This window comes from Pseudochelatococcus sp. G4_1912, assembly GCF_047501465.1.
GTDB lineage: Bacteria > Pseudomonadota > Alphaproteobacteria > Rhizobiales > Beijerinckiaceae > Pseudochelatococcus.
Genome location: NZ_JAZDRL010000002.1, coordinates 1,025,172 through 1,082,842, shown reverse-complemented (window position 1 = coordinate 1,082,842; position 57,671 = coordinate 1,025,172). Strand labels below are relative to the sequence as shown.

Below are 57,671 nucleotides of genomic sequence, written 5' to 3'. Positions count from 1 at the left end.
TCTGAATCCAGAGCGCCACCATCAGAATAAGCACAGCCAAGGCTATGGAAAGCGCTAATCCGATATCAATCAGGAACGGCGGTACTGGCAGGAATAGAATGAGCAGGATCGCGACAATGCCGATCGCGAATGAAACATCGCGCCCTTTTTTGCCCTGTGTCGCATTCAAGCTGTTTACAAAAAGATCAGCCATTAAATTCCATCATTCCACCAGTGGCGACCGGGGCATGTGAGGTTGAACAACGCAACAGGGGCATATCAGGCATTAACTGCTCATTCAAACCCTGTAACAATCCTTCCGTAAACCTGCTCGGTAAACATATAAATCCGGGAGCCAACGAAAGAACCCGTTAGAGCACAAACAGCTAAAATAACGACGATCTTCGGAATGAAGGTCAGCGTCATTTCCTGGATCTGGGTCAACGCCTGAAACAATGCGATAACGAGGCCAACAATCATGGCAGCCCCTACTGCAGGGCCTGCGCCCATCAGAATTGTCCAGATGGCAGATTGAACGAGATCGAGAGCGTCGGCCTCATTCATACTTGTTTGCCCCCGTCATATCCATACACACCATTAACTCCGGGCAAGCCCGCCTCAAAGGACAGCACACTATCCCCCCGACCAGCACAAGTCCCTTACTGGCGTTCTCAACAGACTCTCTTCTTTACGAAATCGAAATACCGGATCCAAGCGGCACTGTATTGCCACCTTCAAGCACTGCTACCGGGCCAGTATCACCAAGGAAAACTGAGGAAACCTTGCCGGAAACCGTTCCATCGCCAGAGGTTACAGTGCGACCAATCACACTGCTGGCCTGCGACAACGACTGCGAAGACAGGATCGAGTCCAGCTTCTTGTTCGTCATTACACTTTGCTCAACCTGCGAGAATGTCGCCAACTGCGCTAATGAATCCGTAGCTTCCATCGGTGCAGTTGGGTCCTGGTTCTTGAGCTGCTCAGTGAAGAGCCTCAAAAACGCCGTGTAATCGAGTGAGGTCTTTGACGCTGGCTCGGTCGTTCTTGCCGTGGGTGTATAGCCAATACCCTCGATCGCAGCTCCCATCGTCAGTCTCCTTCATAACAGCTAATATCGTCACGCAACCTTGCTGATTTCCAGTTGGCTGCTATCACTTTCCAGATAAAACAACCCGCGCAGAATGCGCAGTGCATCGAATGGGCGGTCTTCTTCCACCAACTCACGAATCTGCACGAGCCCCTTCAAGGCATCCTCGTCCCGATAGGTTGCCAACATCGGCGGGATGAGCGTCAGGACCGTTTCCTTGGTCGTTGCGCTTGCCGCTGGGTTGATAAGCATCGACTGAATAATGAAATAAAGCTGTCGAAGAGGCGTTTTAGCCTCCTCCAGCTGCATGACATGCGATTCAAGAAGAAAGGTCGCATCATTCAGCAGCTCAATCGTCACGCGGCGTTCAGACCGAAGGACCGCACCATTGACGAAAATTCGTTCACCGGCTTTCAAGCTCAGGCGCATGGGACCTCACTTTAATCCATCGCGCACGAGCTTGTTCACGCTGATAATGCCCGAAATATCTTCGGACTCACCGTGTTGTACTCGCTGCGCTTCCTGCAGGATCCAGCCTCCGATTGAAATCAGAGAGCCACGCAAATCATCAGCCAAAGCATTATCAGGGTGGATCAGATCATCTATCAGAAACTGCCAAAGCTCCGTAACACGGGTGATAGCAAGCTTGGCTTCCGGAGATTCAACGCCCTTTTCAGCGCCCTCTTCCAGCAGATCAATGACGATATCAAAAGCCTGCTTCTCATTCGAGCGCACCTCTTGAGGGTCATTCTCCAGCATCTCACCATATGAAAGCATGTACATTGTTTCTCACCCTATCCAGAGCTTGCCTTGCCTTGTGGCTAAAGACGCTCAATTCACGTGCTTGATGCCTAACTTTCAGTGATGCGTTACTCACATCACTGAATATATTTAAAGAAAGTTCAGAAGGTTCAGTTTCTGCAGACGCGAGGTTAGCGAGAATGACAAGCTTATCTGCAATTCCAAAGCGTCCATCTTGACCTTAGCTTCGTATGGATCCACACCCTCCATAGAGACAAGACTGTTATTCAGGAACGTGCGCTGCACAGTCAGCTGCTCATTGACAGTTTTGACCCGCCCTTGCGTTGAGCCAAAATCGGCCTCCATCACAGTCAAACCATTAACTGCCTCACCCAGCTGCCGCATGGCATAATCAACAACCGCCTTGAAAGCGTTCTCGTTGATTTTATCAGCAGGCAAACTGCCAATTGCACTGAAAGCACGCGCCATATACCGGAACGCCTCATCATTTGCGTTCGCAGACGTGGTTAACGTCTCGGTCGACGAAATTTGGCTGCGAATATTCGTACTTGAAGCTGAGGACCAATTCGTAGTCCAGTTAGCATCGTCAAACTCGGCAGCGAAATCGCCGGCGAGGAAGGCTTCTGTCTGTGCAGCTGTCACTTCTTCCACACTTGGCGGTGTTACGGCCGGAGGTATCGGTGGCAGCGTCAGCCGATAAGCTTCAAACGCTGTTGTTACAACACCCGTTGCATTCGTCGCAGGTGGTGTATCCGTCCTCTCACCGCCGAAAAGTTGTGATCCGGCAAAGGCAGAATTCAGCTTGTCGACCAACATCTGAAGATTACGCTGCGCATCGCCGCGGACTGTTTCAGCACTCGTGGCATTCCCCGGCAAACCGACAAGTGTTGCCATGAAGGTATCTGCCGCCGTTCGCAAATCTGAAATAACCGTCTGGGTTGCACCCAACCGGCCCAATGTCATCCCATTGGATGTCACCATTGAATCGATACGGTTCATCTCTTGGTATAGAAGCGTTGAGCGTCCAGTACGATTACCAAGAACAAGGCCCACATCGCTATGGCGTTCGGTAACCAACTCCTGCTGCAATCGCGCAACCTGCGCCTGTGCAGTTTTAGCAAACAAACGTGGCCCATTAAGCAGATTGAAGGTCGACACGAAATTACTGCTCATGACATCACCTCACAATCGCCAGAAGGGTCTTGAACAAATTATCGATGACGGAGATCAATTGTGCCGAAGCAGCGAATGACCGCTCCAGTTGCAGCTGCACTGCAGCTTCATCGTTCACATCGACACCGCGCGCATTCGACAGAGATGTGCTCACACGTTGCAATACAGCCGTATTGGCCTTACTCGCACTATCCGTTGACTGGCGCTCACCTTCCAGCCAGCTTACTGTTGAAGCGCCATATTCAAGTAGCGTCTTATTGCCCAACGCCGCCTGTTTACCGCTAACCTCCGTCAGCATACCGAAGAGACGGCCGGAGAATGAGGCGCTGCTATCTGTATTGAAGGTATAATTGATACCATCACGCAATTTCTGAACATCACCACCCGCAGCAGGATCAACAGCTGTATTGACTGCGATAGAAGCAGCAAGCCACCCTGGCCTGTCACCTGGAGCAGGGGTCGCGCTTGTGGGAAGCGTTGCGCTACCAGCATTCGTAAATACGCCCGCAAGATCGGGACCTACAGCCGCAGGATCAACCTCCTTGAAAGCGCTAATCAGCCCAAAAGCAACATTATCGAGCTGCCTTGCATACTCCGGCAGCACTTCACTATGCAGGTTAGCAAGACCAACCAGTCGTCCATTCTTGGATGGCATTGGAGAAGCGTCACCCGTCACACGCACGCCATCTATGGACACGTGTAATTCGCCAGGCGTCGTTTCCACCACTTCAACTGTGCGCGCTGTTTTTTCGAACAACGTCACGCCACCGTCGGTGTAGAGCACCAGATCATTATTGGCACGAGCAACCGTTGAGACGCCGATTTCGGATGCAATCTGTGCCAGCACGCTATCGCGCTGATCCAGATCATCCGTCACATCACGGCCAATCGACGTGCCCTGCGTGATGCGGGTGTTCAGTTTCTCAAAATCTGCCAGCAGCTTATTCACACGGTCAGCAGAGGAGTGGATCTCAGATTCTGTCTCAATCCGAAGCCCTTCGACTGAGCGAGCGGCATCATTCAACGCGCGTGAGAGATCCTTGGCCTCGCTGACCAGCGCGCGTCCTAAATTGGCATCGTTAGGAGCGTTTGCATATTCTTGCAGCGCATCAATCATACGCCCCGAACGCGCAACCAGCGACGTGCCAGCGGCTGTATCGCCCACTGTAGATGCAAGACGCGTGAAACCATCCAGCATCGCTTGATCCCGTGCTGATGCCGAGGTTGCATCGAGATAGCGCTCGAACAACCGCGGGTCAGACGCACGAATTGGGCCCGATACACGCCCGACGCCATTGGTAGTAACCAACGGCGCCAGTTTACGTGAATAGTTTGGATCATCCGCACCCGCCACGTTGCGTGCGGAAACAGAGATCTGCTTCGCGGTCGCACCGAGAGACATCTGCGCCGTATTGAGGGCGGTGTTCAAACTCATGGCTTCAAGGCTCCAATTATCTCGCGGTCATATCAGCGCTTGAGATTTACCAGCACGTCGAGGATATCCGAGCCTGTCTGGAATACCTTCGAGTTAGCGGTGTAGTTGCGCTGGGACTCGATCATGGTCGACAGCTCTTCAGCAAGATCGACGTTTGATTGCTCAAGCGTTGATCCAGCAATGGTGCCCAGACTTCCTGTTCCGGGGAAGCCAACGAATACCGAGCCTGACTCAAGATTGGCCGAATACACGTTGCCAGATAGCGGCGTTAGAAGATCAGGACTTGGAACGTTCGCGAGTGCGATTCGGTAGGCATTTTTCATGCTACCGTCTTCCATCGTGAGCGCGACAATACCATTCGCACCGATCGAAACGCCGGAAACGGCACCAGGAGCGTTACCGTTTGCGGTTGCAACCAACGGCGTAAAGTCAGCCTTGAGCTGTGTAAGCCCTTTCAGATCAATGGTTAGAGGCTGACCACCTGGCACGGTTATATTGATGGACGTTGCAGGAGCGGCAAGGATACTGCCATTCGTTGGATCAAACGCCAGCGCCTGGCTACCTAACAAACCCGCCCCGCCATACGGAAAACCGCCAGCCGTTGCATCTGCCTGATCAAAAACCGCGATTTCCCAGTTATTATCGGCAGTCTTGGTAAGGTAAAGGTCAAGCTTCACTGCGCCGCCAAGGTTATCATAGACAACCAGGGAGGATTTAGACGTGTACGCTGAACTCGCCAGGTTAGCAGACGGTAGATCCACTGGTGGTGGACCAGCTGTAGGCACAACGGCAGGGGCACGTGCATCGAAGTTTGCAGAGAACGTGCCTTCTGTAGATGGCGTTGCCCGCATGCTCACACTATTGACGTTAATACGCTCCTGCCCCTGAAGGCTGTTCAGCGTCACACTGGGATCGCCATTCGCCATGCTGTAGCCCAACAGGTAAAAGCCAGCGCTGTTGACCAGATTACCTTCGCTATCAGGCACAAATGATCCTGCACGCGTCAGGAATGTATTCCCGCGGGCATCCTCAACCACAAAGAAGCCATTACCGTTGATGGCAAGGTCTGTTGCTGAGTTGGTGCCCATCGTGCCGCCAGAAAGCGCAATAGAGCGGCGGACATGCGTCTCAACACCGCCAGCATTGTGGCTGTTCTTGTTTGACGCCAGCACCAGCGTTGAAAATTCAGTCGAGGATTTTTTGTAGCCGACGGTAGATACGTTAGCGATATTCTCGGAAACCGCGCTCAGCCGGTTAGCCTGAGCCTTCATTCCCGATACACTGGTCTGCATTATGCCCATTGTAATCTCCGTTGCCGATCTCTCATGCACAACGAATAAACACCAGCTGCCTTGCGCGAGGCTCACCATCCAGCAAGATTAGCAATTAGCGATGCTTTATTTAACTGCTCCGATCAGCTCGGGCGCAAAGCATTCGCTAATTCCTGGAATGGATCTTCACTCTGCGGCGCATCCATATCCTGCCGCAATGCTTCATAAATACGTGGCACAAGCGCTACCGCTTGATCCAGTTCAGCATCCAGCCCCGGCTGATATCCGCCTATAAGACGCAGGTCGCGCGTATCTTCAAAACGCGCAATCATGGCCCGCATTCGGCGTAGCAGATTTCGCTGCTCGTTAGTCCACGATAGCGTAGCCAAACGCGAAATCGAACTCAGCACGTTGCCAGCAGGATAGCGCCCTTGCTCTGCAATGCTTCTTTCAAGCACGATGTGGCCATCCAGCGTGCCGCGAATATTATCTGCGACCGGATCGTTATGATCATCGCCATCCACCAGCACGGAGAATATGCCAGTAATTGTACCTGTACCTTCTGCACCAGGCCCCGCACGTTCCAGTAGACGCGGCAGATCGCTGAAAACGCTTGGCGCATATCCACGCGCCACCGCCGGCTCTCCAGCAGCTAGCGCAACGTCACGCGCCGCATGCGCATAGCGCGTAACGGAGTCGATGATCAACAAAACGGATTCGCCACAATCACGAAAATATTCCGCAATCGCAGTTGCCGTGCGCGGCGCCATCCGACGCATCATCGGACTCTCATCACCCGTAGAAACGACGACAATCGATCTTGTACGATTACCCGCCAGAGGCCCTTCCAGAAATTCCCTGACTTCACGCCCACGCTCACCGACAAGCGCCACCACGATAGTATCGAACCCGGTAGCGCGCGCCAGCATACCGAGCAAGGTAGACTTACCCACACCTGAACCCGCAAAAATCCCGATGCGCTGCCCAAAACAAAGAGGGGTAAACAGATCGATCATCCGCACGCCTGTGCGTAACGGCATATCAACGCGCGCACGGGTCAAGGCTGATGGCGGTGGCGCATCGACAGGCATCTCACGTGGCCCAAGTCCAAGCGTGCCAACAGCATCAAGCGGCTCGCAAAATGCATTGAGCACGCGACCTTTCCAACTGTAGTCAGGCCGTACTGTCATTGCACCCTGACGGAAAACACCTGAGCCTAAATTAGCTTCAATCTGATTGCCAAACGGCTTAATGGTCGCGCCCGACTCATCTATACGCACGACCTCGCCCGGTAATCCGCCCTCCTCGAACACGACGCGATCACCAAGTCGAATCTGCTTGGAGAGACCAACAACACGGCAATAGCTGGTGGTGATTTCATTAATCGCCCCCCCCTGCCGCACTAATGGGGTCTGCTGTTCGCACGCAAGAACTGCCTCTTCCAGTTTCGCAAGTGAACTACGCTGGCGCTTATTCGCAGCTGCGGCTTTCCCGGAGCGATGCCTTCCTGAAGCAGGCGCCACATCAGCAGAGGCGGCACTTGCAGCGCCCCCTTCATCACTCGGATTGGCGTGACCAGATATCTGCTCCGCTAAATCCTGAATGGCAGGAGAGCTGTCGAGATCTGGGTTATTGACATCACCCGCCCCGGAAACTGGTGGGCTGGAAGACGGGGTCTCGGCAATGGTGCTCATGCGTTTTCAATCAATGATTGTAATAATCAGGATGCCGGTCCGAGGTCGCGAATGGCGCTACTAAAAGTATCGCCAATAGCGTTGCTGGCGGCAGATGTATTTTCAAAGCGGCGCTGACCATCGATAAGGCGCGTCATCTCAACCACAGGGCTAATATTTGAGCCTTCCACATATCCCTGCACCACACCAGAGGTGACAAAGTCATCAACTGGTGCAACCAAGGCTACATCCACTGATACCGAACCATCATTCCCACGTTGCAGATCAGCGCCCGGAGCAATCTGGAATAGGCCAATTGTGCCAACGAGAGCGCCGCCTTGCGAGACAGATCCATCTGCAGCAACGGCAATTTCACCTGCTGCCGGGTTAACAACAAGCGGCGCACCGCCCTGATCAAGCACAGGAAGGCCGTTGATTGATGTTATATCACCCATGTCATTCATCATCATGCGGCCATCACGACTATAGCGCACGCCTGACGGCGTCTGGATCGCGAGCCAGCCATCACCTTTAACAGCCACATCAAGCGGATTGCCGGTTGGTGTCATAGGGCCGGGAGTGCGCGTCAAAAATTCCTTACCGCTGCCCGCAAATTCTGTCGGCACTCGCCCCGTCATGGAGAGCACGCTTTCAAACGTTGTTCCCTCGGCGCGAAAGCCGGCCGTGTTAACGTTTGCAATATTATTAGCAACCGACTTCAGGCTGCGCTCAAGCGATACCTGGCCGGACAGCATCACATAAAGTGCTGATTGCATACTACCCTCATCACCGTAAATTCGCGCGCGCTTGCAGCAGGTCATAGATATTGTCGCCGTTATCGGCACTGCCGTCGAATAACGACAGAAGAGGCGAGCCAGCTGCACCTGCCTGCGCATCAACCAACAGAAGGAAGCGGGAAATCAATTTCTCAACTTTCTCGGGATCCTGGAAGTCTTCGATATTGATCTTGCTCTTGATCATGCGCGCCTGTGCATCGATATCAGCGGCGGCTGACTCAGCCGGTATACCAAACGCCGTACGCATAACCTCTGCCAACGCACCATCGGCCAGAATGTCATAAACCGACTTAATTTCTGAAGCGCGGCGCCGGAAGTTAAGTGCAAGGCGGACATTGTTGTCCTCTGCGCCAAGATCAAGCTCCAGCGTCTGCTGCAGATAATTCTTAACAGTCGCATCAATGTCTTTTACGACGCTGGCCGTCGTTGCATTTCCCTTGGCATCAAAAGAAAAAGCTGCCTGGAGTAGCGCAAAGCGCGCCTTTTCATCGGCATTCGTGAACCGCAGGGCGTTGCTATCGCCCTTTAAGGCTGCTGCCAGGGCAGTTTTATTACCCATCAATCCTTCAAGCCCATAAGCCCGCAATCCGATTGAGAGAACATCCCAATTCTTCATAAGCTGATCGACGGTCTCAATTTTCGCCAATCCATTATTAAAGGCTGCAAGATGTTCATCGAGCTTAGCTGTCAAGGTCTCGCCGAATTTAGGCACAGCCTGACGGAAGCGATCGACCACAATATCCTGATAGTTCACAGCGCCATCTTTAATACCAAATGTCGCACGGAACTCGTCGAAATGCCATGCCTCAGTTGAATCATCAAACTCAAACTTGTTTGCGGCACCCAAAACAACCTTACGCACCTCATCCAGCTGCCCTACAAAACGATCAAGACCGTTTGCACGCAAGCTGAAGATAAGCGCCGTATCGTTGTTCACAAGATCATCAAAATTTGTGATGTTCTTGACTGCGGCTTTATAGGCAACGACATCATCTTCGATGCGCGCCACAGCTCTCGTCGCCACTTGAGAGTAGTTCTCACGATAGCGCTGAGCCACGACATCGCCCTTAGCTTCGATAACAGTTACCGCTCCGCCACCCTCAGTGAGTTGAAACGCGCCTGCAAGTGCAAGGTATCGATTGTCCTGCAATCTCCCCGCATAGCTGCTCTCGCCAGTGCCTTCGCTAATAACTTTTCGTATTAACGCGCGGGCATAGGCAAGCTCATCCATGCCATAGGCCTTCACGGCAAAACCGTATGTCCGGTCATCCTCAAACAGATCATCAACAGTGTGGATTCCTGAGGCAACCTCTGTAAAGCGAGAGATATCGCGCGCAACAATTGGCTCTGCAGCCTTACGCTCCAATGCCTTCGGAAGGTCTCGCACAACGAGCTGATAGTTTAAAAATGAAGACTGCAATCCAACCACAATCAGCCTCCACACTACATACTGCCTGCAGGGGCGAGAAAACTTACCAGTTTCCTCACATTACCAATTACGTCTTCCTGATTTAAACTACCAAGCTTTCCCGTAGCTGCCCAGCCTTTTTGTTATTGCAATACAAAAGATGCCTAGCCTCACGCAAGCTTGCGTGCCTATTCTGCTGTGCCGGAAATGCTCGGTTTATCTACAATTTTACGCATCCCTTTCTGTTCAAATGGCTGCATAAAATAGTTAAAGAGGATCCATCAGGTCGTTCGCGATAATTTGGGCGACGGAATGCTTTGACTGTGAAAGCATTGGGCAAGGAGTATAGTCTATGGGTTTTATTATTGGTCTGCTCGTGGCCATAGGCTCGATGCTCGGTGGTTTCATGGCCATGGGCGGTCATGTTGGCGTTATCTGGCAACCGTGGGAATTCGTCATCATTTTTGGCATGGCTGCAGGCGCATTTATTGTTGCTCATCCGCTGAGCGTTCAAAAAGATACCGGACGCGCCACCATGGAAGCCTTGCTTGGCAAGGTGCCGAAAGAAAAAGACCATCTTGCGTTGCTGGGTTTGTTGTTTGCCATTACCCGTATGGTGCGCACACGCCCTCGTAATGAGATCGAAACCCACGTTGACGATCCTTACAACTCTCCAATTTTTACGAATTTCCCAACCGTCCTCGCCAATAAAGAACTGACGAATTATATTTGTGACTACGTTCGTCTCATTATCATCGGTAATGCAAAGCCGCATGAAATCGACGCGTTGATGGATGAGGAAATTGCCACCATCCGCCGCAATAAGCTGAAGGCTTACCACAGTATGACGAGCATTGCGGAGGGCCTTCCCGCGCTTGGTATTGTGGCTGCCGTGCTGGGCATCATCAAGGCCATGGGGGCAATTGATCAGGCGCCTTCATTGCTCGCAGGTCTTTTAGGAGCAGCGCTAGTGGGCACCTTTACGGGCATCTTTGCCTCCTATGGTATTTTTGCGCCCTTGGCGGCCAAAATTAAATCTACACGTGAAAAGCAGTGCCAACCGTACTTGATTGTGAAACAAACCTTGCTTGCTTTCATGAATGGTGCAATGCCTCAAGTGGCGCTCGAACATGGTCGTAAATCGATCAGTTCGTATGAACGTCCTTCGATTGATGACGTGGAAAATGAAATGTTGAATTCGGGTGGCCGTTCAGCAGGCGGTGATCAGCAGCAAGAGGCCGCTTAACAATGAACTCTGCGCCCGATGGCAAGACGCGAGACCGCCTCCTGGATTCTGCTGGTCTGTCTCTGGACAGGCTACCGATGCTTCATGTCATTTTTGATCGTATGGCCACCATATGGGTTGATGGTTTTCGCCACTTGGCGGCCTCTCCCGCATATTGCTCGCTAAGCGCAATCGAAAGCGGACGCATCAACGAGATTCTCGAGCTTTACGAATCAAATGCTATCGCTGGCGTGTTCCAGGCTGTCCAATGGGACAACCAGGTGCTTGTGGGCTTCGATCGTGATTTCATTTTCACGATGATGGAAGTTCTGCTTGGAGCAGACGGCACAGAACCTCCGGTTGACGATGAGCGCGCATTCTCAACGATTGAGTTGAAGATCGCTAGCATGATGTTCGAGCAAATTGGCAAAGCCATGCGCACGGCATTTGCCTTGGCGACTGATACACAGTTCAAGCTTGAACGGTGTGAAACGCGCATGGACTTCGCGGTTATCGGCCGTCGCAACAGCCAGTCTGTTGTTGCGAAGTTTCTGGTGCAGTCGCTGAACCGCGGTGGTGAGATATTTGTACTCATTCCGCAATCCGCGCTGACGCCAATGCGTCAAAATCTATCGCGCGTCATTGCTAGCGAGCCCACGGTACGTGACCCGCGCTGGAGCAAACAGATTGAGTCCGAAGTGCAGCGCGCAGAGGTTTCGCTCAAGGCAGTCCTTGAGAAGCGTTACCTCACACTTGAAGAGATCGCCAGCCTCGAAGTAGGGCAAACAATTCATCTGCAGGCGAGCCCAAAGACCCTGGTTACCCTGGAAAGTGAGGATGAGCCACTTTTCAAATGTTTTCTGGGGAAATCCGAAGGGGCCTATAGCCTGCGCATCGAAGAAATCATCGATAATAAGAAGGATATCATTCAAGATATCCTCAAGCAGTGAGCTTTTAGAAACTACGGTTGGTAAACGCGCATGACGGATGAGACCACAGTCAAATCAGGCATCGCATTATACCTTTTCGGCAGTGCTTACGAGAATCCGCAACCACTTCGTTTGAATGGAAATACGACACGATGTCCAACGATGCAGACGATCAGAACCTGGGTGACGATGGCGCAGATGCGCAGGTCTATTCCCAGCATCGTTTTTCACCTCTCGAAGAAGATGATCATCAGCCAAGTGCCAGCAGCGAGGCACGCAATTTCGATACGATCAAGCGCATTCCTGTTCTCGTTCAGGTCGTGCTTGGTTCGGCTACAATGCCAGTTGCTGCACTGATGAAGCTAGGCAGAGGTGCAGTCGTACCCCTCGATCATCGCGTTGGCGAGCCTGTAGACGTCGTCGTCAACGGCCGTGTTATCGCACGCGGAGAGGTTGTTGTTGTAGAAGATGACAACTCACGCTTTGGCGTGCAGCTGACAGAAATTGTTGGCCCCTCGACCGATGATCTCGGCGGTTGATAGATACTGCGAAATAAAGCATCTCCCGGATAACGGGGGTTTACAAGAATGAGAGTGGATAGCGCACTGAGCAGGTGAGCTATTCTAGCCCTTATTGAACCTTCAGATTTGTAATCAGCATTCTACTAAACAACCTGAAGCGATAGATCGGTGAAGCATAATGAGCGTCCCAGGACAGCCAACCCGCAAAACGATGACCCTGACCACGGGCGTGGATCGGGTTGCGGCTCTTCTTTTGACGGTTGGTAATCCGACAGCGGGACGCCTTCTTCAACATTTCACTTCTGAAGAAATCAAGCTGATCACCCGTTCAGCGGCGGCACTTGGCTCGATACCGCCTGCCCAACAAACACGTCTGGTTGAGGAATTTTCAGCGCAGTTCCAGGCCGGAGCGCAACTATTCGGCACCGCGCACGAAGTCGAAAAATTGCTCACCGGTGTGTTGCCGGCAGAGCAAATCGCCGACATCATGGCAGACGTTCTGGGTAACTCCAGCCAGTCTATCTGGGAACGTATTTCCGGTGTCTCGGAAAATATTCTATCGAGCTATTTGCTTCGAGAGCATCCGCAAACGATTGCGCTTATCCTCTCACGCGTAAAACCGGCCTGCGCCGCAAAGGTTATGACCCATTTTCCGCACAAGCTGCGCAATGATGTGACCCGACGGATGTTGGCTTGCAAACCGATCGTCGATGAAGTCATGCGCTTGATCGAGAGTACGTTGCATGAAGACTTCATGACGAACTTCTCCCGCAACATGGGCTCTGATACACACGCAAAGATGGCGGACATCATTAACAAGATGGACCGCGATAATATGGAAGATATGCTGCAGAGCTTGGCCAATGATCGTCCAAAGTCGGCAGAAATCCTTAAAGGGCTTCTGTTCACCTTCGACGATATTGTCAAGCTTACACCAGCGGCACGTTCGGCGCTTTTCGATGCTGTTCCGGGCGACAAGATCATCATCGCGCTACGTGGTACTGATGCGGAGTATCGCGAAATTGTACTCAGCGCCCTCCCTGCACGTTCACGTCGTTCTGTCGAAAGCGAGCTGGCAAGTGGCCAACCTGTTCCGCAGCGTGAAGTTCTGGAAGCCCGGCGTGCGATTACCGATCTCGCCCTTGATATGGCAGGTCGCGGAGAAATCGATCTGGCATCCGACAATGATCAGGATACCTTCATGCAATAGCGCATGAGGGTGCACGATATCTGCTATCATGCAATTCTTGGATCTGTTTTCTTGCGTTCTTGTGCAAGCATTTACAGAGCTTCTTATTCCACCGCATCATGAAAGCGGAAATGCTATAATAAGGAATAACGGATTGGGGACTGGATACACAGATGTCAGATTCAACCGATCCTGACAGCAAAACCGAAGAACCTACCGAGAAAAAGATACACGACGCGCTTGAGAAAGGTAACGTACCTCAGTCGCGGGAGATGGCTGTTTTTTTCTCTATTGGATGCATTTGCGTCATCCTCTACCTATTTCTATATAACTCGGTTGCGGTCCTTAACAGCTTCCTGACTTTTTTTATCGATGCGCCAGAATCCATAAGATTGAACAGCGGTCCGGATGCTGTTTCGCTCTTGCAGCTTGTTGCAATCAGTGTGGGGGGCTTTCTATTTCCTATCGTCTGCATCTTGATGGTTGGCGGTATTCTCGCTTCGGTGCTGCAGAACGTTCCCCGTATAACACCTGATCGCATTGAACCTAAATGGTCACGCATTTCGCTTCTGGGTGGTTTCAAGCGCATTTTCGGCCTGCAAGGCCAGGTTGAGTTTGCAAAATCAGTCACAAAGCTGCTCATTATCACCATTGTCTGCACTATCCTGCTGAACTCTGAGCAGCATGAGGTTGTGAATGCACTGTTCAGCGATCCGAGCCGTGTGCCCGAGATCATGCTTGGACTAGCGATGCGCCTTGTATCGGCAATCTGCGTCGCAACTGTGCTGCTTGTGGCTGCTGATCTTGTGTGGTCGCGATTTAAATGGCGGCGCGATCTGAAGATGTCACGTCAGGAAATCAAGGACGAGATGCGTCAATCAGACGGCGATCCGTTGGTGAAGGCACGCATGCGCGCTATCGCAATGGACCGTGTGAGAAAGCGCATGATGAATCAAGTTCCGAATGCTTCACTGGTTGTCACCAACCCCACACATTTTGCGATTGCGCTGCGTTATCTGCCGGAAGAAGGTGGCGCGCCTGTTGTTTTGGCCAAGGGCAAGGACCTGATTGCGCTCTCAATCCGTGAAATTGCACAAAAGCACGATATACCACTCATTGAAGACAAGGCTCTGGCAAGGTCCATGTATGATCATGTTGAGATCGACAAATCTATTCCGCCCGAGTTTTACAAGGCTGTAGCGCAACTTTTCTACTACCTGTATCAGCGGAATGGTGCCACTCCATCGGTCAACAGGACACCGTCAAACAATGAATAGGCGATTGGCAAGCAACATTCGTGAGGCAGAACGCTTAATATGTATAAATATTAAGTCGTTCATTGCTGACCTGTGTCTGATCGATAAATCATTTTTGATTGAAAACGTCATCAACGCAAATCACAATAATATTAACGACGTCATTGAATCGTCATCAGAGATGTTTTTTAAACCGGGCACACTTTGTTATGCTTTTAGCTCGCGCTTGACAGAGCGTTACAATACCGTGCCAGCGATCTCGCTTGATATGCGTTTCTCCCATAAGCACGTGCTTGTGCCTTTTTTGCTGCACATTGAAGATGACTTTGTTGGCGTTTCACTGGCGGGTACCAAGTTAGAAAATAAATCACCGTCGATAGCACTAAGCCAATTATCCGATGCCTTATATGAGGCCCGGATTTATGATCGCTTTAACAGCTCATCTCCCCAAGATACTATCTCTCCTCAGCCCCCTTTCTGTCATTAGAACACCGGGCGGCTTATCTCGCTGTTTTTCATTAATTTACCCGGAAAACGGTATCCGTTTTTTGGTACGCAGCTTTATAATTATACCCCTTCAGCTTTTCAAATGATGCACTGTAAGAGGCCTCTGGCCATATACTCTTCCTTGCTTGAATTTGCTCAGTCATTGCGACCCGGTATGATGTCCCACTCCTAACGCCCACAATCTGAACAAGCACGCGCGAATGCGACAGGTTCAGACAAGGTTATGCACCTACTGTCTGAAAGTGGATGGTGGTGTACTTTCAGTTAGTGGTTATTCCGCGCCCCTGAACGTGCCCCAGTCCCGAAATGACAGAGATGTTTTCCCTAAAACATTTGGAAAACAGGCTCTTGTATCAGGAGCTAGGCATGGATCCGATATTCCTGTTCGATTTGGCATCAAAGCAAGCCAACTGGCTTACTTCACGCCAGGCGGTATTATCGAGGAACGTTGCTAACGCGAACACACCAGGGTTTCGCGCGCAGGACATTGAGCCCTTTTCAGCAACAATGGACAAAACCGCACTCGAAATGACCGCAACATCAAGCAGTCATCTCGGTACGAGTTCGGATAATTTACGCACGGCTCGCCCGCGGAACGACACCAAGAATAATTGGGGCGTGTTCCACTCAGGCAACTCGGTAAACATCGAGGAAGAGATGCTGAAGGCCGGCGAGGTTTCGCGGCAATACAGCCTCAACACATCCATCGTGAAAAGCTTTCACAAGTTCATTCTCACCAGCGCTAGAGGACCCGGATGATCATTTCCCCTCTTGAGAATAGAGACGCGCTTGAGATTTCAACGAAAATCGCCGGCTCTGCTATGCGGGCGCAGTCTGCACGAATGCAGGTGGTTGCCCAGAACATCGCTAACGCTGATGCCACTGCCTCAATTCCAGATGGCGATCCATATGCTCGCAAGACCGTAACTTTCAAGCAAGAGATGGATCGTAATCTGGATGCTGAGCTTGTCAGCGTACGGAACATCGGTGTGGACCGCACACCATTTAATATCCGCTATGAGCCAGGACATCCTGCCGCGAATGAGAAGGGCTTTGTAAAAACGCCAAACGTCAACGTGATGGTTGAGTTGGCCGACATGCAGGAAGCCAACCGCTCATTTAGCGCAAATGTACAGATGATCAAATTTACCCGCACCTTGTCGTCCATGACGATTGACCTTCTAAGGACTTAACAATGGTTGGAGCTATCAATGCTATTGACGTTGTGGGTAACGTCACGGGGCTTGCGCCTACGGGAAAAACCCACGCCGCTGTAACAGCCGCTTCAGCTGCTGTTGATTTCGCCTCAGTACTTGGTTCATTGGTGACAGATACGGCGCACAAACTGCGTGCCAGTGAAGCAGCGTCAGCTGCTGGTATTGAAGGCCGTATGTCAACGCAGGCGGTGGTAGAATCCATTATGACTGCCGAGCGATCATTACAGACAACGATGGCTGTACGCGACAAAGTCGTGGCCGCTTATCAGGAAATCAGCCGAATGGCGATCTAGAATGCATTGATTTCGCGCCATAGTGGCCCGCAAACGGTAGCTCTTCTCACACCGGAATATCGGTTCGCAAGAGATACTATTTGGGCTCACTCTGACGGGTACCTCAACTCATTCTTGAGAAGCGTTTACCTGCTGAGTTTGATGATTACAGCTTCATTTTAATCATGGGTCCGGCTTCTGGATCCGCTTGATAGAAGCTTTGTTGGGAGAGTTTCTCATGGGCATTTTGGCAATTGCCGCAACGGGTGCCGAAGCGCAGCAAACCAATGTCGAGGTGATTGCGAATAACATCGCGAACATCAACACAACTGGTTTTAAACGCTCACGGGCTGAGTTTTCTGATCTGCTCTACCAAAACCTCAGAGTGCCAGGCGTACCCAATCAAACAACTGAAGGTACAATTCCTGAAGGCTCACGGCTTGGCGTTGGTACACGCATAAGCGCTATCCGTAATGTCCATAAGCAGGGATCGCTAACGCAGACCGGTAACGATTTTGATGTGGCAATTGTGGGGCGTGGCTGGTTTCAGATCCAGGGCCCGAATGATGAAATTCTCTACACCCGCGCTGGTGCGTTTAACAAAAACGAAAATGGACAGCTGGTAACCTTGGATGGGTATCAAATCGAGTCACCTATCGGTGAAATACCTGAGGATACTGTTCAGGTCACAATCAACGATGCAGGACAGGTTCATGCGCTGCGTGGAAATAATGCTGCGCCTGAAGAACTAGGTCAACTCAATCTCGTAACCTTCCCTAATGATGTTGGTCTTGCACCTGTGGGGAGCAACCTGTTTCGCGAAACGCTAGCTTCGGGCGCTCCTATCGTTGTTGTTCCAGGGGATCCCGGTGTTGGCACAATCAAACAAGGTTACCTTGAAGCCTCAAACGTTGATCCGGTAAAGGAAATCACAGAACTCATCAGCGCTCAACGTGCATACGAGATGAATTCGAAAGTGATCCAGGCTGGCGATGAAATGTTGGCAACCATCTCCAAGGGTATCCGCTAAGTCATCGCGGTTTGGTCTTGTCTGACTGAACCGCGATTTAACATGTTGATCTGGCGAATTTTACTAGCTGAATGCCATGCGCTTCACTTGTAAATAGGTTAGGAACTTCATGCGGTTTTTCTACTAGGTTTTTAGCATCAAGCAAGGGTACTTAAACCTTCGGGGATAAAAGCTCTAAATCGGGACATCGTTCCTGAGCCTTGAGTGCTTCACGGTTATGCGGTGGCACCATGTGTCGATCTCATTACCATGTGTTCTGGTTTCTTTGTGTCTGGATGTTGCCATGCTTCGCGTATCTGCTTTTTGCAGAATCCTTCTTTGCTTAGGAGCGGTTCTCGCGGTTTCCCATCCGGGACAGGCGCAAGAAAAGGGCACGTATGCAACGCCCACGGTCACCATTTACGCGGGGGATGTGATTGAGAACGACATGGTAGATGAGCGCGAATTTGCGCAACTACGCCCCGTACGCGGTGGATACGCCACTTCCGCTGAAGCGCTGATCGGCAAGGTTGCACGTCGCTCACTCATACCCGGCCTGGCCATTCCCCAGAATGCTGTCGAAAATGCCAAGCTCGTGCAGAAAGGCGTGCCAACGAAGCTCATTTTTGAGGACGGAGGGCTGTCAATGGTAACACTTGTTTCCCCTCTGCAAGCTGGCGAGCTAAACGAAGTCATCAAAGCCCGAAATGTCGATAGCGGCCTCGTCGTTTACGGCACAGTACAATCAGATGGCAGCTTGCGCGCCGGGGAGAGCCATTGATGCTGAGAATACTTCTCGCAGCACTGTTCGTTCTTAACGCCGGCTTTGCACTGGCTAATACGCGCATCAAAGATATTGTTACCTTGCAAGGGGTTCGCGATAATCAGCTTATCGGCTATGGCCTTGTCATCGGCCTGCAAGGTACTGGCGACTCATTGCGTAATTCACCCTTCACGGAGCAAGCCCTGCAATCAATGTTGGAGCGCATGGGCATCAACGTGCGCAACTCAACACTGCGCACACGCAATACAGCGGCCGTCATGGTCACAGCTGATATTCCGGCATTTACGGGCACAGGTACACGCATCGACGTTAGCGTATCATCTTTAGGCGACGCACAATCACTGAAAGGCGGCACCCTGTTGATTACCCCCCTCATGGGAGGCGATGGGGAGAACTATGCCGTAGCACAAGGTCCAATTGCAGTTTCGGGTTTTACTGTCGCCGGACAGGCTGAAAGCCTAACCCAGGGCGTTCCAACAGCTGGCAGAATTCCTAATGGTGCGCTGATTGAACGTCCGTTGCCGGGGCGTTTCAATGATATTGGCGTCCTTGTGCTTGAGCTGCGTAACCCGGATTTCAACACCGCAACGCGCATTGCTGATGCAATCAATCGTTACACACGTCAGCATTTCAAAGCGCCAACTGCACAGGTTCGGGATCAGCGCAGCGTGGTGGTTCAGCGCCCAGCTAAAGTCAACACAGCGCGCTTCATGGCTGCCATTGGCAATTTGATGATAACGCCGGATACCTCCGCAAAGGTGGTCGTAGATCAGCGAACGGGCACGGTTGTCATCGGCAGGGATGTTACGATTTCCACTGTCGCTCTCACGCATGGCAACCTGACCGTGCGCGTAACAGAACTGCCGCAGACCTCACAGCCCGCACCATTCTCCGATGGCGAGACGGTCATTGAGCCACGCACAATGGTTTCTGCAGATGAGCAGAATGGCCATCTCTCCATCGTCTCAGGTACAAGCCTGCAATCACTGGTGCGCGGGCTTAATCAGATTGGTCTTAAGCCAACAGATATCATTTCTATTCTACAAACGATCAAAACAGCAGGCGCCCTACAAGCGGATCTTATCGTTCAATGATATCAACGGATGCAATCAAAGCCTTTACTGTGGCGCTGGGGATAATGTTTCCCCTGGCGGCAGAGGCTGCGTCGGCAAATGAAAAGCCTCTTGTCATTGCACAAGCAACAGGATCGCGGACAGCTCCAGCTGCAGGCGCTGCTGCGACAGGTAGGGCCACCCCTGCCCCAACAGCTCCTGCGCAGCCCCCTACTGTTGCAAACACGGAGGGGGTAACTGGCACAGAAGCGCCTCAGCCCAATCCGTATTGCGAAGCAGTGGTTGATGTCGCAGCGGATGCACGCTTTGCATGGCAGGCAAAAACCCTTGAAGCCATGCGCCTGGACCTGGAAGACCGCGCAGCCAAGCTTGAAGAAAAACGTGCTGAGACAGAGCTCTGGCTTAAGCGCCGACAAGAATTTCTTGATCGGACAGAGGGGCGGATTGTTTCCATATACTCACGTATGCGCGCTGACGCAGCAGCAGCCCAGATAGCTGCAATGCAGGACGATGCAGCTGTCGCATTGCTTTCAAAAATCGATGCCCGCGCTGCCAGCGCCATCTTCAACGAGATGGAACCAGGACGCGCAGCCCATCTAACAAGCGTCATCACCGGTGTCCTTAAGCGGACAGCCCAAACCAAGGCGAGGCCAAAATGACATCGCAATTGCCCTCCCCTTTTGCAACACGCGTACGCTGGCCACTCGGCATTGTCCTTACCATAGGAACTGCTCTGATGGGCGGATGTACGGCCATGCAAGATGTTGGCCGTGAGCCACCAATGACACCAGTCGGCACTGGTCTTTCAGTAGAACGCGCCCCCCTGCCAGGCAACTTTCCCACGTGGAATGGCCACGCATATCATTCGCTATGGGGGCAGCAGGGTAAATCACTTTTCCAGGATCCGCGAGCTACCAATGTCGGTGATATCGTCACGGTTATTATTGCCATTGACGACAAGGCATCGTTTGACAACACCTCTGAGCGCAAGCGTGCCTCAAGTGCAAACCTTGGGCTAGATCTGGGTTTCAGCACTCCCAGCCACACCACCAGCTTATCAGGTGACGGCAGTATCACATCAAATTCGCGCTCCAAGGGTGAAGGCACCATCGATCGCTCTGAAAAACTCAGACTTTCGGTTGCAGGCGTCGTGACGGAAGTGCTGCCGAACGGCAATCTTCTAGTCAGTGGGTCGCAAGAGGTACGTGTGAATTATGAGGTGCGGCTACTAAACATCGCCGGCATCGTTCGGCCTCGCGATATCTCACGGAATAACACGATTGCCTATGAGAAAATCGCAGAAGCCCGCATCTCTTACGGTGGACGCGGCCGCTTGAATGAAGTTCAGCAGCCAGCTATTGGCCAGCAGCTTTATGATAACCTGACACCATTCTAATACTCTTTGCTCGAATTCGTGTGATGGGAACATGTCTGACGTAACCGTTGTCGAAAACCCACCTGCTCCACCACAAGAGGGGGGCGCGCGCACCATCATCATGGCGATCGTCGTGCTGACATTGCTCGCTATTCTTTTAGGCGGCGGCATCGGTTTTCTTATGTCGAGCAGCATCGAGAAGAATATCGCACGGAAAGAGGAGCAGGCAGCTTCTTCCCATAGCGGGCCTGCACCTAAACATTACACCGACGACATCACGTTAGTGCAGCTTGAACCCATCACCACCAATCTGATGTCTCCAGATTCAGTGTTCATTAAAATTGAATCTTCGCTTGTAGTTCCCAAAGAAGTAGGCGAAGACAAGAATCTGATAGCCATACTCACTGCTGAAATTTCGCAGGATCTTCTAACCTTCATGCGCACCGTAACCCTCGCCCAACTTCAAGGTCCCTCAGGCTTGCAGAACCTCCGTGAGGATCTTAGCGACCGGGTGGCCATTCGCTCGGAAGGCAAAGTGCGCGAGCTCATTCTTGAAACGGTAGTTGTTCAGTGAATCCTCGCCGTTTGATGGGCCTTTCCTGGCCAGCTTTTGCTTTGTCAGCGCTGCTACTCCCTGTGCTGACGCTTCCTGCGTTTGCGCAGATTCCCGATCTTTCAGCACTCATCCCACAGGGAGATGCTTCTGCTGCGGGCCGGATTATCCAGATTGCTGCACTGCTGACCGTATTGTCGGTAGCACCAGGTCTGTTGATTATGGTGACAAGCTTTACACGCTTGATCATTGCATTATCATTCTTGCGCTCTGGCCTTGGCATGCAGAGCACGCCTTCCAACATTGTGATGACCACACTCGCAATGTTCATGACGTTCTATATCATGTCTCCAACGTTTGATCGTGCCTGGCAGGGTGGTGTGGTGCCGTTGATGGAAAACCGCATCACTGAAGAGCAGGCATTCACGGAAATCACCGAGCCATTTCGCGAGTTCATGCTATCACAGGTACGCAACAAGGATTTGCGTCTGTTTGCTGATCTAGCAGAAATCAACTTCCCACCCCCTGCGCAAACGCCTCAACAGGGTGCCACACCCAACCAGCAAGACCCCAATGTCGAGCAGGTTGAGTTACGTGTACTGATCCCTGCGTTTCTTATTTCAGAACTGCGGCGAGGCTTTGAAATTGGCTTTCTGATCGCGTTGCCATTCCTCGTTATCGATATGATTGTCGCCACGCTGGTGATGTCGATGGGTATGATGATGATGCCTCCCACAGTACTGGCGCTGCCGTTCAAGGTGCTGTTCTTCATCCTTATTGATGGCTGGAACTTGCTAACAAGCGGACTGGTGCGATCGTTTTTTTAATGATCGACCAAACCGCTTCAACAGCGCTGATTAATGCGCCTCCCGCCAGCAAATACACCAATCAAAAACAGCCTGAAGGTCTCATCGGTCTAGCTCACCTCAACTATGCGCTAGCCGTCACCCATCAGAAACGCCAGACGAGCTTACCCTTCAGGTTTTGAGAGCTGTTTTTCACTCCCATTTTCCCGCCAGCTAAAAAAGCTATTTATGCTAGCCTCAAATATAAAATGTTATAATTCGCCATAAAAAGCGGGGAAGCCTTCATGACCAAGCCAGCCATCACCGATCGTCCTGCACTGGCCTTCAATGGTTATCTTGCAATGATTGTGAGCCTCGCGCTTCTGATCGGAGCGGTTGCTTTGGGGCTTCTGGAGCTGGCTCGGCCATTCTCATCTGGCGGGCCGAATTTCAGCACGATTGGCATTTATGCGGTGCTGGCTGTATTGGCGCTTTATGCCTTATCCGGTACCTATTCGCTGCAGCCCAATGAAGCTGCGGTATTGCAATTGTTTGGCGCCTACATCGGCACAGACGACACCCCCGGTCTTCGCTGGACAATCCCCCTGTTTTCCCGCGCTATTCTTTCACGACGCCTCCAAACAGAGGAAGTAGGCCCACTCAAGGTGAATGACCGCTCCGGCAACCCCATTGAGGTTGGAGCTGTGGTTGTGTGGCGTGTTTTTGATGCTGCCCGCGCTGCGTTACAGGTCAACAATTACCGGCAGTTTGTCAGCTCGCAGGCTGAGACGGGTCTACGTCATCTGGCCGGGAGCTATCCCTATGACAACTGGTCGGCGCACCTGGCACAACCAGCAGCCACTCCCACCCCCGAACCTGCAGCGGTCGTTTCATTACGTGATGGTGGCGACCTCCTTGTCAGCGAGCTAACCCATCAAGTAGCGCAACGCCTTGCACCAGCTGGCATCGTGGTTGACGAGGCCCGGTTTACGCATCTTGCGTATGCGCCGGAAATTGCACAGGCGATGCTGCGCCCACAGCAGGCATCAGCCGTGATTGCAGCCCGCGAAATCATTGCTCAAGGCGCCGTCAGTATTGCTGTTGAAGCAGCAAAGACACTCGCCGAACAAGGCGTGCTCTACGATGATCTGGAAAAAGCCCGCATGATCAGCAACATCCTCACTGTCCTTGTCTCGGACAAAGATGCCTCGCCTGTGCTCAATATTGGCGCAAACCATAAGTCATGACCTTAAATTATCATGCACCGGCAGCTTTTGCTGAGGCAACATATTGCCTGCATTGCCGAATCGGGAGCGCGCCGATTACAATCCTGCGTGGGTGTTACGGTTACGTAGGGTAATCGAACAGGTTGTCACGCTGGTCGGGCCGCTAGCGGGGAGTTTCTTGAGATGACACAACCCCGCCAAAATCGATCACCAACCCGGATTCAATACGCGACACGACGCGCCTTCCGGGCATTGGAATCGTTTTTCCATATTGAAGCCATCAGCGGCATTATCCTGCTATTTGCAGCTGCTATCGCATTAATTTGGGCTAATTCGTCTTTCGCCCCTAGCTACCACGCCTTATGGCACACGCCGATCAGCATCGGCATTGGCGAATTCACATTTTCGCGCAGTCTGCATTTCTGGGTCAATGATGCGCTGATGACGGTATTCTTCCTGGTCGTAGGCATGGAGATCCGTCGCGAATTATATGACGGCGCTTTATCAAATGTACGACAAGCCACTCTGCCCATCTTCGCGGCAATTGGCGGTGTCATTGTGCCGGCGCTTATCTTTCTTTCCTTCAACCATGAACCCGTGGTGCGCAATGGCTGGGCCGTGCCTGCAGCAACCGATATCGCTTTTGCAGTAGGTGTTCTGGCGTTGTTGGGAAAATCAGTACCTAACAACATTCGCATCCTGCTGCTGGCATTGGCGATTATCGATGATGTCATCGCCATTCTGATCATTGCGCTGTTTTATTCGGGTGGCATTGATACATACGGGCTGTTTGTTGCCTTCACGGGTGTTGCGGCCGTTCTAAGTCTGCAAATGGTCGGCATCGGCAATGCATGGGCTTATGTCGCGCCGGGCTTTGCAATTTGGCTGGGCTTGATGGAGAGTGGTGCTCACCCTACCCTGGCAGGTGTCGTGCTGGGTATGATGACGCCTGTGCTGCCAGGACGCAGTATCGATCGGCCGATCGACACCGCTATCCGCGCCATCAGCGAGGTGGCAAAACGCATCCATGGCACCCCGGGGAACCAAAGAACCGAAGCCGAGCTAGCGCAACCATTAAAAGAATTACGGCTTGCACAACGCGAACTGGTCTCACCTGTTACACGCGTTGTTCAGGCGCTGCACCCATGGGTGGCCTTCGGCATTATGCCCCTGTTCGCGCTCGCGAATGCTGGCATCACCCTGCAGGATATCAATCTCACAATTCCCGGCGGCACCAGCATAATGCTGGGTGTCATTGCGGGGCTAGTCGTTGGCAAACCATTAGGTGTGATGCTTGCTAGCTGGATTGCCGTACGCACAGGCTTTTGCAAACTGCCAGCGCAGACCAACTGGCGGGGCATATTGTTAATTGGCTTGTTAGGTGGCATTGGCTTCACGATGTCAATCTTCGTCGCCAATCTCGCTTTTACCGACCCCAATCTGCTTGGCGCGGCAAAGCTGGGCGTGCTGATTGCATCAGTTCTCGCAGCCAGCTTCGGCCTCTGCTACGGACTGGTAAGCGCCCGGCTTAGCCGGAAAAATATTTAAGCTGGCTGCGCTTTAGTGGCAAGACTGGCAAGTCAAACGTTATGAGACTATAAAGCCAAAATGAGCTTCTCTGACGATGAAATAGAACGCTATGCCCGCCATATCGTCATGCGCGATATTGGTGGACCAGGACAGACAAAATTAAAGCGCGCGCGCGTGCTCGTCATCGGCGCGGGCGGTCTTGGTGCACCTGTTCTGTCGTATCTAGCGGCAGCGGGCGTTGGCAAACTCGGCATTGTCGATGATGACATGGTCTCTCTCTCCAACTTGCAGCGGCAGATAATCCACGGCACATCCGATATCGGCCGCCTGAAAACAGAAAGCGCCAAAGCTGCGATCCACCATCTTAACCCCCATGTTGAAGTGGCCTGTCACACCCTGCGTCTTGATGCCAGCAACGCGCCGGACATCATCCGGGCTTATGACGTTATTGCCGATGGCTCGGATAACTTCGCCACCCGCTATCTTGTGGCAGACATCTGTCACGCTGAGAAAAAGCCGCTGATTGCTGGTGCAATGGGACAGTTTGATGCATCGCTCACCACGCTGCGCCCCTTCGAGACAGCACCAGATGGCCGTCCCTACCCATCCTACCGCACACTATTTCCCGAACCTCCCGCGCCCGGTACGACACCGACATGCGAAGAAGCAGGAGTGCTAGGCGCGCTTCCCGGTATCGTCGGCAGCATGATGGCGCTGGAGGTCATTCGCGCTATCGTAGGCTTTGGTGATAGCCTCGTCGGCAAACTTCTTGTGATCGACACACTGACGATGCGCTTTGAGACACTGCGATACTAATAAATGACATTAGCCGTCCGAAGGCATAAGTATTTTTAATTTTTCTTTTATATCAATATCTTATAATAATTACTCAATATTTACGAAACGAAAGATCCGGCTAACTCTTGCGTGTTGCAGTGCAATATGGCATATTATTATAAGTGCTGCTCAAGATAGGGAGGGCTGGATGAAATACATGATTACCGTCGCTCTCTCCGAGCCGTTTCCGCTGTAGCGCGGATTGGCTGGCTCCCTGCTTCTTGCAGGTTCAGATTTTTCCTTCTTCATCACGGTTTATGCGAACGCGCCACGTATGCGCTGACTTCGCTCAATTTGGGATCGGCTGCTTTGGAGCCGAAGTGTTTTCATGTCTGCTCATCACTCAACTGGACGGCCAGAGCCGTTCCGGGCTGTTCTCACCTTCACCTTCCGTCTTTGGAGGCATCAACCTCTAACGCTATGCATTGTATTAGCGACCATGATGGGCGGCACAATCGCCAGCCTTTTTGTGCCCGTGTTTGCCGGTCAGCTTGTTGATGCAATTGCAGAAGCAAACTCCGCTACCTCACACATTGCATGGACAGCACTGGTAGCAATCGCAGCGCTTGGCGCGTTCACTACAGCGCTCCGATTCTTCGGCTTTCTCGGCATTACCCGCCTGACACTGCGAACCATGGCGAATGTTGCAAGCGATGCATTTGCGCGCCTGCAGCGTTTCTCCACGGATTGGCATGCCAATAACTTCGCGGGCTCAACCGTACGCAAGATTACACGCGGCATGTGGGCGCTTGATGCACTGACGGATACATTGCTGATTGCATTGCTGCCTTCTCTTGTTGTGCTTATCGGCGCCACGGCACTGCTTGCATGGCGCTGGCCAGTGATGGGCGCTATCGTGCTCATTGGCGGTATGATTTATGTTGCGGTAGCTGCAACACTCTCACTGCGGTTTGTTGCACCAGCAGCGCGGTTGGCCAACAGTTGGGATACAAAGCTTGGTGGAGTGCTGGCGGATGCTATCTCGTGCAATCCCGTGGTTAAGGCTTTCGGCGCAGAGGCACGGGAGGACGAACGTTTAACGCGCACCATAAGCAAATGGCGCATGCGCACGCGTCGCACCTGGATACGCGGTACGATATCCGGCACAACGCAAGAAAGCATTCTGATTACGTTGCAAGCTGCCGTTATTGGCCTGGTGATCTGGTTGTGGTCCCGCGGTCAGGCAACAGCGGGCGATGTCACATTTGTGCTCACCAGCTATGCCATCGTGCATGGTTATCTGCGTGATGTGGGTTTTTACCTGCAGAACTTGCAGCGCTCCGTCAATGACATGGAAGAGCTGGTTGCCATGCACGCCCTCCCCTTTGGCGTGGCTGATCATGACGGCGCTATTCCTATACATGTCACCGATGGGGCAATCGCGTTTGAGGATGTCACCTTCCATTACCATGGCCATGAGAAGCCGCTTTATCGCGATTTCTCGCTGACCATCGCTGCGGGAGAAAAGGTTGGCCTTGTTGGTCATTCAGGCTCAGGGAAAACGACGTTCGTCAAATTGATACAGCGGCTTTATGATGTGACGGAAGGGTGCATTACCATTGATGGGCAGGATATCGCCAAAGCAACACAGGTAAGCCTACGCGCACAAATCGCCATCGTGCAGCAGGAACCCGTGCTGTTCCACCGTTCATTGGAGGAAAACATCGCCTATGGCCGGCCAAACGCTTCAATGGCGGAGATCGAACATGCTGCACGGCTTGCCAATGCGCATGATTTTATCGCACATCTTCCTAAAGGCTACGGCACCCTGGTGGGCGAACGTGGCATCAAGCTTTCTGGCGGCGAACGCCAACGGGTTGCTCTTGCGCGAGCCTTTCTGGCTGATGCACCAATCCTTATTCTGGACGAAGCAACATCCAGCCTGGACTCTGAATCAGAAGCCCTGATTCAAGAAGCGATGGAGCGCCTGATGCAGGGCCGAACCACCATCGTGATTGCCCACCGCCTATCAACGGTGCGGGCGATGGATCGCATTCTGGTGTTCGATCGTGGCAACGTGGTTGAAGAAGGAAATCACCAAGCGCTTCTCACCCGTGACAACGGTACCTATCGGGCCTTATTCGAACGCCAGGTTAGCGAATTGGCAAAGGGTATAGTGGTCTAAGAACCTCTTTGCATCAAAGCCTTAAGAACGGACATACTTGGCGACAGCAAATAGCTGTCGCCAAAAATCGGTAAGCATAATCGTTATGCTATGATACAATTTTCAGGTATGAACACCGCACCTCGGAGATTGATCCAGGAAAAGGGTTTTAAAGTGTAGGGAGCAACGTATGTTGCGTACAGACCAAGTCAAATTACTGGCTGAGTTGGGATTTATTGCACTTATGCGCAATATGGACGACAACGCGCGAAAGATTTTCAAAGGCGTTGAAGCTGCACGTCCTGAGCAGGAAGCTGCAGCCATTGGGTTAGCAATGCTTGACCTGAAAACGAATAATATTGATTCTGCCATTGATCGCCTGAAAAAATTCAGTTCCAGTGAAAAGGCGCTGACATTTCTAGGTTTGGCCTTCTTTCGAAAAGGCGAAACTGCCAAGGCTGTCAAGGTCTTGAACGATGCAATTTCTATTGGAGAGAATACAGAGGCCAGCACACTGGCTAAAGATATTTTGCAAGCAATCGCAAATGAACAAGGAGCCTGATCAACGCAGACTGCTTGAAAGAAACATTAATGCACATTCCCTTTATTAGCAGCATGTAATATTTATAGCTTAGATCTCTCTTCACTCTGGACGAAACGGAGAGGAATGCCTTCTCGCTCGACAAATGCATCTTGAATGCCAAGAGCCACTGGAAATTATTCCTGAATATGGATAAGGGCTACTAGCGAGTAAGTTATCCAGAGAGAATCTATGGCCTATTTCCCAACCTGGCGTCTCACAAAGAACGCCACTGTGTTGCCTGATGAGCGCCTGCCTATAACAGCTGCAGTGCCGATGGGCATCCAGCATGTGCTGGCGATGTCCGGCTCCACCATCGTAGCACCGCTGATCATGGGGTTTGACCCCAATGTCGCCGTGTTTTTCTCTGGCATCGGCACACTCTTATTCTTTTTGCTCACGGCGGGTCGGGTGCCAAGTTATCTTGGCTCATCTTTCGCTTTCATCGCGGTAGTTATTGCCGCCACTGGCTATTCGGGCAGCGGTCCAAACCCTAATATCGGCCTTGCCCTCGGTGGCATCATTGCTTGTGGCGCGCTTTACTCGGTAATAGGCCTGATTGTCATGGCCCTTGGCACGGGGTGGGTTGAAAAGCTTATGCCGCCTGCAGTTACGGGTGCGATAGGCGTTGCCATTGGCCTTAACCTTGCACCCGTGGCTGTGGGGCAGTTGAAGGGTACGGGCACGCACATTACCATCGCGCTACTAACGGTACTTTTCATGGCTGTTATCTCAGCCTACGGCCCACGTGCCACCAGACGTGTAGCGGTATTGCTGGCATTGCTTGCTGGTTATCTGCTGGTACTCATCTTCGGTAACGGCTTTGGCATGGTGCCTGGCATAAACTTTACAGCGGTTAGCCAAGCGACCTGGTTTGGTTTGCCACAATTCTCCGCGCCTGAGTTCAGCTGGCCCGCGATGACATTGATCGCACCTGTCGCCATCGTATTGGTTGCTGAAAATCTAGGCCACATAAAAGCACTAGGTGCGATCACCGGCCAGAATATGGACCGTTACATCGGCCGTAGCTTTCTTGGTGATGGTCTGGCTACAATGATTTCCGGCGCTGGCGGTGGCACTGGTGTAACAACCTATGCCGAAAATATTGGCGTTATGGCCATGACCAAAGTTTATTCAACGCTGGTCTTCGTGATTGCAGCCATGGTTGCACTTATGCTCGGCATGTCGCCCAAGTTCGGTGCCATCCTGCAAACCATTCCAGCCCCTGTGCTGGCGGGGCTTGCAGTCTCGGTTTTCGGTCTGATTGCCTCTGCGATGACGCGGATCTGGGTTGGAAACAAAGTCGACTTTGCAGATCCACGCAATCTCTTCACCGTTGGTGTAGCGCTAATCTTTGGAGCTGGAGACTTTACACTGACAATCGGTGATTTCTCCCTTGGCGGCATCGGCACGTCGACCCTTGCCGCACTTGTTCTTTATCAGCTTCTGGGCATTGGTCGCAGGGAAAAAAGCCCGGCACAGGAAGCCGTAGCAGAATAATAAAAAAGCCTGATGATACTGTTACCTGGCGTGATGTTTGAGCCTCGCCAGGTTTCACTCAATCGCATTCTATAGCCCTCTGATGTTCATCTTATGCATTTTCATGTGAGGAACATGCAGAATGGTATTCTGCATTTCTCCAATCGAAATATTATTGTGTAACGTTGCTTTGGAATTGATATGCATCCAAATCAGGGGACACGATGAGCAGCGGCATTTACTATATCATAGCTGTACTCGTAGGTATGATTGCAGGCGCAATTGGTGCTGTGTTTCATATGAGTGTCGATAAACTCACGACTACCTGGCCCGTTTTTCTGCAGGACTCTCTACAGCTTTCAGGCGCCCCTCTATACATTTCGGCAGCACTGATCGCTGCCATTATGGCTGTATGCTCCCTTTGGCTTATACGTCGTTTTGCGCCAGAAGCTGGCGGATCAGGCGTTCAGGAGATCGAAGGCGCCATGGAGGGTGTGCGCACCTTGCGCTGGTATCGCGTTCTACCGGTCAAATTCTTTGGTGGTCTGCTGTCTCTGGGATCAGGAATGGTTCTGGGGCGCGAAGGGCCAACCATTCATATGGGAGCCGCAGTTGCCAAGGCAGCATCAGATATTATGCGCTGGCCGGACAAGGATATGCGCGCCATGCTGGCAGCGGGTGGCGCGGCAGGGCTAGCTGCTGCGTTTAATGCTCCCCTTGCCGCACTGCTCTTCATCATTGAGGAGACAAGAAAGCAATTCCCCTATAGCCCGCGTTCCTATATTGCGGTGGCCCTCGCCGCAATAAGCAGCGCTATTGTGACACAATATTTAACCGGCAAAGTGCCCTATATGGAGCTCGCCGTTCCGGCTATGCCCTATATTACCTACCCCGCATTTATTGTGTTGGGCTTGCTTCTTGGCGTGCTGGGTGTTGCGTTTAATCGATCTCTGGTATGGTCTCTGGACAGCGTGCGCCAGCTGGGAATACGCACTTCTTTTTACATTTTCCCGCTTTGCATCGGCCTTGTCATTGGCGTTCTGATGTTTGCCCGACCAGAAGCAACTTTAGGTGGAGAGCTGCTGGCGGTCCATCTTGCAAAAGCCTCCCTGCCGTTGGGAGTTCTGGCAATCATTGCGCTATTGCGTTTCATTATGACCCTGACGAGCTATTCAACGGGTGTCGCAGGCGGTATTTTTGCCCCCATTCTGGCATTGGCAGCATCGGTTGGCTTATGTTTCGCTGCAGTCTTATCCCTATTTATCAGCCTGCCAGACAGCGTTCATGTTGCACTCGCCATCTCGGCGATGGGAGGGTTATTTGCCGCCACCATCGGCGCGCCAATGGTGGGTATGGTGCTTGTCATTGAGCTAACGGGTGCCTATGAGATTTTGATCCCCATTATGCTGACAACCATATTTGCCAATATGGCAGCGCAATGGTTAGGCGGGCGGCCGATCTATGAGGTGCTGCTTGAGCGCACCCTTGCAATCGAGGCAGAAGAGCAGAAACCATCGAACTGATTGGCCACTTGGCTTATAACGCCTCCCGCTGCAAAGCAGCCGTTCTGGTTTTAAGCTTGTAGCTTACGAAAAGCACGCCAATCCAGATAGGCAAAGCGAACACGGCCATCTTCATATCTGGCAACTGCGTCATCGCAACCATGACCACCATCATGAAGCCAATGCAGAAGTAATTAGCAAATGGGTAGAAGAGCGCTGGAAAGATAAGCTCTCCTATCCTGGCCGCATGCATACGGCGAAACCGCAGATGCATCAGGATGATCAGCCCCCAGGTAATCACAGCTGCGGCAATAGCAATTGCCATCACCTGCATGAAGGCAGACCCCGGAATTAAATAATTTAGCACAACCGCACCCAGCGTGCAGGCTGAAGAGAAGAGAATGGCCACATAAGGCACCTGATTAGTGCTGACCTTCATGAATATACGTGGGGCATTTCCCTGCTCTGCAAGGCTAAAAAGCATTCTGCCATTGCTGTAAATAGCGCTGTTGTAGACTGAGATAGCGGCTGACAGGACAACGAAATTGAGGATGTTCGCCGCCGACCCTATACCGAGTTTCGAAAATATCGTGACAAATGGACTGCCCTCCATACCAATCTTGTTCCATGGAAAAATGATCATGAGAACAGCAAGCGAGCCAATATAGAAAAGCAGTATGCGCCACATGACCTGCTTGATGGCACGGGGAATGCTCTTGCGCGGCTCTTCAGCTTCGCCAGCCGTGATGCCGATCAATTCAGTCCCACCAAATGAAAACATTACAACAGCAAGCGACAGAACAAGCCCCCATGCTCCATGGGGCAGGAAACCACCATATTCCCATAGATTGCTCACGCTGACAGTAGGGCCTCCAAGATCAAGCACGATCAGAACAATACCGAGCACAATCATGCCGATAACAGCAGCGACCTTGATAATCGCGAACCAGAACTCCATCTCGCCAAAAAAACGAACGTTCTTCAGGTTTATGACGGTGACAATCATGAGAACCGCCAGCGATGTCATCCAGGATGGAATATCGGGAAACCAATAGGCCACGTAAATACCAACGACGGTAAGTTCTGCCATCGAAACCAGAACGTAGAGCATCCAATAGTTCCAGCCAGCAAGAAAGCCGGGAAACTCGCCCCAGTATTTGAATGCGAAATAGCTGAAAGCACCTGAGACAGGCTCTTGCGCAGACATCTCGCCAAGCATTCGCATGATCAGATAAATAACTGCTCCGCCCATCAGATAGGACAGAATAATACCCGGCCCCACCAACTGGATTGATGCAGCTGAACCGTAGAACAAGCCAGTTCCAATTGCACCACCCAGCGCAATCATCTGGATATGGCGGTTCTTCAGACGGCGCGCCAATGGAGCCGCATTATTCGCAGACATTAATTACCTTTCAAGCCAATATTCAGGAGAGCAGCATAACAATGAGAATGCCGCCAACAGTCAGCAGCGTGTTGGAAACCGCGTAAGTGACGGTATAGCCCAACACTGGCACCTGACTACCTGCTTCATCCGTAATCATAGTGAGAGCTGGCGTTGCAATACACGCACCGGCGCAACATCCCAATACAAGCGCGTTATCGAAGCGGAAGATGTACTTGCCGATGTAAAGCGCCAGGATTACAGGCACACTGGTAACGACAATTCCCCACAGAAACAGACTCATGCCGACCTCCTGAACACCAGCAACAAAGCTGGGGCCAGATGCAATGCCGATGACGCCAATAAAGGTGTTCAGTCCCACCACATTCATAAACCAGACCACCGAGGGTGGAATATTGCCGAAGGTAGGATGCACGGATCGCAACCAGCCTGCTACAATACCGGCAACCAATACACCACCAGCAATTGATAAGGTCAGCGGCATTGAGCCAATGGTAATCAAGGGTGCGCCGAAGATTGCACCAAGCACAATGGCGATGAACAGAAATGTTATATCAGTTTGCTTGGTGGAGAAATCCGCACGCCCAACAGCATCCAGCGCCTCACGTATGCGCTGCGGTCTGCCCGATACTGTCAGTACGTCGCCCCGATGCAGAACTGTTTGCGCCAGTATCGGAATTTCAGATCCTGTCGCGCCTCGGCGAATGCGGTTTAGAAAAATGCCGCGTGTGATGTCGAGATGCGCCAGCTCACCCAAAGTCTTGCCATCAAAAGCGCGCTTGGTGACCAGAACATCCATGCCCTGATCGGGTACATCAAGCAGGTCTGCGTCATCCTTCTCCTCAACGCCAATCGCAAACAGGTTATGGAGCGCACCGCGTGCACCTGCCGCGCCGATAATATCGCCTTCTTGCAGCACGGTGGTTTCATCTGCATTGATGATTTGCCCATTGCGGCGAATACGATCTATGAAAACGCGCAAATGCGGGATGCTGGCCTCAACCTCGGCAACCGTTTTGCCAACTTGCGGGGCGACTTTCGATAATTCATAGGCACGGATGATGTAATGATGCCAGAACGTGCCCCGGTCATCATCCACACCGCCCATCTTGATCGCATATTGCTTGCAGGCAACTGGCAGATCGATGCCCAGTAGCCTGCGTCCCAGCTGCCCCACGATGAGCGTAGAGCCAACCGTGCCGTAGATGTACGTCATGGCAAAGGCCGTTGATACGGCAGCAACCAGCCCATGTATTTCATTTGCTGAAAGATTCAGTCGGCCAATAGCGTTCGTCGCAAGCCCCAGCGCTGACGAAATAGTCGCCCCTCCGGCAAAAAGCCCCGCACCATAGCCAATGTTATATCCGGCGATGCGCGTTACCAACCAGGCTGTGCTGAGAAACAGCAGGCTGACAACCGTTGCAAACAAAGCTTGCGGAATGCCATCGCGCGCAATACCACGCACAAATTGCGGGCCGACGCTGTAGCCCACCGCAAAAAGAAACAAAAGAAAGAAGACATTCGCAATATCGCGCGCAATTGGAATATCAAGCTGCCCAATCAGGATGCCCACCAGAAGCGTGGTTGTAACAGTACCCAGGCTGAAGCTTTTAAACTGCAGAATGCCAAGCGGATAGCCAATCGCGACAGCGAGAAATAGCGCAATCTCGGGATTCTCCCGCAGCGTCGTGACAAACCAATCCCATATAAACAAATGTCTTCTCCAATCGGATGCGAGGCCGTGAGCCCAATTTGGCGAGGAATGCAGCTGACTAGTGCTAAGCTCGCTAACATAATGCATGAACTTGGTCTACCAGCGCGATAAGCTGGAATGAAAAAGACTTCAGAAAGGCATCAACATCAAACAATAACCAACCATAGGTTGCAGCATACTGCAGCGGGTCGCGCATTTATTAGAAAACAATCCCATAAACTTTAAAATACAACATGCTACATTTAAATATTTCATTGAATTATTTTAAATTCATGAAACGCACAAAATATCACTCAACAAAATATTATAATTTTATGGCTTGACGCTTGCTGCAAGTGAAGGCTTAATGCTTCAGCTTCCGATGCGGTCTATAATGTATTGGAAATGCTGTAAAATATGCCAATGCGATGACAGATGTGACACCTGTTGATTGATAGCGGTATAATAAGAGAATACTGCAATCATCAACATAGAGAACGCCATACCTGCGCAAGAGAGGCCAAGTTGTCCTTGCCAATCGATCATTCATTTGCAGCACAAGTGAAAGCCTGGATCAGCGCAGATAATGCCATCGCTAGTTGTATACTTATGAATATCAGTGAAGGCATCGCTTTTGGTGCTTCATCTTGATGGGAGTGAAACAGTGACATCAGCATCTTCTAAGCCCCCAAAACTCAGTCCACTCGATGATATCTATGCTTCAGGTGATTTAGGGACATCATTGGAGAAGTCGAAATTTCCTGTAAAGGAAAGAGACCCACACAATGTGTTTGCAGCGGTACGTGATGAGTTGATGCTCGATGGCAATTCGCGGCAGAACCTTGCTACCTTCTGTCAGACATGGGTCGATGAAGAGATTCATGATCTGATGGAGCTGTCCATCGATAAGAACATGATCGACAAGGACGAATATCCGCAAACAGCCGAGATCGAAGCACGGTGCGTGCGCATGATTGCGGATCTGTGGAACTCGCCAGATGCGGAAAATACGCTGGGTTGTTCAACCGTGGGATCGTCAGAAGCTGCAATGCTTGGCGGTTTGGCCCTGAAGTGGCAGTGGCGCAAAAAGCGTCAGGCTGCAGGCCTGCCAACTGATAAACCCAACCTCATCTGCGGTCCCGTGCAGATATGCTGGCACAAATTCGCCCGCTATTTCGATGTGGAACTGCGCGAGATCCCACTTGATGGTGACCGCTACATCATGAATGCGGAAGAAGTCATCAAGCGCGTGGACGAAAATACCATCGGCGTTGTGCCTACCCTGGGCGTTACCTTCACGGGACAATATGAGCCGGTGAAGGCTGTGCACGATGCTCTCGACAAGCTGCAGAAAGAAAAAGGCCTCGACATTCCAATCCACGTCGATGGCGCCAGTGGCGGATTCCTTGCCCCATTCTGTGCACCAGACCTTCCGTGGGATTTCCGTCTGCCACGTGTGAAGTCAATCAACTCTTCCGGCCACAAGTTTGGTTTGGCGCCTCTGGGCGTGGGCTGGGTTGTTTGGCGTGAGGCAAAGGATCTGCCAGAAGATTTGATTTTCAACGTCAATTATCTTGGCGGCAACATGCCAACGTTCGCGCTAAATTTCTCACGTCCCGGCGGACAGGTGATTGCGCAATACTATAACTTCCTGCGTCTTGGGCGCGAGGGATACGCAAAGATCCAGAACGCCTGCTATGATACAGCACTGTATCTCTCAAAAGAAATCGGCAAGCTCGGTCCTTTCGAGATCATCTTTGATGGCAACAGCAAGGAAGGCATTCCGGCCATGTGCTGGAAGCTGAAGGATGCCAAGGGCATCGGCGGTTATACGCTTTATGATCTGGCGGACAGGCTGCGCAGCCGCGGCTGGCAAGTGCCGGCATATTCCATGCCTGCAAACCGCGAGGATCTCGTTGTGCAGCGTATTCTGGTGCGCCACGGCGTGAGCCGGGATCTTGCATGCCTGCTGATGGATGACATCAAGCGGTCGCTTGAATTCTTCGAGAAGCATCCAGTCGTTAATCCCCTGACGGACGAGGAAGCTGGCGGTTTCAACCACGCCTGATTTCCCTCGTAAAATAAGGCTTCAAAACCTTGAGAGCGTGATACGTCGCGCTCTCGCAGGGGCGCTTAAACATGTCGCCGCATAAGCAGACAGGAGAATCTCTGTGGCAAGCAGCAATGCAACTCCATCAGCCAAGCAGCTAACATTGCTAGGTTTTTTTGCCATTACCGCTTCAATGGTGATGGCCGTTTATGAATATCCCACATTCGCCACTTCCGGCTTTAGTCTTGTATTCTTCCTACTGCTGGGCGGCTTGCTCTGGTTCATCCCTGTCGGCCTGTGCGCGGCAGAAATGGCAACTGTTGAGGGTTGGGAAGAAGGCGGTGTCTTCGCCTGGGTTTCGAATACACTTGGTGAGCGCTGGGGGTTCGCGGCAATCTCGTTTGCATACCTGCAGATCGCTATCGGCTTTATTCCGATGCTGTATTTCGTGCTGGGATCACTGTCATACATCCTGTCGTGGCCCGCACTTAACAATGACCCCATGACCAAGACGATTGGCGCGCTGGTTGTTTTGTGGGTGCTAGCTTTCACGCAGTTTGGCGGTACGAAATATACGGCGCAGATTGCAAAGCTCGGCTTCTTCTTCGGCATTCTCTTGCCAGCACTCATTTTGATGGCACTTGCTGTCATTCATGTGGTAAGCGGCGCGGAGTTGCAGATCGCCTTCAATGCAGAGACCTTCTTCCCTGATTTTACCAAGATCGGCACGATGGTTGTTTTCGTGGCTTTCATCCTGAGCTACATGGGCGTTGAAGCTTCTGCGACCCACGTCAACGAGATGAAAAACCCTGGCCGCGATTATCCAATGGCCATGTTCCTGCTGATGATTGCTGCGATTGGTTTAAGCTCCATTGGGGGGCTTTCGGTCGCATCAGTCATTCCGCACAGCGAGATCAACCTGAGTGCCGGTGTTGTGCAGACCTTCCAGGTTCTCATCATGAGCCATGGTGCAGATCTTGAATGGGCTGTGCGCCTCATCGCGGCATTGCTGGCGCTGGGTGTATTGGCGGAGATTGCCTCCTGGATCACGGGGCCATCGCGCGGAATGTACGTCACCGCACGCAATGGCATTCTGCCGGCTGTTGCCGCCAAGGTGAACAAGGCTGGTGTGCCTGTTTCAATGGTGATTTTCCAGTTGATCATCACCTCGGTGGCGTTGGTTGTGTTCACCAACTCCAGCGGCGGCGGTAATATGTCGTTTCTGATCGCAATGGCGCTGACAGTGGTGCTCTATCTGATCACCTACTTCCTGCTGTTCCTTGGCTACATCAACCTTGTGCTGAAGCATCAGGATAAGAAGCGCTCATTCCGGATACCGGGCGGTACGGGCTTCCGTATTCTCGTGCCAATGGTTGGCTTTATCATCTCACTGCTTGCATTTGTCATTTCATTCTTTCCGCCAAGCGGCCTGCCTGGTGGCGAAAGCAACGAAGCCTACGTGATGCTGCTGGTGGTGAGCTTTGTAATCGTGCTTTCGATTCCGTTTATCATCTACGCCTTGCATGACAAGCGCGGCAAGAAGATGAATGCAACGCTCATTCCGATCACTTCCGAGAATGCGCCGGCTGGCCACTTTTCCATCCGTCCAGTGGCGCGTGCTACGCATCATATCATTCCGGATAGTGGCGCCTCGTAACTAAAAATCGGTGGGGCCGCTTTGAAAGGAGCGGCCCTACTTTAAAAGTACCAGGCTAAACCGAGCATCGACACTTCCAGAGTAGCGTCAAATATGTGACCACTGGCATCATAAGCAACGTGCAGCCCTCGTGGGATTGAAAACACATCTCATGCCAATCATCTTCGTCAGACTGTAAGAGTGTTCTTGTACACCTGCCCATCCTTCATGATGAGCTTCATGTTTTTGTCTGGATCGGCAATCAGGAAAACATCCTCAAGAGGATTGCCATCAATCACAAGGATATCCGCAAGTGCGCCCGGCTCGATTACGCCGATCGGCCCTTTATAGGGAGAGCGCAATCCGGACATGGCAAGCAACTCACCGTTGTTGCGGGTTGCCATCATCAGCGCGCCGTCATTGCCAAGCCACTTAGCCGTTTTTGCCAGCTGTCGCCCTTGCGATTTCGTGCCCTGCGGGTTGAACAGAATATCCGTGCCCCAGGCCATTTTGGCTTTGTGCTTCTGCGCCAAACCAAATGAACGCACGGTTCCTTCCGCTATTTCCTTTTGCATGGCTCTTTGCTCAGGCAAGTTTAGCGGGTTTGAATCCTCATCTGCCAGAAACGGCTGAATGCTCCACCACGCATCGGCATCGACCATACGGACAACCGTTTCCTCATCGGCAAGCTGGCCATGTTCAATGCACTGCACGCCGCCATCGAGCGCCCGCTGAATACCAGCAGACGTGTATACATGCGCGCAGACATAAGTGCCCCAGTCAGAGGCCGCTTGCACGGCTGCGCGGATTTCGGCGGGCGTGAACTGGATGCTATAGAGAGGGTCGTAAAGCGAAGCGACGCCACCACCTACCATAATCTTGACTTGGCTCGCACCCAGCATCAGCTGCTCACGCGTGCTGCGCAAGACAGAATCAGCGCCATCTGCAATGGCAGAAATTCCCGCTTTTTCAGATGCACTCAGGCCCATTTCCATTGAATGGGGCAGCTCATTGCGAAAACGAAAATCGCCATGTCCCGAAGTCTGGGAGATCATGGCGCCAGAAGGGAAAATACGTGGTCCAGGCAGACGGTTCTCGTCAATCGCCCGCTTGAGTGAAAATGAGGGCCCGCCCGTATCGCGGATCGTGGTAAAGCCCCGCATCAGCGTGCGCTCGGCCTCCTCAGCCGCCACAAGATGGATATAAGGTACATCCGCCGTCATCGCGACAGCCTGCGGAATAGCTGCAAGGATCGAGTGCCAATGGGCATCAATCAGCCCAGGCATAACCGTGCCACCGCGACAATCAATGGCTTCAGCATCCGTTACATTTTCTGCTGCCTGTATCAGAGCCTTGATGCGGTTGCCCTCAATCAGGACGTTCTGCCCCTCGACAAGCTTGCCGGATTTACCATCAAAGATACGGGCGTTTTTCAAAAGCACTTTTTTATCAGGCGCTTGTGTTGCAGGTGTGGCTGCCGCTGCCAGCCCCGCTGAGGCAAACGTTGCAGCAATCCCGCCCAATACCGAACGTCTAGAGACAGCCTTGTTCACGCGGTCGCAGATAGCGGTGACCTCTGCGCTATGACAAACACAGCCAAAGCCATGCATCAAATACTGATACTTGCTGGGAAGAGCGCGCAATGGTGCCTCCTTGAAAATGTGTCAGGGAGGCTTTGCCTCAGGGAGCCTTGGCGTTCAGCAGCACATCAGTCGCATCCAGCATGTTAAGCTTTGCCACCTCAGCCAATGGCACCAGTTTGACATCCTTCATGCCCGCAAGGCGGCCAAGATCAAACTTGATGAAGTTGATATTGTCATACGAGCGAATAAACAGCTGATTGAGACCAAGATCCGTCAGCGACGTCCAGGACGTATATTCAGTGCTGAACTCGCTGGGGTTTTCTTCCTCAATACCATCAAACTCCAGCCCGCCACCATTGCGCGCATCAATCGTAATGCCTTTGGGACGATCAAAGTTATTCAGGATGTGACCAAGCCCGACAATGGCTTTATCCGGCGTAACAGCTTGAGCAAAGTTCGAGTAGTAAACAGCGCGCACAAAGCGTCCAACCGAGGTGTTGGAAGCGGGCAGACCTGCTGTCGCAATACCTGAATCGGGTTGCGAAACAGTCAGATTGCCAAATTTACCAACTGACTTATCGATATTCGTCAGGAAAGTATAATTGTTCAGATTGGTGATGTGCCAGGAAAATTCCGGCCCATTCGTCATCACCCCTACGGGGTTATCATAGATGTTCAGCTTGCCATTGGAGAACTCGATCACGATCGATGCACCGGATCGATCATGCACGACAAAATGGAAGGGCGTCTGCGCGCCGTGCAATGCGGCTAATGGTGTGAGCAAAACAGGTTGCTGTTCCAGCGCAGTTTTAACCGCACTCGCTGTATCGAACTGCGATAGCACCCATGCACCAAGATCAATAGCTGCGAGCGCGGCTTTGGTCTTGGCAAAGTTATCTGCAGGACCATTTGCGCCCGCATAAGCCAGCACACTGAACGTCAACCCGGCCCCATTCAACCCCTCGACGATCTTAAGATCGTTGACCGATCCATTTGGCACTGTGACTGCCAGAATATCATACTTTGACTGCACATTAAGCGGCGCATGCCCCTCAATAGCTGATGTGAAGGCGCGCCCCCTGGGCAGGAATGACACAAGATAGGGCAATTCAATCGACAGTTCGAGCGTACGCCCGGCATAGGCCCCACCGGATGTGTCACGAAACATCAGGGAGGTGCACGCCAGCATGAGGCTGTCGCCGAAAAAGTTTCCCAGACCATCAGCAACCATCGGGAGCAATGTTGAGGTCATAGACATGGCGTGTGTATCCCTAAGATGATTGAAACCGTGGCTGAGATGCTAGCCAAAACCCATCTGCCGATCAACGATAAATACTCAAGCTTAATCACTTGCCGAAGCATGGATATTTTCACTGCACAGGTAGAAACGGCAGGCTGTTGGTTGAAGTAAGGCTACCTGTCATGAATGCCAGATTGGCAGCAGTGATCAGCGATGCTGCGTGTGCATCGGCCTGTGCCAAACGCGCGTCGAGAAGCCCGCTATTGGCTTCGGTTACCACTGTTAAGGTTCCAACACCGTTTTTATAGGCATCAATAGCAGCATCGTAGGTGATGGCTGCAGCCTTCAATAAAGCAGTCGCCGCTTTGTGAGACTCAAGCGCTGTGCGCAGAGCGTTTGAGGCAACCACAATTTCAGTCACAGCGGCCAATTGCGTCTTGCGGAAAACCTGCTCGCTTGCTGAGGCTTGTGCTTGCGCATTCTTCAATTGGGCAGCTCTTAACCCGCTATCATAAATCGGCATGGTGGCCCCCACCAGAAAGCCCATGCCGGTCGCCTGATTGCCAATAGTCGGAAGACCGCTGGCATTGAAGCCGGTTGAGGATTTTGTCACCCCGCCCGCAACAAATACTTTTGGCATGAACTCAGCCTCTGCGGCTGCAATGCCAGACTGGCTTGCTTTCAGCGCTGCATAGCTCGCAATCACATCCGGACGGCGCGACAATGCGGCTTTGATCATGTTGTCGGTTGTTGCATCAACCTTGGCTGGTAAATTGCGCTTTGTGGCGCCATTAATCTTTATCTTTACGGTGGCATTGATGCCCATCGCGGCCAGCACAGCCTGATATGCATCACGCGCTTGCCCTTCGGCTTTCACGAGCCGCAACTCGGATTGCGCAACCAACTGACGCGCTTGCGCAACTTCAACAGTTGTTGCGCGCCCATTTGCAAGCCGCGCCTCGACTGCACTTCTGATCTCACGAGAATTTCGCAAAGTATGATGGGCAATATCCAGCGCAGATGTTGCTGCACCATAGAGGTAATACGCATTGGCAACATCAAAAATAAGCTTCTGATGTGATGCATTGAACATCACATTCGCAGCATAAGATACCTCGCGCGCCGCACCTGCAACGGCCTGCCGCTGGCCAAAATCAAACAGCAACCATTGCAGCGCGAGAGAGGGAGAAACCCCGCTTAATGTTGCATTGAGCTGACGCTCTCCAGCTATGGGCAAATCAACAGGTGTCGAGGCCTTTTGCCGCCCTCCGATTACATTGGCTGTAATCATCGGCAGATAGGTTGCCTCCACCATTCCCACAGCCAGCGCAGCCTGCCGCGCATGCTCCCACGCAATGCGGGTTGCAGGATTGCCGCGCTGGGCAATATCAATCAGTTCCGCCAGTCCATAAGAACGCTTGGTATCGATTGTTACATTATCATGTAGCTGCGAAAGAGCCGGATCAGCAGGTAAGCTGAAGTCAACCGCGCCACCTGTCGTCTGCTGATTGCCGGGCTTCCACGGCTGATCCGGAGCTGTGGGCGCAAGCTTCATGGCATCGGTTGCGCAGGCTGTCAGCGCAAGGCAGGCAAGCACAGCCATCGTTGAAAGGCGCAGCCTGCGCAGCCCTGATCCGAGTGCATATTTCATGCCTCTTTCCCTGCTATTAGCTGCTCCATGCGCTCCAGGCTCATGGTGTGTGATTCTGGTGAGGCTTCAGGCACATCGGTACCACAAGCATCTGAGGCTGTGACTTTTTCGGCCAGTCGAGTCAAGGGCAATGACAGATATGACAGGTCTTCTTGCGAGAAGTATATTTCCTTATCCAGAGAAGCCACCTGTTCGGCAATTTCCTGCAGATTGTTTCCTATAGTTTTTGCAGGCTGCAAGGCTTTAGGCTCAAATGACATCAGTTGGAAATTCCGGCTGACTGCATCAAGCTGTGTTTCAATATCAGCCACCTGCGCCACCATTGCACCACGCTTATCAGGACGTGTTGATGCAAGCACAGCAAGTCCCTTCAGCGCCTTCGACAAACTGGTGCGGATGGAGCTCTCCACAGTTACCGGCCAGATCATCGTGGAGACGAAATAAATCGCCAGATTACCCACGAGAATGCCGATGATACGATCACGCGCTGTATCCGTATCAATGGTTGGAGCAAAGCCCTGCAAAATAGTGAGATAAAACGCCAGACCTATCTGCACGCCCGCATAGGCAATCCGCTCATCGCCACTGGAAACCCACGCCGCAATGCACGTCACTGCAAACAGCAGCAGCATGAGATGCCCGATAGAATCCATATGCGGCATCAGAAACATAATTGAACTTATGCCAAGTGCAGCGCCAATCAGACAGCCGCCAATGCGCAGGCATAGCTTGTGAATGGTCTCTCCCGCTGTCCCCAATGAGGCGACATAACAGGTGATCATCGCTGTATGGATACCCTGCCAGTTAATCCCCGCATAGAAAACGTAACACAGCATGGCTGCCAGCGTCGTTTTAAGGGCAAAGCCTTGATATCTGGGGTTTGTCAGGGCATCAGGCGCAAAGAAGGTATCCTTGGGGGCAGCAGCAAAGTCAGCCTCAACATTGCCAGCCATCGTCGCCAACGCATGGTGAATACCCCGCTCGGTAGCGCTTGAACCTTCACGCATAGCCTGTGGCTGTGGCATCGCGTTGCCAGCATCCAGTGCATCGATAGCGGCTGAAATCTCCGCCCCCAGTACGGCACGCGTAGCATCGGATATTTCCGCAGGCAGTGCCCGCGCAGCAAGCAAAAGCTGGTAAGAGGCCAGAACATCAACCTCTATCTGCCGCAACGCATCGCGAGATGTCAGATGCAATAGGCGCACAAACATAATGCGCTTATTTGCCTCATCATTTCCCTGATGCAAAAGCTCCCGTACCCGCTCTTGAGCATCTTGCGAATTGGCAAGCACCACATCGCGCGCAGCCACGAGCCTCTGACGCATCCCCTCCCTTAGCAGGGACACAGTCGATCGCCCAAAGCAGAGGTTGAAAGCCGCCATCACAATCATGGGCATGATGGCCATTTCCCATGCATATCGCAGGCCGGTAGAGATCACACCGCCAATCGGCACCTGGTTCACCAGCGAGAGCACGAAAGCAATGATCAGCGCAACAATGCCCCCCGCTTCGCCAAGCTTGCTGGCAGCACCAATGAACAGAAAGACAATTGAAACGCCCGTCATCACAAGCAGACGCAGCAATGGCGATTCCACGCTCCACTGCAGGATTGGCACAATCATGGCGACAAGCAGCGTGATCGCAAAGGCCGCCGCAATGGGAATGATGGTGTTTTCTGAACCATCAGCCTTCATAAGAAAGATAATCAGGTAGCAACTGATAGCCGATTCCGGGATCTGAAACATCATGGCGATTGTTACCGCCAGCGTGCAGATAGCCGCAGTGCGCCATGTGGTGCCCGCGCGCCCAGGGAATGGCGCAAGGTCCAACACGATCTGCCGCAGCATGCTCATGTTTGGGATATCAGCATTGCTTGCCATGCTTGACCATTACCACTGCCGAACCTCCCACACGGGTGAGATCCTCAGGCGGGTTATTCAGTTTGATCCGCACCGGAAAGCGCTGCTCGATCCGCACCCAGTTGAGCGATTTGGGGACATAGGGCAGATTGCGCGGAATGTTGATCAACTCTTCAGATGTTACCCCCCAGCCGATACTTTCAACACGCCCCTGAATAGGGATAGAGCGGTTAGCGAGTATATGAACTGTCGCGCAATCGCCAATCGCAATCCTGTCCAGCTCCGTCTCCATAAAACTTGCAGAAGCATACCAGTTTTCTGTATCGATCAGCGTGAATACCGATTGCCCTGGTATGATGATTTGTCCCGTAGCAATCGTTAGTCCAACAACCAAACCATCATGGGGCGCCAGCACGTCGGTGTTGTCCAGATTGCGTTGCGCCAACGCCAACGCCGCTTGGCGCGCCTCAACCAGTGCCTGTGCTCCATCAATCGTATTCACCAAAGAATCAGCAGCCTTTGCTTGCTTGAATGCCTGATTTAGGCTGACCTGTGCATCATCACGCAAGGTTCTGGCATCATCCACTTGCTGCCGCGTGACATAACCCTTGGGTAGCAGCGCCGTAAGACGTTTCAGCGTTTCCTCAGCAAGGGCCAGGTTGGATTTTGCGCGCTGTATCTGCTGGTTGGCGATTTGTGCATTACTTTGTTCGGCAGCGATGGTCCGCTGCTGGGTCTCGCGGGCGGCTTCCGCAATTTTTAAATCTGCCGCCGTTTGCTCCACAAGCAAACGGAAGGGCTCTGGATCCACCTTAAACAGCAAATCGCCCCGCTTAACACGACCGTTTTCCTTAACATTGATCTCAACGATACGGCCCGGCACCGTAGATGCGATATTGACAGTATTGGCCATAATCACTGCATCTTCCGACAGCGGATTATTCCGAGCTTTCCGCATATAAGCTAGCCCGAGAACGATCGCCGCAGCTATAATACCAATCCCCAATAGTGAGGCAAACAAGCCGGGTCTTTTTCTTGCATAAGCAGAGCCGCTCATGTTTATCGTCCATAAATCAAAAGCGCGAGAGCAAAGGCAATTCCTGCCGCCAAGCTGATGTAAACCACAAGTCGGAATGGCATCTGGTCATCAACACCTGTGCGCACAAAAATAAGACGTACAACGAGAGCACCAACAATCCCCACGGCAAGGTAAGCTAACCACGAAGGGAAATACGCGCCGAATAGAGGGAAAGAAGGGCTTGGTTGAGAAGAACAACCAGCAACTGCGAGCGAAGAAAACACAGCGAACCATCGAGAGAAAACGACCTGATGCATCACAAATATCATTCTCCTCGCACATAGATCAACGTGATATAACTTTTCATCATTGTATGCAGAAATATTTAATAATTTAAGCATATGTATAAAATTCGCCATTTCAATTTTTTAAATTAACGTAATAAAATTAATCACCTGCCATATCCTTAAAAGCCTTGGAAGATTCTCCAGCTTGCCCAAACGCACTCTAGAGATATACGACAACAATATACAACAATATAATGAGCGCCCCAAAAGTATTATAATATTAAATAGGGTAAGGGCACGCCTCAAACCGTCTGTCAGCAGGCAAAAATTTGAGTAACATAAAACCTTATTAGCGCCCTCTTATATAGAGGACTGACCGCCTGACGCCCAATGCACTTCCATGACATTACTTCTGCAGGTTAGTCCAGCCTGACTTCATCCCACTCTTGAATGCTACTGGACTTGTAATGCTTTAGCGCCTGCCATTTGTCACGTACCCCAGAACGTAGACCGTATCGCTGATATCGTTGGGGAAGACTCTCGCCGAATGCTGCTGAGATACCAGCACGAGAATAGCATTCTCTAAATCGCTGATTTTAAATGTATCAAGACTGTGAAAAAAGTGATGGCTGGGGCGGGAGGACACTAATCCGACCTCCTCTTAAGCCCATGAAGCCCTTATATTTAAGGGTTTTAAGGCGTTGACGTGGGCTACCAGTTTGGGCTACCAGTGGGCTACTGGGAAAATTAGAAGGCATCCCACTGCATGGCTTATCATGACACGCGATACCTCAAGAAGCACGGCAATCAGTGGGTTGTTGTCGTCAAGGTTCCTGATCGTCTCCGACAGGTTGTCGGCAAGGCGCATCTAAAGCACCCACTGCACACTGACAGCCTTGCGCTAGCAAACCATCAAAAGCATCGTATTGTAGCGGATATGAAGGATCAGCTAGCCAAGGCAGAGAAAAACTTGCGATCCAAATCTCGCAACTCCGTACCTCCACTGATTCAAGAAGCCCTCGACTGGCGGCAACATATTTCTGCCGAAGACGAAGACCCTACAAGCTTTGAGACATTTCAAGATGAAGGTGGGAATGATATTGAGATTCCTCTTAACCTATCCCGTGACCTTTTGGCTGACAGGGCAGAGGAGATTGAGCGTCGGGACGGAGAAGACAAGGCCAAAGCTTTTGTCAATATTGCTACTGGGAGCGCAACTCCGCTTATAGCTGTTGTCGATAAATGGCTCGCCGAGAAGGTTATGAAGCCACGACAGATGATCGACTATCGCCGAGCTGTCTCCAAATTTGACAGATGGCTGGCGGAGTCCAAGCTACCCGTCACAGTAGAAAAGATCACACGCAGGATAGCAGGACGGTACGTTACAGCGGCTTTCGTTGAGACTGAGGCAAACCCAAGAACTGCAAACAAAGACATCTCTTGTCTTTCGTCACTCTGGAAGTGGCTGGAAATCAAGGAATACGTTTCCGCCAACATCTGGACCAGACAGTCTCTTGAGGAGCCAGAGCCAACTAAGGCAACGGCCAAGCGCCCCTACACCGAGAGTGAGATTGAAGCTCTATTCAAGGGCAACCCCAGCCCTTTGCTGAGGGACTTCATGGCTATTGCTGCTCTCTCTGGAATGCGTATTGAGGAGATTGCGCGGTTGACTGTTGAGGAGGTAGCTGGCGGGTGGTTTGACATTACCATTGCAAAGACTTCTGCCGGTATCCGCAAGGTGCCCATTCACTCAGCCTTGCAGGAAATCATTGATAGACGAACAAAGGGCAAGGAGCCAACCAGCCCCCTATTCCCTGAATTACCAGTCCCACAAGAGGGCAGCGCAGTTGAGCGCTCCCAAAAGGTTGTGAAGCAGTTCACCAACTACAGGCGCAAGATCGGCGTAGATGACGTGCCCAAAGGTGCCCGACAGAGCCGCGTAGACTTTCACAGTCTTCGCCGTTGGTTCATCACAAAAGCTGAGCAGGCAGGGCAACAACCGCATTTTATAGAGGCGCTGGTGGGCCATAAACGGCTTGGCATGTCGCTTGGAAAGTATTCTGCAGGGCCACTAAAGGAGCAGTTAAGAGCTGTTGTGGAGTCCGTAAGGTTACCCTTCAGCGGCTTAGATGACAAAATTTCAGCAGATAGTTCAAGCCCTATTATCTTGCTATGATATATCTGCAGGATGATATGTATACTAAGCTGGAGGAACTATGGGCGAAGCAAAGCGTCGAGTCGCTTTCAGGGGGACTGCTCCTAAACTAATCGGGCGTGGTTTGTTGTTTCCTAGTCTCCTTCAACCAAAGGGGCTAAGTGGCCTTACCACAACGAAAATCCCTGAAGAGGAGCTTCAGTCTGGGGTCCTTTATTGGGATAAAATTGCGTGCCCCACCAATAACCTCGTGCATGTTGCTCTTCCAGAAGAGGAACTGCTCATGCGAGAAGAGGTACTCATTCGCCCACGTAGTATTGGTGTCGGAAGCTTCGACATACCTCAAATTCTGCACCTTGCCACCGAAACCCAGGTGAGGAGCTTTGCGATGCTTGAAAAGGAGCGGCCGGGTTATTGGTGCCTCACAGCCGCACCTCCCGAAGAGTTGGCGCATACTTCGCAATTCGAGGCGGGTCGCTCAGCCTTGGTACAACTTGTAGGTGGCCTTCCGTTACCCCCGCCCGGCACCAGAATGGAGAGTATTCTAGAATTTAAGTTGAATCGCCGCTCCGAGCTAGAGAAACTCCGATCTAAGTTAGACAAATTATATGTCACTATCACACAGAGTGACGACAAAGATATGGCGATTAGAGTCATTGAAAGTGAGGTTGATCAGGCCATCGCTGATCTACTAAAGACATCGCGAGAGTGGTGGAAGTATATTAATCTCGCTGATGTGAAGACTCTTGTTAGCTTGGGAGCTGCTGCCGCCGGTCAATTTTTTGGTCTGTCAACTGCTATGGGAGCATCGACCAGCATTGTCGGTGGCGTGGGCGCTTTCATTTCCATTACAAATGGCGTAAACGCAAAACTCAAGGCAGATCGGTCTTCACCTTATTGGTATGCCGTTGAAGTCAAGAGGAAGCTTGCATGATGCAACAATTGACTAACAAACACTCAGTCAAGCTGGCGACTATAGAGGATTCGTCTCACTGTTCTAGCTATTGTGAGGATCAGAGCGAATGAGTGCGATAATGGAGGCCTTGAAGCAGTTTGAGGCCACTGAGGCGAACCTCGCCAAACTCGAAAGACTCTGGAGCGAGTTGCAGGACCTGTTCCCGCGCGGTCTCTCTTTCGGAGCGCAGCCAGAATATCAAGATCGCTGCCGGTCGTTCCTACAAGTGCTACGCGCTCTCCCTGCAATTGATGGCTGGAAACCCGACGTAACTCCTCCAGATGCGGAAAGCATTGGAGCAATTCGATTTGATTTAATGGAACTTGGAGATCCTCTCGCAGAGATGCAGTTAGAGAATAGCCTATGGGCAGGTGGTGACCAAATAAGCGAGTATCGCTTTCGGTTCGATCAAAAGCGCCGCGCACTCATTAGAGATGAACTGATTAACCTTATAGCACAGTTTGACACGGCGCTTCGCGAAGTACGCCATACATTCGGGGAGCCGCAACGTGGTCAAAAACTATCTGGTAGTCTTTGGGATACCCTGTGCAATTGCCTTGATCAAATTGAAGTTCTACTTGGTAGCAGCATGCAGAAGCCCAATTCATGGAGCAATCTCAAGCGTCATCTGAAATTCGCTGAATGCCAAGACTTACACGATATCGAGCAGTTTGACTGGCCGAATGTGAAAAGAGGCTTAGAGCAAGGGCTTTATGGTGAAAATGAACCGCTTCCGGTTTCGGCTATTGATTTAGCAGACCTCGTTGCAGCAAAGCCACGAGGCCCTGTTACCGTTCAATTGCAATGGAGCAATCTAACTGCCGATGGTTTTGAGCGACTATTGTTCACGCTAATTACCAATCAGGCAGGTTATGAGAACCCTGAATGGCTTATGCAAACTAAAGCCCCGGATAGAGGTCGCGATCTCTCGGTAACACGGGTAATACAAGACCCTTTGGCTGGCACTCGGCGCGAACGCGTGATTATCCAGTGTAAGCATTGGCTATCAAGGAGCGTCAGTCTTCCAGATGCTACAGTCGCAGCCGAACAAACGAAGCTCTGGGGCGCCCCAAAGGTGGACGTGCTTGTGCTCGCAACAAGCGGAAGGTTCACAACAGACGCAGTCCAATGGGTTGAGCGTCACAACTCAGAGGGTACAGTGCCTCGTATTGAAATGTGGGCCGAAAGCCACTTAGAGCATCTTCTTGCTTCTCGCCCGGCCCTTATCGCCGACTTCAAACTACGTTGAGGCCCGACTTTCGACCCAAAAGTTATTTGGCCAAAAATCTGAAAGCTCTTATTAACGGGGACGCTGTCCCGAATCCCCCCGTTACCCTGCGGCCGCACCGCACACTCACCTCCGCACCAACTAAGGTGCATATTGATAGTGCCTATAGGCGTCCCTTCTTCACTCCACCACAACGCCATGCTGATGAAATCCTTAAGCGTCCCACAGGGCAGGCTTATGCGGGACGTTCCATCATCGCGCCTCATCCGTCCCAATAGAATGCATATTGACATTCGGAACGATATAGACTCTCATGTCTATAACTTCAATGGAACGAATGAGGCCTCAGCCATGCTCATCGGATACGCTCGTACATCCACCCTCGAACAAGAAGCAGGGCTTGAGGCTCAGATACGGGACCTTCAGGCATTAGGCTGCGAGAAGGTCATCAGTGAGCAGACCTCCTCAGTGGGGCCTCGCAGGGCACTTGAAGGCCTCCTTGAGTTTGCCCGTACTGGTGACACCATTGTTGTGACTAAGCTCGACAGGCTGGCCCGTTCAGTGCCGCATATGTGGGAAATCATGAGCAGGCTACAGGAGAAGGGTGTTGACCTGCGCATCATCAATATGGGCGTGGATACCTCGACACCAACAGGCAAGCTGATGCTGAATGTGCTTGGAGGCGTGGCTCAGTTTGAACGTGAGATGATGCTTGAGCGGCAACGTGAAGGCATTGCAAAGGCGAAGGCAGACGGAAAGTACAAGGGCCGCAAGCCAACTGCACGGGCTAAAGCAGAAGACGTTATGAGCCTTAAGAATGAAGGCCTCAGTATGGGGCAAATTGCACAGCGCCTTGGTATCGGAAAAGGTTCCGTACATAGAATTATCTCAGAAGCGAAATTGCAGTTAAACAATTAACAGCATAAACACCAATAAAATCAAACTTTAAAATTAAATATCATATAAAAATTCAAGCAATTAATAATAGAAACGACACCGTAACCATTTAATTTATGAAATTTACATAATTTTATATTGATAATTTACTTAATCTTGTGCATATTATTCACACGCCCTCTGCCGGGGCACCCTTAGGAGCATGGAAATGCAGTATATCAAGACACCTATCGGCGCAGTCCAAATTCAATGGTCAGGCAAGGGCAAGCTTCGCCCGTGGATACACCCTGAATACAAGGCTTGGGGATACTGGAAGGAAGACAATGAGGTGTTTCTAATCTTTGGTAGGCTATCCATCGTCCTGATATCCCGCAGGACCTTGGTGCGGGAAGTACGCGGCAAGAAGGACCGGATAAAGTTCCTGTGGGAGAGTTTTTAGCCTTATAGCAACAAAGGCCGGCTGGTGAGCCTATAGTTGTAGCTTAAAGGGCATCAGAGGAACAACGCAGGTTCCTCTGATGAGTACGCAGACACTGGATTAAAAACTATCCCCTCTAGCCAATAGGGCGCATCTGGATAAAAGGTTGCACCTCTAGCCATAGATGGCCGCTAAATAATTACCTCGCACCTCTAGTCCCAGAGACGCCGAGATAAAAACCCTCACCTCTAGCCATAGAAGGCATCAGATTAAAAAACAGCCCCTCTAGCCATAGAAGGCTTCGGGATAAAAACTGCCCCCTCTAGCCAGAGACGGCCAACCGATCGGGTTCCCAAGACCCATGCCGAGGACATCACAAGTGCAGTGATTGCACCTACGATCCCCCGGCAGAACCGCGAGACATTCCCTGATAAGGGGGCATGGAATGTTGATGACCGGAGGGGGTAAGGGGGAGGAAACTAAAGTGTTATATAAGGGACACTTAAGTTTTTACCTAACTGTTTACTATTGGTAACTACCCCTAAGAAATAACCCTTAAACAAATTACCTTATCTAACACTTAAGTAGAGACCCTATAGGTTTCCTTATGTGTACCATATCTCAGCTTGTCATGGAGTTGAGGCTTTCTGTGATTGGATAGACCTCAACAACACCGCCCTATTTCCTTGCTTTGGGGAAGTGTTGTTGGGGGTCTTCCCGATCAGGGAACGCCTAAGTGAACCGTGACGGCAAACCATTGGTGTCCATGAGTGTGAGTGCAGTGACTGCACCAACCACTGCAACACCTAATTCTTTCTGCCAATCCTCATCCCACACAGCGAGTAGGTCTCGGAGTGCTAGCCGTCGTACGCGCTCTTGCGCCAGCGGTGACCTGTGACTGGGAGAGGATTGGCAGAAGCCGTGGGCAAGGAAATATCCTTGTCTTCGTGTCTTAATATCCGTTCTTCATAGCAAAGGTTCAGTTTTATTAGCTGCCTTGCTGTCTCTTTTATCAGCAGAGGTTCAGTTTAATGACCATCAAAACCCGCAGACACCCCATCGAAGCCACTGAAGGCACCCATAAGTACTACCTCGTTCCGCTCGCTAACTCCGACCTCAAGGCAAAGGTGGATATAGCTGACTACCACCGCGTGGCTACCGCGTTCACCCCGCAGTGGATCTTCAACACCAAAGCAGTGCGTGTCCCTCATTACCGCAAGGGGTCTTTACGCGCCGCACGTCTCATCATGAACCCGCCTGAAGGCTACCGCGTTCATATCAAGAATGGAGACGCTCTCGACTTACGTTCAGCCAACCTTGAACTGCGTCCATTCGTGCGCCGCAAGCTACCACCGCAGGCCGCGTAAAACTCCACTGCAGATTACCCGCAGCATAAGTGCAGTGACTGCACCTGCGACACTAACCATCCACACATTGAACATCGGTGCAGTGGACTGCACTTATCGTTTGCCAAGGCCTCGGGGGAACACCTCCGGGGCCTTTCTCATTTCAGAAAGCCAAACAACATCATGAACAACCTAGCAATCATTATCCACCCACTCGGGCGGGGTCTGTACGAAGCTCGCATCGGTGAGACCGTAGTCGTGAAAAGCAGCCGCACACCATTCCTTGACGCTGCACGTGTCCTGCTAGACGCTGGATATAACCCGCACGCACAGATCACAATGCAGCATGCGGGGTCCGATACAATCGCCCTGCGGGCACTCCTCAGTACAGCCGCGAAGTGTGCCATTGTGGAGGGTGACAGGGACGGTCTTAAAGTACGTGACTATCAACCATACCCGTCCGCATCAGATGGCCCCGCAGCCCCAACTGGTAAATCCGTAGACGGCGATTGGATGGGTCTTAGGTAGAAAGGTAGCTTGAGAGCTTCGTGCCCGTCCACGACGCTCGGCCTTCACCTTCAACACCTCCACGATCCGCGTAGTGTCCATTGAAGGGGCACCTTGGTTTGTTGCTGCGGACGTTTGCCGGGTTCTTGGGATGGCACTCGAAAAGGGTGTTTCAAAATACCTTAACAACCTCGCAGCCGATGAACGCAGACAGGCTACCCCCGGTCAGATCGGGGGTAAAGGAATGAACCAAGCCACCCTCATCTCAGAGTCTGGCCTCTACAAACTCATCATGCGCTCTGACAAACCCGAAGCCCGCGCCTTCCAAGATTGGGTCACCCGCCATGTCCTCCCAGCTATCCGCAAGGATGGTGGCTACGTTATGGGCGAAGAGAAGGTGGCGACAGGTGAGATGGATGAAGAAAAATTTGGGATACCGTTTTGGGCTACCGCTGGGATACCAGAGCAGGAATGACCTACGCTAAGTCATTGATTTTAAAGGCGCCAAGGGTGTGAAAAAGTGATGGCTGGGGCGGGAGGATTCGAACCTCCGCATGGCGGAATCAAAATCCGCTGCCTTACCGCTTGGCGACGCCCCAATACCTGCTCTGCCGTTAATAGCCGACCAAGCAATCTCTAACAGATAGCGTTTCAACTACAATGCCGTAGTCTATCTGTCCAGCCTAAAATCCACGATTCCCCCAGCTCCATATGATGCCGAATCTGTCGAGGATGCTGGACTATAATTCTGCAATTAGCGGCTGACAATTGCCTCGCAACATCAAACTATAAAATTACGCCTTATTTTTATAATTCAACAATAAAATCAATATATTAACAACGTAATTCCATGTTAATTCCTCATATCTGGCTACAAAATCCCCTGTGGGAAAAAGCATAGTTCACATACAATCTATCCCTAGCCCTGAGGAATAAACGGGAATCTGCCCCCCTACACATACATCATCAACACTTCTGATATATATTCAGGCACCGTCCGGGTCCTTCGATGTTATGGCTCGCACTTAGATCGCTAGCCTGATATGCATGCGCTTCAAACAGATCATGATGCCCTTTGCAGGATACAAGGATGCAACCGAATAACGCTACCGGAATGCCTTTTGACGATGTTCGCAGACTTTTCAAAACATTGCCCGGCCCGGATGAATTTGCCGTCGCTGCTGTGCGAGCGCACAATCGGGAGCTGACAAAACCTGTCGGATCACTAGGTCAGCTTGAAACCATCGTTGAGTGGCTTGCCGCCTGGCAGGGCAGCCCCAAGCCTGCTGTGCGTCGTCCACTGGTTGTTGTATTTGCAGCCAATCATGGCGTTGCAGCTCATGACGTATCGGCCTATCCGCAAGCGGTAACACGGCAGATGCTGGAAAATTTTGCAGCTGGCGGCGGAGCGATCAACCAGATTTGTGCGGCATATGATCTCGGCTTCAAGGTTTTTGATCTTGCCCTGGACCTGCCAACTGGCGACATCACCACGGAAGCAGCGCTGGATGAGAAATCCTGCGTTGCAACAATGGCATTCGGCATGGAAGCCATTGCTGGCGGCACAGACCTGTTAAGCATCGGTGAGATGGGCATAGGCAATACCACTGTCGCAGCAGCGATATTTGCCGCCCTTTATGGTGGCCCCGCAAGCCATTGGGTTGGCCGCGGCACCTGGGGGGCAAAGCCCACGAATGGCAATGCAGAGGGAATCGCTCGCAAAATCGCAGCTGTTGAAGCTGCCCTGGCTGTTCATGAAGGGCATTTGTCTGATCCGCTAGAGGTGCTGCGCCGCCTTGGTGGCCGTGAGATAGCCGCCGCTGCAGGCGCCATTCTTGCTGCCCGTCTTGAGCACATCCCTGTGCTGCTGGATGGCTATGTCATTGCTGCTGCAGCAGCAATCCTGCATGCGGTTGATCCATCCTCGATCGATCATTGCATTGCCGGGCACCTCTCAACCGAAGGCGCTCATAGCGAGGTATTGGAGCGCCTTGGCAAGAAACCATTGCTGGCATTAGGCCTTCATTTGGGAGAAGGTACGGGCGCTGCCCTTGCAGCAGGCATTGTAAAGGCAGCTGCCGCTTGCCATTCAGGCATGGCCACGTTTCAACAGGCAGCCGTCTCACAAGCAAATGCCGTGAATGCCAGCTAATACATCAAACCCAAAAGCGGGCACCACTTTTGGATGAACTTGATGGGCCGGCCGAGAGATAAAGCGTCACTTCTAACTGATCGCGACGCTCTAAACTTGGCGGCCAATCATGTTGACTAAACCCAATTCTTACCAAGCATCACAGCGCATACCCCACGGCGTATTCCAGCAAGGGCCAGGCGGCGGCATATAGACAACCGGCGGGCCTATAGGGGCGGCCATCATGGCATTTTGCTCTTCGTCACGACGCTGATCAAGATCAAACCGACATTTGGCAAACGCTTCCGAACCTGCCTTAAAGCCATACCCCTCACAGCGATTGCGGTCATTTTCGGCATTCATACGTGCGATTTCAGCACTCGATAGGCAACCTCCGAGCATCAATGCGCATACAACAAACACCCCCGCCCCCACCATCTGGACAGCTCTAAAAGGTAACATTTTGCATCTCCCGATAGCCTCGTCATGATCGCTCTATATAGCATCGCAGAATCGCTGACTGAGGCAATTACCAAGGGTGATGTGCAATATCATTTTCACAAAAACAATCAGCACACACCGCTTTTACACCAAACCAAAAGTGAATACGCTTTGGTAAGTTTGGCGCCCTATTCTTCAATGTGCGCTGTGTGCCGCGAAATCAGTCGCCACTATTCCCCCAGAAAAGGAATGAGCCAGCATCACCAGGCACATCATTGCGGTAGTCAAGAATCTCTGCCCGCAGACCATAGCCTAGCGGCCTAAGGTGCTCACGCCAGATATTGAATAGCACCAGCGGACGCCCCCGTAATGAACTTGGCCAGTCGGGATCGTTCCCAACAATTGCACGACCATGATCTGCCAGTATTTCGCATGGATACCGGAACGCCAGCACCTCATTAAGCCCCTGATCACTCGCCGAACGGATAAGCGTAGCCGCGCGCCGCAATACCTCATCAACATTGATTTCCTGCGGGCCAAGCAGTGTTTCAATAAGCTCGGCGCGGTGCGTATCACCAATTTCATGCATTTGACGCCGCCGCTCCTCCTCGGCAGCACGTTTTTCTGCAGCCTTATGCGCGAACTCAGTTGCTGGCGGAAGAGAAAATGAAGCTTCGGTCATAGGTACCCCCTTTTGAACCGTAACTGAACAGGCACATTAATTGCCTCTTAGAGACTAATAGGTGCTGTTATAACAGCAAGCGTAAAAATGGTTTGCAGAAACTCAAATTCGGTGCAAATCACGCCAGAAAAGCTACGCATGCCACAAAATGTTGTAAACTGGACGCGTTACAGCTTTAAATTGAGATGTAATAGTCCGACTATAACTTTGCTCTAGCTTGTTGTTTAAGTGTCAAATTTGAAAAGTGTTCGCACTTTCCGGTTTGATGCAATAGCCGCTGAAGGTTGTCATGCATCCGCTGCTTATTACTGACCCGAAGTCCCCCGCCATTCATGTGTATGCTGTTTCACCTGAAAATTGGCCAGAAACGGCCCAGGCACTGGATCCTCTCGCGCGTAGCTTTGCTACAGCCCAAGGGCATGATGCTACCACCAGCGGGCCTGAATCCGGCAAAGTAATACTGTTGCCAAACGCGCATGGAGCCATCGCATCAGTGCTATTTGGCGTTGAAAGTGCAAGCGTTCCTCGCCCTGATCCATTTCTGTATGGCAAACTGCCAGAGCTTTTGCCAGAAGGGGACTATCGGCTGGAAGGCGTGCCGCAAGAAGCCCGTGCAGCTGCCACGCTGGCATGGCTGATTGGCTCCTACCGTTTTCAGAAATATCGTAAGAACGATGTGCGTAAAGTACGTCTTGTGTTGCCGGAAGGGGTGGATGGAGCCGAGGCAAGCCGACTGGCGGAGGCTGTGGCGCTCGGACGCAATCTTATCAATACGCCTGCCAACGACCTGGGACCAGTAGAGCTTGCCCATGCGGCGCATGCTCTCGCAACGCGCTTTAGCGCGCGGTTTGCTGTCACTGTAGGGGATGATCTTCTGGCTGCGAACTTTCCTCTTGTGCATGCCGTTGGGCGTGCGTCGGTAAAAGCGCCGCGCCTTATCGACATCACTGC

55 protein-coding genes and 1 tRNA gene (2 of these 56 cut by a window edge) are annotated in these 57,671 nt (G+C 51.9%); 34 read left to right on the top strand and 22 right to left on the bottom strand.

Annotated elements, in window-relative coordinates; translation table 11 throughout:
• From flhA to VRZ32_RS12155, 11 genes are all read right to left on the bottom strand, one after another.
• A protein-coding gene (flhA, locus tag VRZ32_RS12205) for a flagellar biosynthesis protein FlhA (protein ID WP_414525993.1) crosses the window boundary here: on the bottom strand, positions 1–193 show its start. It extends 1,898 nt beyond the left edge of the window; the window shows 193 of its 2,091 coding nt (coding positions 1–193); the start codon lies at positions 191–193; the stop codon falls past the left edge of the window.
• Between the two features lie 80 nt (positions 194–273).
• On the bottom strand, positions 274–543 hold the full coding sequence (gene fliQ / locus VRZ32_RS12200) for a flagellar biosynthesis protein FliQ (protein ID WP_414525992.1): 270 nt from the start codon (positions 541–543) through the stop codon (positions 274–276).
• A gap of 124 nt (positions 544–667) precedes the next feature.
• A complete protein-coding gene (flgD, locus tag VRZ32_RS12195; RefSeq protein ID WP_414525991.1) occupies positions 668–1,066 on the bottom strand; it encodes a flagellar hook assembly protein FlgD in 399 nt (132 codons plus the stop codon).
• Positions 1,067–1,096: 30 nt separating this feature from the next.
• A complete protein-coding gene (gene flbT / locus VRZ32_RS12190) occupies positions 1,097–1,495 on the bottom strand; it encodes a flagellar biosynthesis repressor FlbT (RefSeq protein WP_414525990.1) in 399 nt (132 codons plus the stop codon).
• A 6-nt stretch (positions 1,496–1,501) separates the two neighbouring features.
• Positions 1,502–1,849: a flagellar biosynthesis regulator FlaF gene (gene flaF / locus VRZ32_RS12185; RefSeq protein WP_414525989.1), complete on the bottom strand. Its 348-nt coding sequence runs from the start codon at positions 1,847–1,849 to the stop codon at positions 1,502–1,504.
• Positions 1,850–1,957: 108 nt separating this feature from the next.
• Complete coding sequence (locus tag VRZ32_RS12180; protein WP_414525988.1) at positions 1,958–3,001, bottom strand: flagellar hook-associated family protein; 1,044 nt, start codon at positions 2,999–3,001, stop codon at positions 1,958–1,960.
• 4 nt (positions 3,002–3,005) lie between these two features.
• On the bottom strand, positions 3,006–4,436 hold the full coding sequence (gene flgK, locus VRZ32_RS12175; RefSeq protein ID WP_414525987.1) for a flagellar hook-associated protein FlgK: 1,431 nt from the start codon (positions 4,434–4,436) through the stop codon (positions 3,006–3,008).
• Positions 4,437–4,468: 32 nt separating this feature from the next.
• Positions 4,469–5,737, bottom strand: coding sequence for a flagellar hook protein FlgE (locus VRZ32_RS12170; RefSeq protein ID WP_414525986.1), 1,269 nt, complete (start codon positions 5,735–5,737; stop codon positions 4,469–4,471).
• A 113-nt stretch (positions 5,738–5,850) separates the two neighbouring features.
• Positions 5,851–7,401, bottom strand: coding sequence for a flagellar protein export ATPase FliI (gene fliI, locus VRZ32_RS12165; protein WP_414525985.1), 1,551 nt, complete (start codon positions 7,399–7,401; stop codon positions 5,851–5,853).
• A 26-nt stretch (positions 7,402–7,427) separates the two neighbouring features.
• A complete protein-coding gene (gene flgF / locus VRZ32_RS12160) occupies positions 7,428–8,156 on the bottom strand; it encodes a flagellar basal-body rod protein FlgF (RefSeq protein ID WP_414525984.1) in 729 nt (242 codons plus the stop codon).
• A gap of 10 nt (positions 8,157–8,166) precedes the next feature.
• Entirely contained in the window at positions 8,167–9,606 is a 1,440-nt protein-coding gene (locus VRZ32_RS12155) for a DUF1217 domain-containing protein (protein WP_414525983.1), read from the bottom strand.
• A 331-nt stretch (positions 9,607–9,937) separates the two neighbouring features.
• Between VRZ32_RS12155 and motA the strand changes: the two genes are divergently transcribed.
• The 23 genes from motA (at position 9,938) to clcA (ending at position 31,559) form a co-directional block, all read left to right on the top strand.
• A complete protein-coding gene (gene motA, locus VRZ32_RS12150; protein ID WP_414525982.1) occupies positions 9,938–10,831 on the top strand; it encodes a flagellar motor stator protein MotA in 894 nt (297 codons plus the stop codon).
• Between the two features lie 2 nt (positions 10,832–10,833).
• Complete coding sequence (locus tag VRZ32_RS12145) at positions 10,834–11,760, top strand: flagellar motor switch protein FliM (protein ID WP_414525981.1); 927 nt, start codon at positions 10,834–10,836, stop codon at positions 11,758–11,760.
• 131 nt (positions 11,761–11,891) lie between these two features.
• A complete protein-coding gene (fliN, locus tag VRZ32_RS12140; RefSeq protein WP_414525980.1) occupies positions 11,892–12,278 on the top strand; it encodes a flagellar motor switch protein FliN in 387 nt (128 codons plus the stop codon).
• 160 nt (positions 12,279–12,438) lie between these two features.
• Positions 12,439–13,470, top strand: a complete 1,032-nt coding sequence (locus VRZ32_RS12135) for a flagellar motor switch protein FliG (RefSeq protein WP_414525979.1) — start codon at positions 12,439–12,441, stop codon at positions 13,468–13,470.
• A gap of 152 nt (positions 13,471–13,622) precedes the next feature.
• Complete coding sequence (gene flhB / locus VRZ32_RS12130; protein WP_414525978.1) at positions 13,623–14,726, top strand: flagellar biosynthesis protein FlhB; 1,104 nt, start codon at positions 13,623–13,625, stop codon at positions 14,724–14,726.
• A 4-nt stretch (positions 14,727–14,730) separates the two neighbouring features.
• Positions 14,731–15,192 (top strand): hypothetical protein, encoded by a 462-nt coding sequence (locus tag VRZ32_RS12125; protein ID WP_414525977.1) that lies wholly within the window; start codon positions 14,731–14,733, stop codon positions 15,190–15,192.
• Between the two features lie 386 nt (positions 15,193–15,578).
• On the top strand, positions 15,579–15,971 hold the full coding sequence (flgB, locus tag VRZ32_RS12120; RefSeq protein ID WP_414525976.1) for a flagellar basal body rod protein FlgB: 393 nt from the start codon (positions 15,579–15,581) through the stop codon (positions 15,969–15,971).
• On the top strand, positions 15,968–16,405 hold the full coding sequence (gene flgC / locus VRZ32_RS12115) for a flagellar basal body rod protein FlgC (protein ID WP_414525975.1): 438 nt from the start codon (positions 15,968–15,970) through the stop codon (positions 16,403–16,405). The genes flgB and flgC overlap by 4 nt, the downstream gene beginning before the upstream one ends.
• 2 nt (positions 16,406–16,407) lie before the next feature.
• A complete protein-coding gene (locus tag VRZ32_RS12110; protein WP_414525974.1) occupies positions 16,408–16,722 on the top strand; it encodes a flagellar hook-basal body complex protein FliE in 315 nt (104 codons plus the stop codon).
• Between the two features lie 217 nt (positions 16,723–16,939).
• Positions 16,940–17,731, top strand: a complete 792-nt coding sequence (gene flgG / locus VRZ32_RS12105; RefSeq protein WP_414525973.1) for a flagellar basal-body rod protein FlgG — start codon at positions 16,940–16,942, stop codon at positions 17,729–17,731.
• Between the two features lie 283 nt (positions 17,732–18,014).
• On the top strand, positions 18,015–18,491 hold the full coding sequence (gene flgA, locus VRZ32_RS12100; RefSeq protein ID WP_414525972.1) for a flagellar basal body P-ring formation chaperone FlgA: 477 nt from the start codon (positions 18,015–18,017) through the stop codon (positions 18,489–18,491).
• Positions 18,491–19,588: a flagellar basal body P-ring protein FlgI gene (gene flgI / locus VRZ32_RS12095; protein WP_414525971.1), complete on the top strand. Its 1,098-nt coding sequence runs from the start codon at positions 18,491–18,493 to the stop codon at positions 19,586–19,588. Before flgA ends, flgI begins: the two co-directional genes overlap by 1 nt.
• Positions 19,585–20,226, top strand: a complete 642-nt coding sequence (locus VRZ32_RS12090; RefSeq protein ID WP_414525970.1) for a MotE family protein — start codon at positions 19,585–19,587, stop codon at positions 20,224–20,226. The genes flgI and VRZ32_RS12090 overlap by 4 nt, the downstream gene beginning before the upstream one ends.
• Complete coding sequence (gene flgH / locus VRZ32_RS12085; RefSeq protein ID WP_414525969.1) at positions 20,223–20,963, top strand: flagellar basal body L-ring protein FlgH; 741 nt, start codon at positions 20,223–20,225, stop codon at positions 20,961–20,963. The genes VRZ32_RS12090 and flgH overlap by 4 nt, the downstream gene beginning before the upstream one ends.
• A 31-nt stretch (positions 20,964–20,994) precedes the next feature.
• Positions 20,995–21,516, top strand: coding sequence for a flagellar basal body-associated protein FliL (fliL, locus tag VRZ32_RS12080; protein ID WP_414525968.1), 522 nt, complete (start codon positions 20,995–20,997; stop codon positions 21,514–21,516).
• A 14-nt stretch (positions 21,517–21,530) separates the two neighbouring features.
• Positions 21,531–22,322 (top strand): flagellar type III secretion system pore protein FliP, encoded by a 792-nt coding sequence (fliP, locus tag VRZ32_RS12075; protein WP_414526209.1) that lies wholly within the window; start codon positions 21,531–21,533, stop codon positions 22,320–22,322.
• Between the two features lie 263 nt (positions 22,323–22,585).
• Positions 22,586–23,527 (top strand): SPFH domain-containing protein, encoded by a 942-nt coding sequence (locus VRZ32_RS12070; RefSeq protein ID WP_414525967.1) that lies wholly within the window; start codon positions 22,586–22,588, stop codon positions 23,525–23,527.
• A gap of 162 nt (positions 23,528–23,689) precedes the next feature.
• Complete coding sequence (gene nhaA, locus VRZ32_RS12065; protein WP_414525966.1) at positions 23,690–25,054, top strand: Na+/H+ antiporter NhaA; 1,365 nt, start codon at positions 23,690–23,692, stop codon at positions 25,052–25,054.
• A 60-nt stretch (positions 25,055–25,114) separates the two neighbouring features.
• Entirely contained in the window at positions 25,115–25,852 is a 738-nt protein-coding gene (locus tag VRZ32_RS12060; protein ID WP_414525965.1) for a HesA/MoeB/ThiF family protein, read from the top strand.
• 349 nt (positions 25,853–26,201) lie between these two features.
• Positions 26,202–27,998, top strand: a complete 1,797-nt coding sequence (locus VRZ32_RS12055; RefSeq protein ID WP_414525964.1) for an ABC transporter ATP-binding protein — start codon at positions 26,202–26,204, stop codon at positions 27,996–27,998.
• 169 nt (positions 27,999–28,167) lie between these two features.
• Positions 28,168–28,539 (top strand): tetratricopeptide repeat protein, encoded by a 372-nt coding sequence (locus VRZ32_RS12050; RefSeq protein ID WP_414525963.1) that lies wholly within the window; start codon positions 28,168–28,170, stop codon positions 28,537–28,539.
• 210 nt (positions 28,540–28,749) lie between these two features.
• Positions 28,750–30,057, top strand: a complete 1,308-nt coding sequence (locus tag VRZ32_RS12045; protein ID WP_414525962.1) for a solute carrier family 23 protein — start codon at positions 28,750–28,752, stop codon at positions 30,055–30,057.
• Positions 30,058–30,260: 203 nt separating this feature from the next.
• A complete protein-coding gene (gene clcA / locus VRZ32_RS12040) occupies positions 30,261–31,559 on the top strand; it encodes a H(+)/Cl(-) exchange transporter ClcA (RefSeq protein WP_414525961.1) in 1,299 nt (432 codons plus the stop codon).
• A gap of 13 nt (positions 31,560–31,572) precedes the next feature.
• Here the strand turns inward: clcA and VRZ32_RS12035 are convergent, their stop codons facing one another.
• Both VRZ32_RS12035 and aspT read right to left on the bottom strand, forming a co-directional pair.
• Entirely contained in the window at positions 31,573–32,943 is a 1,371-nt protein-coding gene (locus VRZ32_RS12035) for an amino acid permease (RefSeq protein ID WP_414525960.1), read from the bottom strand.
• 22 nt (positions 32,944–32,965) lie between these two features.
• The gene (aspT, locus tag VRZ32_RS12030) at positions 32,966–34,657 is read right to left on the bottom strand and encodes an aspartate-alanine antiporter (protein ID WP_414525959.1); all 1,692 of its coding nucleotides are present in this window, start codon (positions 34,655–34,657) and stop codon (positions 32,966–32,968) included.
• Between the two features lie 691 nt (positions 34,658–35,348).
• Here aspT and VRZ32_RS12025 point away from each other — a divergent pair.
• Together VRZ32_RS12025 and gadC are read left to right on the top strand one after the other, a co-directional pair.
• Positions 35,349–36,704 (top strand): glutamate decarboxylase, encoded by a 1,356-nt coding sequence (locus tag VRZ32_RS12025; RefSeq protein WP_414526208.1) that lies wholly within the window; start codon positions 35,349–35,351, stop codon positions 36,702–36,704.
• Between the two features lie 103 nt (positions 36,705–36,807).
• On the top strand, positions 36,808–38,343 hold the full coding sequence (gadC, locus tag VRZ32_RS12020; protein ID WP_414525958.1) for a glutamate:gamma-aminobutyrate antiporter: 1,536 nt from the start codon (positions 36,808–36,810) through the stop codon (positions 38,341–38,343).
• A gap of 167 nt (positions 38,344–38,510) precedes the next feature.
• Here the strand turns inward: gadC and VRZ32_RS12015 are convergent, their stop codons facing one another.
• The 6 genes from VRZ32_RS12015 to VRZ32_RS11990 all read right to left on the bottom strand — a co-directional run bounded on the left by VRZ32_RS12015 (position 38,511) and on the right by VRZ32_RS11990 (position 45,990).
• Entirely contained in the window at positions 38,511–39,965 is a 1,455-nt protein-coding gene (locus VRZ32_RS12015; RefSeq protein WP_414525957.1) for an amidohydrolase family protein, read from the bottom strand.
• Between the two features lie 37 nt (positions 39,966–40,002).
• Complete coding sequence (locus VRZ32_RS12010) at positions 40,003–41,163, bottom strand: linear amide C-N hydrolase (RefSeq protein WP_414525956.1); 1,161 nt, start codon at positions 41,161–41,163, stop codon at positions 40,003–40,005.
• Positions 41,164–41,275: 112 nt separating this feature from the next.
• Positions 41,276–42,796: a TolC family protein gene (locus VRZ32_RS12005; protein WP_414525955.1), complete on the bottom strand. Its 1,521-nt coding sequence runs from the start codon at positions 42,794–42,796 to the stop codon at positions 41,276–41,278.
• Positions 42,793–44,676: an FUSC family protein gene (locus VRZ32_RS12000; RefSeq protein ID WP_414525954.1), complete on the bottom strand. Its 1,884-nt coding sequence runs from the start codon at positions 44,674–44,676 to the stop codon at positions 42,793–42,795. The genes VRZ32_RS12005 and VRZ32_RS12000 overlap by 4 nt, the downstream gene beginning before the upstream one ends.
• Positions 44,660–45,712, bottom strand: coding sequence for a multidrug transporter subunit MdtN (gene mdtN, locus VRZ32_RS11995; RefSeq protein ID WP_414525953.1), 1,053 nt, complete (start codon positions 45,710–45,712; stop codon positions 44,660–44,662). Before mdtN ends, VRZ32_RS12000 begins: the two co-directional genes overlap by 17 nt.
• Before the next feature lie 2 nt (positions 45,713–45,714).
• The gene (locus VRZ32_RS11990; protein WP_414525952.1) at positions 45,715–45,990 is read right to left on the bottom strand and encodes a YtcA family lipoprotein; all 276 of its coding nucleotides are present in this window, start codon (positions 45,988–45,990) and stop codon (positions 45,715–45,717) included.
• A gap of 736 nt (positions 45,991–46,726) precedes the next feature.
• Between VRZ32_RS11990 and VRZ32_RS11985 the strand changes: the two genes are divergently transcribed.
• The 7 genes from VRZ32_RS11985 (at position 46,727) to VRZ32_RS11955 (ending at position 53,941) form a co-directional block, all read left to right on the top strand.
• The gene (locus VRZ32_RS11985; RefSeq protein WP_414525951.1) at positions 46,727–48,136 is read left to right on the top strand and encodes a tyrosine-type recombinase/integrase; all 1,410 of its coding nucleotides are present in this window, start codon (positions 46,727–46,729) and stop codon (positions 48,134–48,136) included.
• A 40-nt stretch (positions 48,137–48,176) separates the two neighbouring features.
• Complete coding sequence (locus VRZ32_RS11980) at positions 48,177–49,049, top strand: DUF6236 family protein (RefSeq protein WP_414525950.1); 873 nt, start codon at positions 48,177–48,179, stop codon at positions 49,047–49,049.
• An 88-nt stretch (positions 49,050–49,137) separates the two neighbouring features.
• Positions 49,138–50,319 (top strand): restriction endonuclease, encoded by a 1,182-nt coding sequence (locus tag VRZ32_RS11975; protein ID WP_414525949.1) that lies wholly within the window; start codon positions 49,138–49,140, stop codon positions 50,317–50,319.
• A 330-nt stretch (positions 50,320–50,649) separates the two neighbouring features.
• Positions 50,650–51,216 (top strand): recombinase family protein, encoded by a 567-nt coding sequence (locus tag VRZ32_RS11970; RefSeq protein ID WP_414525948.1) that lies wholly within the window; start codon positions 50,650–50,652, stop codon positions 51,214–51,216.
• Between the two features lie 1,428 nt (positions 51,217–52,644).
• Entirely contained in the window at positions 52,645–52,980 is a 336-nt protein-coding gene (locus tag VRZ32_RS11965) for a hypothetical protein (RefSeq protein ID WP_414525947.1), read from the top strand.
• A 162-nt stretch (positions 52,981–53,142) separates the two neighbouring features.
• On the top strand, positions 53,143–53,487 hold the full coding sequence (locus tag VRZ32_RS11960; protein ID WP_414525946.1) for a hypothetical protein: 345 nt from the start codon (positions 53,143–53,145) through the stop codon (positions 53,485–53,487).
• A gap of 73 nt (positions 53,488–53,560) precedes the next feature.
• Positions 53,561–53,941, top strand: coding sequence for a Bro-N domain-containing protein (locus VRZ32_RS11955; protein ID WP_414525945.1), 381 nt, complete (start codon positions 53,561–53,563; stop codon positions 53,939–53,941).
• Positions 53,942–53,990: 49 nt separating this feature from the next.
• Here VRZ32_RS11955 and VRZ32_RS11950 read toward each other — a convergent pair.
• A tRNA-Gln gene (locus tag VRZ32_RS11950) sits at positions 53,991–54,065 on the bottom strand.
• A 491-nt stretch (positions 54,066–54,556) separates the two neighbouring features.
• Here VRZ32_RS11950 and cobT point away from each other — a divergent pair.
• Complete coding sequence (gene cobT, locus VRZ32_RS11945) at positions 54,557–55,618, top strand: nicotinate-nucleotide--dimethylbenzimidazole phosphoribosyltransferase (protein ID WP_414525944.1); 1,062 nt, start codon at positions 54,557–54,559, stop codon at positions 55,616–55,618.
• A gap of 129 nt (positions 55,619–55,747) precedes the next feature.
• Here cobT and VRZ32_RS11940 read toward each other — a convergent pair whose 3' ends face one another.
• Both VRZ32_RS11940 and VRZ32_RS11935 read right to left on the bottom strand, forming a co-directional pair.
• Complete coding sequence (locus tag VRZ32_RS11940; protein WP_414525943.1) at positions 55,748–56,059, bottom strand: hypothetical protein; 312 nt, start codon at positions 56,057–56,059, stop codon at positions 55,748–55,750.
• A gap of 199 nt (positions 56,060–56,258) precedes the next feature.
• Entirely contained in the window at positions 56,259–56,720 is a 462-nt protein-coding gene (locus tag VRZ32_RS11935) for a hypothetical protein (protein ID WP_414525942.1), read from the bottom strand.
• 289 nt (positions 56,721–57,009) lie between these two features.
• Between VRZ32_RS11935 and VRZ32_RS11930 the strand changes: the two genes are divergently transcribed.
• On the top strand, positions 57,010–57,671 hold the 5' portion of the coding sequence (locus tag VRZ32_RS11930; RefSeq protein ID WP_414525941.1) for a leucyl aminopeptidase family protein. The gene runs 745 nt beyond the window's last position; only the first 662 of its 1,407 coding nucleotides appear in the window; the start codon lies at positions 57,010–57,012; the stop codon falls past the right edge of the window.

Bases quoted from the DNA above. Each gene is read 5' to 3' on its own strand.
- fliQ (WP_414525992.1), bottom strand. From the start codon at position 543: ATGAATGAGGCCGACGCTCTCGATCTCGTTCAATCTGCCATCTGGACA.
- flgD (WP_414525991.1), bottom strand. From the start codon at position 1,066: ATGGGAGCTGCGATCGAGGGTATTGGCTATACACCCACGGCAAGAACG.
- flbT (WP_414525990.1), bottom strand. From the start codon at position 1,495: ATGCGCCTGAGCTTGAAAGCCGGTGAACGAATTTTCGTCAATGGTGCG.
- flaF (WP_414525989.1), bottom strand. From the start codon at position 1,849: ATGTACATGCTTTCATATGGTGAGATGCTGGAGAATGACCCTCAAGAG.
- VRZ32_RS12180 (WP_414525988.1), bottom strand. From the start codon at position 3,001: ATGAGCAGTAATTTCGTGTCGACCTTCAATCTGCTTAATGGGCCACGT.
- flgK (WP_414525987.1), bottom strand. From the start codon at position 4,436: ATGAGTTTGAACACCGCCCTCAATACGGCGCAGATGTCTCTCGGTGCG.
- VRZ32_RS12170 (WP_414525986.1), bottom strand. From the start codon at position 5,737: ATGGGCATAATGCAGACCAGTGTATCGGGAATGAAGGCTCAGGCTAAC.
- fliI (WP_414525985.1), bottom strand. From the start codon at position 7,401: ATGAGCACCATTGCCGAGACCCCGTCTTCCAGCCCACCAGTTTCCGGG.
- flgF (WP_414525984.1), bottom strand. From the start codon at position 8,156: ATGCAATCAGCACTTTATGTGATGCTGTCCGGCCAGGTATCGCTTGAG.
- motA (WP_414525982.1), top strand. From the start codon at position 9,938: ATGGGTTTTATTATTGGTCTGCTCGTGGCCATAGGCTCGATGCTCGGT.
- VRZ32_RS12145 (WP_414525981.1), top strand. From the start codon at position 10,834: ATGAACTCTGCGCCCGATGGCAAGACGCGAGACCGCCTCCTGGATTCT.
- fliN (WP_414525980.1), top strand. From the start codon at position 11,892: ATGTCCAACGATGCAGACGATCAGAACCTGGGTGACGATGGCGCAGAT.
- VRZ32_RS12135 (WP_414525979.1), top strand. From the start codon at position 12,439: ATGAGCGTCCCAGGACAGCCAACCCGCAAAACGATGACCCTGACCACG.
- flhB (WP_414525978.1), top strand. From the start codon at position 13,623: ATGTCAGATTCAACCGATCCTGACAGCAAAACCGAAGAACCTACCGAG.
- flgB (WP_414525976.1), top strand. From the start codon at position 15,579: ATGGATCCGATATTCCTGTTCGATTTGGCATCAAAGCAAGCCAACTGG.
- flgC (WP_414525975.1), top strand. From the start codon at position 15,968: ATGATCATTTCCCCTCTTGAGAATAGAGACGCGCTTGAGATTTCAACG.
- VRZ32_RS12110 (WP_414525974.1), top strand. From the start codon at position 16,408: ATGGTTGGAGCTATCAATGCTATTGACGTTGTGGGTAACGTCACGGGG.
- flgG (WP_414525973.1), top strand. From the start codon at position 16,940: ATGGGCATTTTGGCAATTGCCGCAACGGGTGCCGAAGCGCAGCAAACC.
- flgA (WP_414525972.1), top strand. From the start codon at position 18,015: ATGCTTCGCGTATCTGCTTTTTGCAGAATCCTTCTTTGCTTAGGAGCG.
- flgI (WP_414525971.1), top strand. From the start codon at position 18,491: ATGCTGAGAATACTTCTCGCAGCACTGTTCGTTCTTAACGCCGGCTTT.
- VRZ32_RS12090 (WP_414525970.1), top strand. From the start codon at position 19,585: ATGATATCAACGGATGCAATCAAAGCCTTTACTGTGGCGCTGGGGATA.
- flgH (WP_414525969.1), top strand. From the start codon at position 20,223: ATGACATCGCAATTGCCCTCCCCTTTTGCAACACGCGTACGCTGGCCA.
- fliL (WP_414525968.1), top strand. From the start codon at position 20,995: ATGTCTGACGTAACCGTTGTCGAAAACCCACCTGCTCCACCACAAGAG.
- fliP (WP_414526209.1), top strand. From the start codon at position 21,531: ATGGGCCTTTCCTGGCCAGCTTTTGCTTTGTCAGCGCTGCTACTCCCT.
- VRZ32_RS12070 (WP_414525967.1), top strand. From the start codon at position 22,586: ATGACCAAGCCAGCCATCACCGATCGTCCTGCACTGGCCTTCAATGGT.
- nhaA (WP_414525966.1), top strand. From the start codon at position 23,690: ATGACACAACCCCGCCAAAATCGATCACCAACCCGGATTCAATACGCG.
- VRZ32_RS12060 (WP_414525965.1), top strand. From the start codon at position 25,115: ATGAGCTTCTCTGACGATGAAATAGAACGCTATGCCCGCCATATCGTC.
- VRZ32_RS12055 (WP_414525964.1), top strand. From the start codon at position 26,202: ATGTCTGCTCATCACTCAACTGGACGGCCAGAGCCGTTCCGGGCTGTT.
- VRZ32_RS12050 (WP_414525963.1), top strand. From the start codon at position 28,168: ATGTTGCGTACAGACCAAGTCAAATTACTGGCTGAGTTGGGATTTATT.
- VRZ32_RS12045 (WP_414525962.1), top strand. From the start codon at position 28,750: ATGGCCTATTTCCCAACCTGGCGTCTCACAAAGAACGCCACTGTGTTG.
- clcA (WP_414525961.1), top strand. From the start codon at position 30,261: ATGAGCAGCGGCATTTACTATATCATAGCTGTACTCGTAGGTATGATT.
- VRZ32_RS12035 (WP_414525960.1), bottom strand. From the start codon at position 32,943: ATGTCTGCGAATAATGCGGCTCCATTGGCGCGCCGTCTGAAGAACCGC.
- VRZ32_RS12010 (WP_414525956.1), bottom strand. From the start codon at position 41,163: ATGTCTATGACCTCAACATTGCTCCCGATGGTTGCTGATGGTCTGGGA.
- VRZ32_RS12005 (WP_414525955.1), bottom strand. From the start codon at position 42,796: ATGAAATATGCACTCGGATCAGGGCTGCGCAGGCTGCGCCTTTCAACG.
- VRZ32_RS12000 (WP_414525954.1), bottom strand. From the start codon at position 44,676: ATGGCAAGCAATGCTGATATCCCAAACATGAGCATGCTGCGGCAGATC.
- mdtN (WP_414525953.1), bottom strand. From the start codon at position 45,712: ATGAGCGGCTCTGCTTATGCAAGAAAAAGACCCGGCTTGTTTGCCTCA.
- VRZ32_RS11990 (WP_414525952.1), bottom strand. From the start codon at position 45,990: ATGCATCAGGTCGTTTTCTCTCGATGGTTCGCTGTGTTTTCTTCGCTC.
- VRZ32_RS11985 (WP_414525951.1), top strand. From the start codon at position 46,727: ATGGCTTATCATGACACGCGATACCTCAAGAAGCACGGCAATCAGTGG.
- VRZ32_RS11980 (WP_414525950.1), top strand. From the start codon at position 48,177: ATGGGCGAAGCAAAGCGTCGAGTCGCTTTCAGGGGGACTGCTCCTAAA.
- VRZ32_RS11975 (WP_414525949.1), top strand. From the start codon at position 49,138: ATGAGTGCGATAATGGAGGCCTTGAAGCAGTTTGAGGCCACTGAGGCG.
- VRZ32_RS11970 (WP_414525948.1), top strand. From the start codon at position 50,650: ATGCTCATCGGATACGCTCGTACATCCACCCTCGAACAAGAAGCAGGG.
- VRZ32_RS11965 (WP_414525947.1), top strand. From the start codon at position 52,645: ATGACCATCAAAACCCGCAGACACCCCATCGAAGCCACTGAAGGCACC.
- VRZ32_RS11960 (WP_414525946.1), top strand. From the start codon at position 53,143: ATGAACAACCTAGCAATCATTATCCACCCACTCGGGCGGGGTCTGTAC.
- cobT (WP_414525944.1), top strand. From the start codon at position 54,557: ATGCAACCGAATAACGCTACCGGAATGCCTTTTGACGATGTTCGCAGA.
- VRZ32_RS11940 (WP_414525943.1), bottom strand. From the start codon at position 56,059: ATGTTACCTTTTAGAGCTGTCCAGATGGTGGGGGCGGGGGTGTTTGTT.
- VRZ32_RS11935 (WP_414525942.1), bottom strand. From the start codon at position 56,720: ATGACCGAAGCTTCATTTTCTCTTCCGCCAGCAACTGAGTTCGCGCAT.